The sequence below is a fragment of the Nonomuraea sp. NPDC047529 genome, assembly GCF_040642995.1.
Classification (GTDB): domain Bacteria; phylum Actinomycetota; class Actinomycetes; order Streptosporangiales; family Streptosporangiaceae; genus Nonomuraea.
Window position 1 is genome coordinate 1 of record NZ_JBEYTJ010000055.1, and the last position, 57368, is coordinate 57368.

The window sequence follows — 57368 nt, forward strand, 5'->3', positions numbered from 1 at the left end:
TGCACTCCTTCATTCCTCATGCGCGTTGTTCGACTCCCGGCCGCTCCCGCCGGCCGCCCCCCCCCGCGGCGACCTTCGTGAGCGGCGGGCTCAGCGGGTCGTGATCTCACTGACGGACAGGTTGCCCCAGGTGTGGTTGGCGGCCTTGACGACCAGGCGCACCTGGGTGGTCGTGACCGGGGCGGGCAGCGGCACCGGGCGGCGTTCGACCGTGGCGGTGTTGCTCGCCCAGGTGATCGCCGCGCCGGCCGCCTGGGTCACCCAGGCCGAGCCGTTCCAGGTCTGGACGTCGAGGGAGGTGATGCCCTGGCCCTGGCCGAAGTGGGTGGCCAGCACGACCTCGCCGACCGTTCTGGGGTTGGGGAAGGTGAGGGTGATGGTGCCCGGATAGGTGACGCCGGAGGACGGGCTGGCCCAGGTCGTGTAGTCCCAGCCGTCGGTGAGGGCGGCGGGCGTGGTGCTCTGGCCGTTGCCGAAGGAGGTGGTCGCGGTGGCGGCCGGCTCCGACAGGCCCGCGCCCGCCGTCCGCTGGACGGCGCCGAGGTCGGGCATGCCCGAGGGCAGGGCCGTGCCGGAGACGTCACGGCCGCCGTCGGAGGCGATCTCCAGGCCCTGCCGCAGGACCGGGGACGACGCGGAAGGGAGGTATCCGGACAGGTCGGACAGTGAGCCGGCGGTGCCGGGGGCGGTCAGCTGCGGGTTGCCGGACAGGGCGGCCTTGTCGCCGCCGGGGACCGGGCCGGAGTGGTAGAGGTTGCGGTCGTACTGCACGACGCCGCTGTCGTTGTAGGGGAGGTTGGCGCCGTTGTGGATGACGTTGTTGCGCAGCCGGATGTTGCTCACCGAGCTGCTCCACACCTTGACCAGGCTGAACGACGCCCGGTCCGGGTGGTTCTGGATGAACGGCGTCAGCGGCACCCAGATGGTGTTGTTGTAGGCGTCGATGTTCCTGGTGTTGGTGGAGAAGGCGAAGACCTGGTTGGCGTCGTTCTGGCTGACGTTGTAGCGGATGGTCGCCTCGGCCGGTCCGGTGCCGGTCGAGACGGCGATGAAGAAGCCGCCCTCGTTGTCGTGGCTGAAGTTGTACTGGACCAGGCTGCGGTGGACGGAGGCGTCGGCGTCGAAGGCGTTGCCGTCGCTGGACAGGCCCCAGTACTTCGTCCCGGACACCTCGTTGAACTGGACCACGGTGTCGTCGGCCCCGGCCCACCAGATGCCGACGTTGCCGTGGTTCTGCGCGGTCCTGGCGACCCGGTTGCGCTCGATGAGCGCGCCCTGGGCCTGCATGACGGTGATGCCGCCCGCCGAGATGTCGTGCACGTCGTTGCCGCGGACGACCACGCCCGTGCTCGGCGTCCAGGGCCGGTAGTCGGCGGCGGGGATGCCCATGAGGTCGCTCCACAGGGACGTCCAGCCTTCGCGCTGCATCCACTGCGACCAGGTGACGATCCCGTACGAGCGGGAGTCGGCGACCTCGTTGCCCTCGATGAGCAGGTCCTGGTAGTAGGTGGCGGTGTTCTTGCCCAGGGCGCTGACAATGATGCCGCCCGCGGACGGGTTGGAGGACTGCGAGCCGGAGGCGGCGCCCTGGATCGCGTGCACGTAGTTGCCTCGCACGGTGATCCGGGGGACGGCGCCGAGGTCGGTCGCGGTGACCGCGATGCCGATGCGCGGTGTGCTCCCCGATCCGGTGTTGGTCACCTCGAACCCGTCGAGGACGACGTCGTGCAGGTCGGCGAGCTTGACGGCCGCGTCCACGGCGCCGCCGCCCGCGATGGACGGCCGGGATCCGGCGCCGTAGGAGGTGAAGGTGACCGGGCTGCCGGCCGTGCCCGAGCCGCGCGGCGCGAGACGGCCGGTCCACTGGCCGCCGGCCTTGAAGCGGACGGTGTCGCCGGGCTGGAACGTCTGGGCGTTGACCTTGTCCAGGGTGCGCCAGGCGGTGGACGGGGAGCGCCCGTCGGCGGAGTCGTCGCCGACGGGGTCGACGTAGTAGGAGGTGGCGGCATAGGCGGGGGTGGGCGCGGCCACGAAGGTCAGGACCAGTGCGGCGCACGGTAAGAGAACTCGGAACACGGCAACTCCTTGGGAGATGACGGTCGGGCGCCCGAGTTACTAATTAATCAAGCTTTAATATCTTGCCTGAAGAGGGTCAGGTCAAGAGGGAGATCCACGTCGTAGAGAAGCTCGTCCACGTGGTTGAGCGCGTGCCGTACGGCGCCGAGCACGACGGCCTGGTCGGCGAGCGTGGAGATGGCCAGGGCGGGCGGTTCGAGGCAGAGCGGGTCCAGGTGCCGCCGCAGCGGCTCCATGAGCACGTCGCCGGAGCGCGAGACGCCGCCGCCCACCACCACGAGGTCGGGGTCCACGGTCAGGACGATGGCGGCGATGCCCTCGGCCAGGTCGTGCGCGTACTGCTCGACGGCCCACCGGGCGGCGGGGTCGCCCTCCCTGGCCGCGGCGAAGACCAGCCCGGCCACCTCCTCCGGCGCGGCCTCGGGGGCGAAGCGCGCCAGGTGGTCGGGGGCGCGGTGCCAGCCGACCAGGTGCAGCGCGCCGATCTCCCCGGCCATGCCGCGCCCGCCGCGGTGCAGCTCGCCGCGCACCAGCATGCCCGCGCCGGTGCGCACGCCGGACAGCACGAACACCACGTCGTCCACCTCGCGGGCCACCCCGGCCCACCGTTCGGCCAGGGCCGCGAGGTTGCAGTCGTTCTCCACCAGGATCCGGCAGGGGTAGTCGCGGCCCACCTCCGCCGCCAGGTCCAGGCCCGTCCACTCGGGCAGCCCCACGCACAGGCGGACCGTCCCGGACGGGCTCACCACGCCGGTGGTGCCCACCGCCACCGACAGCACCTGGTCCGCGGTGACGCCGGCCTCCCGCAGCGCGGCCGCCATCGTCGCGCGTACGGCCGCCAGCCGCTCGGCCCTGCCGTAATCGGCCTGGACGCGGGTGAAGCCGAGGCCGACGGCGTGGCCCTCCAGGTCGGTCACCTGCGCGCGGACGCTGGAGGAGCCGATGTCGACGCCGACGACGTAGCCGGTCGCGGCCCGGAACCGGTAGAGGCGGGCCGGCCTGCCCATCTGGCCGGCCTCGGGCGCGACCTCCTCCAGCCAGCCGTGCGTGTGCAGCTCCTCGACCAGGCCCTCCACGGTCGGCCTGGACAGCCCGGCACGGCGGGCCAGGTCGGTGAGCGGGACGACGCCCGCCGCGCGGATCGCCCGCAGCGTCGCGATCATGTTGATCCGCCGCAAGCGATGTGCGTCGCTTCCCTGGAGCGCGACCTTCCGCATGGACCCCCCTTGACAGTGCTGCCTGGCGACCAATACAAACAGAGACTAATAAAAACAGCTTTAATTACTATGTGGCAAACCGGAAGGACATCGATGTCGGAACCCGACGTCACGCTCGCCGTCGCGGGCGCTGGGCTGCGGAGCACCCTGTACGCCCGCCGGGCCCTGGCGACCGGCCGCGCGAGGGTCGTGGCCGTCGCCGAACCTGATCCGCGCCGCCGCGCCGCCTTCGCCGCCGAGCACGGCATCGCGCCCGGCAACGTCTTCGCCGACTGGACCGACCTCCTGGCTGCGGGCAGGCTGGCCGACGCCATGATCATCGGCACCCAGGACCGCATGCACGTCGAGCCCGCGGTCGCCGCGGCCGACCTCGGCTACCACATCCTGCTGGAGAAGCCGATGGCCCCCACCGAGGAGGAGGCCGGGCGCATCACCGAGGCCGCCGAGCGCAACGGGGTCATCCTGGCGGTCTGCCACGTCATGCGGTACACGCACTACACCCGCGCGCTCAAGTCGCTCGTCGACGAGGGCGCCGTCGGCCAGATCATGAACATCCAGCACCTGGAGCAGGTCGGCTGGTGGCACCAGGCGCACTCCTTCGTCCGCGGGAACTGGCGCAACGAGGCCGAGTCTGCTCCGCTGCTGCTGGCCAAGGCCTGCCACGACCTCGACTGGATGGCCTACATCAAGGGCAGTCTGCCGCAACGGGTGTCCTCCTTCGGCGATCTCGTCTATTTCCGCGAGGAGCAGGCCCCGGCCGGCGCCACGGCCAACTGCCTCGACTGCCCGGTGGAGGCCACCTGCCCGTACTCGGCCAAGCGGCTGTACCTGGGCTGCCTGGGCGATCCGGACAAGGAGTGGTGGCCGCTGTCGGCGGTCACCGCCGACCACACCGAGCAGGGCGTGCTGACCGCGCTGCGCGAGGGCCCCTATGGCCGGTGCGTGTTCGCCTGCGACAACGACGTGGTCGACAGCCAGGTGGTGAACCTGCAGTTCGCCGACGGCACCACCGCCTCGCTCACGGTCACCGCCTTCGCCGCCCTGGAGCACCGCAAGACCCGGATCTTCGGCACGCACGGCTCCATCGAGGGCGACGGCGTGCGCCTGCGCCTGCACGACTTCCTCACCGACGAGATCACGGTGATCGACACGCAGAGCGGCGACGGGGCCTCGATGGCCGGCGGCCACGGAGGCGGCGACGACGGCCTGATGGACGCCTTCCTCGACGCCGTGACCGCCGGCGACCCGGCGATGATCCGTTCCAGCGGTCACGAGAGTTTGGCCACGCACCGCGTGGTGTGGGCGGCCGAACGCGCCCGCCTGTCCGGCACGGTGATCACTCTCGCCGAGCCCTCCCCCCTTGAAAGGTGACAACCATGACCAACGTCCTCTCCCGGACGGCCGCGCTGGTGGCGGTCGGCGCGCTGGCGTTCGGCGTGGCCGCGTGCGGCAACAAGAACAGCGGCGCCCCGGCCGGGCAGACCGGGCAGAAGTCCCTCGTCTACCGCTCCTCCTGGGGTGAGCAGGAGCCGCAGGCCAAGATCTTCAAGGCGATTCTGGACGACTTCGCCAAGCAGAACAACGTCAAGGTGGACGCGAAGTTCGTCGGCCGCAAGGGCACCGAGAACCTGCCCACCGAGATGGCCGCCGGCCAGGGCCCCGACCTGTTCGACGTCGCGACCGACAACCTGCCCGGCTGGCGGGCCCAGAACCTGAACGCCCCGCTGGACGACCTGCTCACCAAGCAGGTGCCCGGCGAGGGCAAGACCGTCGGCGACGTGCTGCCCGACTCGGTCCGGCAGGCCGCCTCCGACGACAAGGGGATGGGCTTCGTCCCGCACACGGTGATCTCCACCGCCGTCTGGTACGACGCCGCCAAGCACCCCGACCTGGCCGCCACCCCGCCGCGCAGCTGGGAGGACCTGATCGCCTTCCTCGACAAGGAGAAGGCCGACGGCAGGACCGGCATCGGCCAGGACGGCACCATCCCGTTCTACAACGTCTACTGGTTCTACTCGGCCCTGGTCCGCGCCAACGGCGCCGGCAGCCTGCTGGCCCTGTCCAAGGACGCCGCGGCCTGGGACAAGCCCGAGGTGCTCGCCGCCGCCAAGCAGGTCGAGCAGCTCACCAAGGGCGGCTACTTCCAGAAGGACCACATGGCCACCAAGTACCCGGCCGCGCAGGACGACTGGGCGCAGGGCAACTCCAGCCTGAACATCAACGGCACCTGGCTGGCCAGCGAGGTCAAGACGAAGACCCCGGCCGGCGCCAAGATCCGCTCCTTCCAGCTCCCGGCGGGCGGCAAGAACTCCGTCGAGGTCGGCGCGCTCGGCTGGGGCGTCAACGTCAAGGGCAAGAACGTCGAGACGGCCAAGGAGTTCCTGGCCTTCGCGCTGCAGAGCAAGTACCTGGGCCGCATCTCCACCGAGGCGCTCAACATCCCCTCGCGTCCCGACATCCCGGCCCCCGACTTCCTGGCCGACGTCCAGAAGGCGATCTCCGAGGCGCCCGCGGTGCACAAGACCTACGACACCCTGGCCGCCGACAAGTCCTACTGGGTCGACCTGCTGCTGCCCCTGGACGACCAGCTCATGGCGGGCAAGATCGACGCCGCCGAGTTCGTCGCGCAGGGCAAGAAGAAGACCGCCGACTACCTCGCGAACAAGGGCTGACATGGCATACGGCTCCCTCGTTGCGGAGACGGCGCTCCCGTCGCGGGATCCGTACCGCGGCAAGGTTCTGCGGCCGGCGCGGGAACGGGCCTTCTGGCCCTTCCTGCTGCCCGCGCTCGCGCTCTACACGCTGCTGTTCGTGCTGCCCTCCTTCTACGGGGTGTGGGTCAGCCTCTACCGGTGGGCCGGGCCCGGCGCCGAGATGGAGTGGCGCGGCCTGCGCAACTACCAGGCGCTGCTGCGCAGCGACGCGTTCCTGCAGTCGTTCGCCAACACCTTCCTGCTGGCGGTCGCGGGCGGCGCCCTGGTCTTCGGGATCACGTTCCTGTCGATGATGGCGCTGCGCCACCTGAAGGGACGGGCCTTCATCCGGTCCGTCGTCTTCCTGCCGATGATCATCTCGGCGATCGCGGTCGGCGCCGCGGTCGGGTTCCTGCTCAACCCCGGCGGCGTGGTCAACCAGGTCCTGGGCTGGGCGGGCATCGACGGGCTGCCCTGGCTCGGCCCCGACCTGGTGTTCAGGTGCGTCATCGGCGGCCTGGTGTGGTCCTCCACCGGCTTCTACATCGCGCTGATGATGTCGGCCGTGGACGGCATCCCGCCCCACCTGTACGAGGACGCGGTGCTCGGCGGCGCGACCAAGTGGGAGCAGTTCCGCCACATCACCCTGCCGCTCACCTGGGACGTGTTCGCCGTCGCCGCCGTGTTGTGGGTGGTCAACAGCCTCAAGGTGTTCGAGATCGTGATCGCCTTCACCACCGGCGGCACGCCCGGCGCCCCGCCGCTGCAGGCCAGGACCGTGGCCGTGCAGCAGTACACGGTGATCACCGGGGGCGGCGTGCCCGAGCTGGGGTCCGGCGCCGCGATGGGCGTGGTGGTGACCCTGATCACCATCGTGCTCATCGTCCTGGTCCGCCGCATCACCCGCCGAGAGAGCGTGGAGCTGTCATGACGACCGTCCCCCCGGTGAGGCGTCCCCTGGCCCGGCTGGTGGGCGACCTCCTGCTGCCCCGCCTGACGGCCGTCGCCCTGTGGGCGTGGGTGGCCTTCAACCTGGCCCTGGTCGCCTGGGTCGGCCTGCAGTCGCTGAAGTCCTCGGGCGAGGTGTGGCTGCACCCGTTCGCGCTGCCGGCCTCCCCCGCCTGGGAGAACTACGACTCGGCCTGGCAGGCCGGCCAGTTCTCGGCCGCGGCGCTCAACAGCGTCGTCCTGACCGCGCTCGGCTCGTTCCTCATCGTCACGATCGCGGCGCCCGCCGCCTACGCGCTGTCGCGTTCGTCGCGGCGGATCGCCGGCCCGATCACCGGGTTCTTCGCCATGGGGCTGAGCATCCCGCTGCAGACCATGGCGATCCCGATCGTGGTGGCCAAGCTGTCGGTCTACACGTTCATGGAGGACTGGGTCACCGGCTGGTGGGACAACCGCATCACGCTGCTGGTGTTCGAGGTCGTCCTGTCGCTGCCGTTCGCGGTGTTCGTCCTGACCGGGTACTTCCGGTCGCTGCCCAAGGAGGTCGAGGAGGCCGCCGAACTGGACGGCGCCGGGCCGCTGACCTCGTTCGTGCGGGTCATCGCGCCGCTGGCCCGGCCCGGGCTGACGACCGTGCTCGTGCTCAACGTGATCGGCCTGTGGAACTCCACCCTGCTGGTCCTGATCATCACCCCGCTGCCCGAGGAACGCACGCTGCCGGCGGCCCTGCTCAACCTGTACTCGACCATGCAGTACAGCTCCGACTGGGGCGGCCTGTTCGCCGGGATCGTGATCCTCATCTATCCGATGGTCATCCTCTACATCTGGCTCGGCCGGCGCGTCGTCGAAGGCATGACCGCCGGGATCGGCAAATGACCTGGAAAGGACGCCCCCTCTTGCGCGTCATCGTCACCGCGCTGACCCTGTTCGCCGGACTCCTGGCCGCCACCCCGGCCCAGGCCGCGAACGGCACCACCTACTACGTCGACGCCTCGGCCGGGAACGACTCGGCCGACGGATCGAGCCCGGCCACCGCCTGGCGGAGCCTGGACAAGGCGAGCGCACTGACGCTCGGCCCCGGCGACCGGCTGCTGTTCAGGGCCGGGCAGCGCTGGACCGGCCGGCTCACGATCAAGGGCGCCGGCGCGCCCGGCCGCCCGGCGACCGTCGGCTCCTACGGCCAGGGCGCCAAGCCGCTGATCGAGGGCGGCGGGCTGGACGGCGCCGCGGTCACCATCAGCGACGTGCACGACTTCGTCGTGGACGGCCTCCAGGTGACCAACAGCGACGGCCGGCCCGTCTACCGCACCGGCGTCAACCTGTACGCCAAGGACGCCGGCAGGCTGGCCGACGTCACCCTGCGCAACCTCGACATCCACGACGTGGACGGCGCCGGCGGCCACAGCGTCGCCACCGCCGGACTGCTGGTCTCGATCAGGGGCGACAGCGTCCCGACCTTCTTCGACCGGCTGGTCATCGAGGACAACGAGATCTCGAAGATCGGCTCCTACGGGTTCATCATGTGGTCCACCTGGTCCCGCCGCAACGGCATGACCAGCCTGTATCCTGCCGAGACCGGCATCCCCGACAGCGAGGTGAACACCTGGACGCCGAGCACGGGCGTGGTCGTCCGCGGCAACCGCGTCCATGACGTGACCGGCGGCGGCATCACCCCGATGCACACCAAGGGCGCGCTCGTCGAGGGCAACAAGGTCGAGCGGGCGGTGACCGGCCGGACCAAGCCGACCGGTGGCAACGTCGGCATCTGGTGGCAGGGCAACGACGATCTCGTCGTCCAGCGCAACGAGGTCAGCGGCACCGGGTTCAACGGGCCGGGCTCCGACGGGCACGGCTTCGACGCCGACGCCGACAACAACCGCAGCCTCGTGCAGTACAACTACAGCCACCACAACGACGGCGGGTTCTTCATCGCCGTCTCCTTCGCCGGCGCGCCCACCCGCGACACCGTGGTCCGCTACAACGTCAGCGAGAGCGACGGCTACGAGGTGTTCGGGCTGTCGACCGCCACCCAGGGCACCGACCTGCACAACAACACCGTCTACGCCGACGGCCGGGTGGTCGAGGTCAAGCCGCCGCTGGCCGGGGCCGGCACATATCCGCTGGGCAAGGTCGTGCGGATCTACAACGACGCCGCGGGCGTCAAGGTGCGCGACAACGTCTTCCTCAACGCGGCCGGCGCCGGGTTCGACGGCAAGAACGGCGCGGTCTACGACCACAACCTCTACTGGGGCACGCCCCAACCGCCGACGGGGCCCGACCACCGGGCGATCGTGGCCGACCCGAAGCTGGCCTCGCCCGGCTCCGGCGGCCTGGCCGGCTACCGGCCGCTGGACGGCTCGCCGGTGTCCGACGCGGGCGTGAGCCTGCCCGCGGTCGCCGACCTGGCCGGCACGCCCGTCCCCGACGCGGCCCCCGATCTCGGCGCCTACCAGCGGGCCGTCCCGCTCCCCCGGGTGAGCAGCACGTTCACGCCCAAGGGCCACCTGGAGCGGCTGGCCGACCGCGACCCGGCCACGTTCTGGCAGAGCGGGCCCAAGCCGGCCTTCCCCGGCAACGTCGACCTGACCTACGCCCTGCCCCGCACCTTCAGCCGGGTCGAGGTGACCGGCGCGCCGGGCCTCGCGTTCGACGTCCAGACCTCCGAGGACGGCCGTACCTGGCAGACCAGGGCGACCGGCGCGAAGCAGGCCGTCACGCTCCCCGCCGAGGTGACCACCCGCCGGGTTCGGCTGGTCGTCACGGGCGAGGGGCGCTTCCGGATCGGCGAGGTGCGGCTGCGCGTGCCCGCCGCCACCGAGCCGTACCTGCCGCCCGGCGGCGTCCCGGTGGCGACCTCGTCGTTCCCGTCGGCGTCCGCGCTGGAGAACCTGATCGACGGCGACCCCGGCACGCCGTGGGCCTCGGCCTCGACCGGGGTGACGTTGCCCGGCGACATCACCGTGGACTACCGCGCGCCGCGCGCCGTCTCCGAGGTCACCCTGCACACCGCCTGGGCCAAGGGGCAGGGCATCACCGACGTGTCGCTGCAGACCTGGGACGGCGGCTCCTGGGTCACCCAGGTCGACCACCACCTGATCGACTGGCCGTCCAGCAGCGCCACCGTCGAGACCAGCACGATGCGGCTGCCCGCGCCGGTGACCACCCAGAAGATCCGGCTGATCGTCCACAAGGCGAATCTCGAATGGGGCAACCTCGCCCTCTACGAGATCGTCACCCGCTGACCGGACCAGAAGAGAGAAGAAGGCATGACTCAGGTGCTGTCGGGAGCGATGCATTACTTCCGGGTCCTTCCGGAGCAGTGGCGGCAGCGCCTGGCCATGCTGCGGGCCATGGGCCTGGACACCGTCGAGACGTACGTCGCCTGGAACCTGCACGAACCCCGGCCCGGCCACTTCGACTTCACCGGCCGGGCCGACCTGGGCCGCTTCCTAGACCTGGCGGCCGAGCAGGGGCTGCGGGCGATCGTGCGGCCGGGGCCCTACATCTGCGCCGAATGGGACAACGGCGGCCTGCCCTGGTGGCTGCTCGCCGACCGGGACGCGCGGCTGCGCTGCCACGACGAGACCTTCCTCGGCCACGTCGGGCGCTTCTTCGACGAGGTGATCCCGATCGTCGCCGCCCGGCAGGTCCCCCGCGGCGGCAACGTGTCCATGATCCAGGTCGAGAACGAGTACGGCTCCTACGGCTCCGACCGCCGCTACCTGGCCTGGCTGGCCGACGGGCTGCGGGAGCGGGGCCTGGACGTGCCCCTGTTCACCTCCGACGGCGCGATCGACCACATGCTGACCGGCGGCACCCTGCCGGGCGTGCGGGCGACGGTGAACTTCGGCTCCGACCCCGAGGGCTCCTTCGCCGAGCTGGCCCGCTTCCGGCCCGACGACCCGCCGGCGTGCATGGAGTTCTGGAACGGCTGGTTCGACCACTGGGGCGACACCCACACCACCAGGGACGCCGCCGAGGTGGCCGGCATCCTGGAACGCATGCTCGCCGCGGGCGCGTCGGTCAACCTCTACATGGCGCACGGCGGCAGCAACTTCGGCACCTGGGCCGGCGCCAACCTGGGAGGCGACCTCCAGGACCGGGAGTACCAGCCGACCGTCACCTCCTACGACTACGACGCGCCGATCGACGAGCGCGGCGCGCCGACCGAGAAGTTCTGGGCCTTCAGGAAGGTGCTGGCCGCCCACTCCCGGGGCCCGGTGCCCGAGCCGGAGCCGCTGCCGCCGACCCTCCCGCCCGGCGCCGTCGAGCTGACGCAGTCGCTGCGGCTGTTCGACGCGCTCCCCCAGGACGTGGTCCGCTCGGCGCGGCCGCCGACGTTCGAGGAACTCGGGCTGGCCCACGGGCTGGTGCTCTACCGGGCCACCGTCCACGGGCCGCGGCGGCCGTACGAGCTGCACGTGGACGGCCTGGCCGACCGGGCGCACCTGTTCGTGGACGGCGAGCCGGTGGCGGTGCTCGAACGGGACCGGCTGACCGGTGTGCCCGTCGCGGTGCCCGGACCGTCGGCGGTCGTCGAGCTGCTGGTCGAGTCGATGGGCCGGGTCAACTACGGGCCGCGGCTGGGCGACCGCAAAGGCATCGTCGGCGGCGTGCGGCACGAACGCCAGTACGTCCACGACTGGGAGGCGGTGCCGATCCCGCTGGACGACGTGTCGGGGCTGCCGTGGGGCCGTACGGGCGCGACGACCGGGCCGGTCTTCCACCGCGGCACGCTCACCGTGGCCGAGCCGCGCGACGCCTACCTCGCCCTGCCCGGCTGGACCAAGGGCTACGTCTGGATCAACGGGTTCTGCCTGGGCCGCTACTGGGACCGGGGACCCCAGCGCACCCTCTACCTGCCCTGGCCGCTGCTGCGCGAGGGCGCCAACGAGATCGTCGTCCTGGAGCTGGACGGCTGCCAGGAGCCGGTCGTGGAGATCCGGGAGGAGGCCGACCTTGGGTAACCCGCGTCCGGTCGTCGTCCCCCGCCTCCAGCACTGGGACGGCGGCACCGGTTCCCTCCCGCACGGCCGGCTGGCCAGGGTCGTGGGCGACGAGCCCGCCCTGCGCGAGCGGCTCGTCCGGGAGATCGGGCACCTCACCGGCCTGACCCTCGCCGCCGCCGGGGGCCCGGCGCGCGCCGGGGACGTCGTCCTGACCCTCGATCCCGCGCTGACGTGCGAGGCGGGCGGCGACCGCTTCGCCGAGGAGGGCTACCTGCTCGACGTCACCGGCGAGCAGGTCCGGATCTCGGCGCCCACGCCCACCGGCCTGTTCTACGGCACGCGCAGCCTGCTGCAGATCCTGCGCACCACCGCCGAGCTGCCGGTGGGCGGCGCCGCCGACTGGCCCGACTACCCGGTGCGCGGCTTTGTGCTGGACGTGGGCCGCCGCTTCTTCACCCCCGGCTTCATCCGCGAGCGGCTGGCCGTCATGGGCTGGTTCAAGCTCAACGAGCTGCAGCTGCACCTCAACGACAACGGTTTCCTGGACCCCGGCGGCACCTGGGACGACGTACAGGCGGGCTTCCGCCTGGTGCCCGGCGACCCCGCGCTGGCCGGGCTCGCCTCGGCCGACGGCGCCTACGACCGGGCGGACTGGGACTCCTTCGAGGACACGGCGGCGGCCAACGGCGTCACCGTCGTCCCCGAGATCGACGCGCCCGCCCACGCGCTGGCGCTCGTCCGGTTCCGTCCCTCGCTCGGGCTGGGCGACGACCACCTGGACCTGTCGAGGCCGGCGGCCACGCAGTTCGTCAAGGACCTGTTCACCGAGTTCGCCCCCTGGTTCCGCGGCCCCCACGCGCATTTCGGCGCCGACGAGTACCTGGCCGACGAGCCGCGCTACAAGGAGTTCTTCAACGCGATGGCGGCCCATCTGCGGGCGCTGGGCAAACGCCCGCGCGCCTGGGGCAGCCTGACGAGGATGGCGGGCGGCGTCCCCGACGGCTACGACCGGGACGTGGTGGTCAACTGCTGGGCCACCGTCTGGTACGGCCCGCACGAGGCCGGGCGGGACGGCCACTCCTTCATCAACACCAGCGACTCCCTGCTGTACGTCGTCCCGGCCGCCACCTACTACCACCCCGACGGCCTGGACGGCGAGCACCTGTACGAGCACTGGGCGCCGCACGTCTTCCCCGACGGCCAGAGCGTCGCCCCCGGCGATCCGCGGCTGCTCGGCGCCATGTCGGCGGTGTGGAACGACATCACCGCGGCGCCCTACACCGAGGACGACGTGCGCGACCTGATCGAGCCGACCTTCGCCGTCCTGGCCCAGAAGATGTGGAGCGGCGCGGGCGGCCTGCCGTACGACGCCTTCACCGAAGCCGTACGGCGGGCCGGCGGCCCGGTCCCCGGCTGAGGCCACCGGGCGGCTGGCGGCGTTGTCGCCGCAGGAGTTGCGGATCGTCCGGCCGGCCGCTCGACCTCGCCTGGCCCTGCCCCTGGCGGGGGAGCCGGTTCCCCCTCGGGAGGGAGACCGCGGGCGGGCCGCCCGGCCTACCGTGGACGGCCATGAGATCAACCACTCGGCCGGCGCTGCTGGCCGCGGGCTGGGCCGCCGCGGCCGCGCTCGCGCTGGTCGCGCCCGGGAACCTGGTCATGCGGCTGGCGTTCGGCAAGCTCGACGACCCCTTGCTCGTCCGGCAGGCGCTGTTCGCCGCGCTGGGGGTGCTGGTGGCGCTGGCGACCGTCCGGTTCGGCACGCGTACCGCCGCGCGACCGCACGAACGCCGGTCCGACGGGACGGTCCGTCCCGCGCTCTGGGCCAGGGCGGCGGCCTGGGCGGCGGCCGGCCTGCCGGTGCTGGGCTTCTCGGTCCCGCACCTGCTGTGGGGGCTGGGCCTGCCGCTCGGCGTGGCGGAGGGCTCCCGCGCGGGGCTGGCGGAGCTGGGCGGCTCGGCGGTGTTCTGGGCGCTGCTCGTCGCCGGGCCGGTGGCCGGGGGCCTGCTCACGTTGGGGCTGATCGCCCGATGGGGGCAGATCTTCCCGCGGTGGGTGCCCGTCGCGGGAGGGCGGCGGGTGCCGCGCGGGCTCGCGGTGGTCCCGGCGGCGGCCGTCGGCCTGCTGGTCGGCCAGTACGGCGCGATGATGACGAGCTGCCTGACGTTCGGCGTCACCCGCGCGTGCGCGCCCGGCGGCGGCTCGGAGGTCCTCGACGGGAGCTGGGGGTTCGCCGGGACGTACCCGGTCTTCCTGCTCTGGGGGACGTCTCTGCTCGCCGCCGCCGCCGGTTACCTCCACACGACCGCGCGGGCGCCGCTCAGTGGGTCATGACGTGCTTGCGGCGCGGGGGCTTGCCGTAGCCGAGCACGCCCATCATGCCCTGCTCCTGGTGGTAGAGGTTGTGGCAGTGGAACATCCACTCGCCGGGGTTGTCGGCGTGCACGTCGATGCTGATCCGCTTGTACGGCATCACGTTCACGGTGTCCTTCCTCGGCCCGCCGCGCTCGGTCGCCCGGACCTGGAAGGTGTGGCCGTGCAGGTGCATCGGGTGCCACATGTGCGTGTCGTTGTGCAGGACGATCCTGATCGTCTCGCCCCGCTCGACCCGCAGGCGCAGCGGGTCGTCGGCGAGGCGGCCGTTGAGCGGCCACTCGCTGCCGCCGTCGGCGCGCTGGCGCCAGCCGAGCGTGACGGTGACGGTCCTGGACGGCGGGCGCAGCTGGTGGGAGCGGCGCGCCTGGAGGTCGTCGTAGCTGAGCTGCTTCCGCTGGAGCTCCGGCACCTCGCCGTCCGGCGACGGCGTCCGCGCGACGGGCGTGGTCCGCACCACCGCGAACGCCCGCCCGCTCTTGCCCTCGGCCATCGCGATCAGCGGGAACGCCCCCGCATCGAGCGTCACGACGAAGTCGTAGCGCTCCCCCATGCCGACCACGACCGTGTCCACGGTGACCGGCTTGCACGGGAAACCGTCGGTGTGGGTGATGGTCAGGCGGTGGCCGCCGAGCGCGACGCGGAAGGCCGTGTCGGCGGCCGCGTTGATCACCCGGAACCTGGCGCGGACGCGGGGACGGCTCAGGAAGACGGTCGGCTCGTCCGCGGTGCGGCCGTTGACCAGGTAGTACGGGTAGCGCACATGGCCGGACGTGCCGCCGAGGACGTGGCTGCTCAGGGTGTCGTCGTGCGGGGTGGTGCTCAAGGCGCTCAGCGTGTCGTCGGGAGTGCCCTTGACGCCGTCCTGCCAGTCGTCGAGGAGGACCGTGAACTCCTGGTCGTACCTCAGCGGCTCGTGCGGGTCCTCCACGATGAGCGGGCCGTACAGGCCGCGGTCGCTCTGCATGCCCACGTGGGAGTGGTAGAAGTACGTGCCGGGGTCGGGGACGGTGAACACGTAGTCGAACGTCCCGCCGGGCTTGGTCGGCCGCTGCGAGAAGCCGGGGGCGCCGTCCATCTCCGGGACGATCCGGATGCCGTGCCAGTGCACGGTGGTCGGCGCGGGCAGGTCGTTGACCAGCCTGGCCCGTACGGTGCCGCCGGCCGTGGCCCGGATGGTCGGGCCGGGCAGCACGCCGTCGTAGGCCCAGGTGGACACCTCCTGTCCGCCCAGCGACACGGTGGCGGGCGCGGCCCGCAGCACCCTCCTGGCGGGCGCCACGGCGGCGGTCCCTTCCGAAGCCGCGGCGGCGGCCGCCGGAACGGTGCCCAGGGCGGCGAACATGCCGCTGACGAACAGCCTGCGGGACACGGTCCCACGTGAATCAGTCACTACGGATCCCCCTCATCCACCTCGAAAAATAACGGAGAGTCACGACAAGAGGTGGACGCCACGCGCTGGCGGCCCGTGCAAGATCGTCGTACTGCCCCCCGGGGCCCTCGCGACGCCGCGCCACCGGCATACTGGCCACGGGATCACCAGACGGGAGACGTCACGCACATGGACACGCCACCATCGCAGCCGGGGGCCGGGCGGGCCGACGGATCACCCGTCCGGATCGGCGCGCTCGTCCCGCTCACCCCGCCCGGTTGGGTCGAGGCGGGCCGTCACCTGCTCGCCGGGCTGGAGCTGGCCGTCCACGAGGTCAACGAGGCCGGCGGGATCGGCGGACGGCCGCTGGAGCTGGTGGTCCGGGACACCGCGGCCGACCCGCACAGGGCCGCGGCGGCCGTGGACGAACTGGCCGGCCTGGGCGTGGCCGCGCTGGCCGGCGAGTACCACAGCGTGGTCGCCCGCGCCGCCGCCACCAGGGCCGACGCGCTCGGCCTGCCGTTCCTCTGCTCGTCGGCGGTTCTCGACGCGCTCACCGAACAGCCGACGGAGTGGGTCGCGCGCCTGGCCCCCGCGCAGTCGCGCGGCTGGCGGATCTACGCGGACTTCCTCCTCGGCGCGGGCCACGGCCGCGTCGCGGTGGCGACCCAGCCGAGCGTCTACTGGGCGTCGGGGACCGGCATCCTGCGCGACCGCCTCGCCGCCCGCGGCGGCACGGTCGTCGAGCTCGACATGACCGAACTCACCCCCGCGGCCCTCTGCGACGAACTCGCCGGCAGCGGCGCGACGGCCCTGCTTCTCCTGGTCGGACAGCCCGAGCCGGCGGTGCCGATCGTCAGGGCCGTCCGCCGCGACCGGCGGCTGGCCGGGATGCTGATCGGCGCGCCGGCCGGGCAACCGGAGTTCGCCGGGTGGGCCGGCTCGCTGGGCGGCGACGGCGCCGGGATCCCGTTCCTGCGCTACCTGCCCGAGCGTCTGGGCCCCCTCGGCGTGCGGGTCGGGACGGCGCTTCGCGAGCGGCTGGCCGGGGAGCCGTCCTTCGTGGCCTTCGAGGGCTACGACACGGTCGCCGTCCTGGCCGAGGTGCTGCGTTCCCACGGCGTGGAGCGGGCGCGCGTCGCCGGGGCGTGGCCGGACGTCGCCGTCGAGGGCACGCGGGGGCCGATCAGGTTCTCCGGTGTGCCGGGCATCGGCGTCCGGCAGTGGGCCTGGCCGCCGATCCAGGTCGCCGACCGGGACCCGGCCGACCCCGGCCGCTTCCGTACCCTGCACACCGGCTGAGTCCGCGGGTCCGGCGTTCGCCCGAGGGCTCAGGAGGCGTCGCGGAACACGTCCCGTCTCTCCGACAGCCGCTCGAAACCGGCCGACCGGTAGGTGGCGACGCCGCCGGTGTTGGAGCTCGGGCAGCCCACGATCACGCTGGAGGCCCCCGACTCCTGGAGCGCGCGGGCCGCGGCGACCGTGACGGCCCGGCCGTATCCGTGCCCGCGGTGCGCCCGGTGCACGCCCATCGGCTCGATCAGCCCCGGCCTGCCCTCGCCCGCCTGCCACACCGCCACGGCCGCCACCGCCGTGCCCCGCTCGTCGCGGACGAGCAGGCACCGCGCGCCCGCGTACGGCGCGCCCGCCGCCATCGCGTGCCAGCGCTCCTCGGTGAAGGTCGAGCCGTCGAACGACGCCCGTAGCACCGCGGCCCACTCGTGCGCCTGCTCCGGCCCGGCCGCCTCGACATGGACACCGGGATCCGGCACGGGGGCGCCGAGGTCGCGCCGGAGCAGCGTCCACGGCTCGCCGATCGCCCAGCCGTCCTTGAGCAACAGGTCCTGGACCAGCGCGCCCTCCGGGGCCTCGATGTACACCCGGCCCTCGGGCAGCACGCCGCGATCGGGCACCGACACGTCCCCGGCCATCCGCCGGGCCAGCTCCTCGTCCCGTGACGCGTGCGGGGCGAACGCCAGCCGCAGCAGGTCCGCGCCGTCCAGCAGCCCGACCGCCACGACCTTCCCTGCGCGGCTCCAGGTGCGGGTGGCCGCCGCCGTCCGGGCCGCGCCGAACCGCCAGAACCATCCCAGGTCGCCCGGATGCACCTGCACGGGCTCCGCGTCGTGCTGCCACTCCCCCAGCGTCCGCGCCACGTCACCGAGGCCGTCGATCCCGGGCCGGCCCATCTCGATCGTCATCCCCCGATCACACACCACCCCACCGGCCCGCCGCACCCGGTTTTCCCGCCGCTCGGGCGGCCGGGCACGAGCGGCGGTGACGCGTCAGGCGACGTCGGGGTGGATGCGGAAGCGGTCCCAGACCCGGTGCAGGGCGAGCAGGGCCAGCACGTCGCGCAGCACCCCCTCGCCGTCCTGCCCGGTGACGACGCCCGGCGCCTGCGCGTGGACGCCCGCCGCCTGCAGCGCCTGCTCGGCCGTGCCCCAGCCGCCCAGCGCCTTGGCGTGCCGGTACGCCTCGCCGACCAGGAGCAGCACGCGCGGGTCCACCGGCGTCCCGCCGTCGCCGGCCTTGGCGTCGCGGGCTCCGTACGCGTCGTCGCCCGGCGCCGGCGCCCCGGCCAGCAGCACCGCGTCGAACTCGACGGAACGGGCCGTGGCGAAGGTGCGCTGGACGGCCAGCGTGCCGCCCAGCATGCCGCCCTTGGGCGCGATGACGAGCGGGGTCATGCCGCCGTCGAGCACGGCCTGGCGGACGGCGTCCACCACGCCCAGGTCGCTGGTCTCGTCCGCCACGATGCCGATGACCCGGCCGTCCAGCGGCCACTGGCGGCCGACCTGCGACAGCGCCGGGCTCGGCGGCGGGTCGGCGAGCGCCACGGTGGGCTCGGGCGCGGGCAGTCCGAGGCCGTCGGCGACCTGCCGGCACAGGACCGGGTCGATGTTGGCCAGCACCCGCAGCTGGCGCTCCTTGACCGCCTGCTCGTAACACTTGCCCAGCTCGAAGGTGTAGGCGCTGATGAGGTGCTCGCGCTCGATCGGCGACAGGCTCAGCCAGAACAGCCGCGGCTGGCTGTAGTGGTCGGAGAACGTCGCGGGCGCCTCGCGCACCTTGCGTCCGGCCACCTCCAGCGGCACCTCGACGAAGGCGCCCTGCCCGGCCCCGGCCTGGAACGGGCAGCCGCCGTCCAGGGAGTTGGGCCGGTACGGCGCCACCCCCCGGTGGACCGCCGTCTGGTGGAACCCGTCGCGCAGCATGTCGTTGACCGGCGCGTGCGGCCGGTTGATGGGGATCTGCGCGAAGTTGGGCCCGCCCAGCCGGGTGATCTGCGTGTCGAGGTAGGAGAACAGCCGCGCCGCCAGCAGCGGGTCGTCGGTGATGTCGACGCCCGGCACGAGGTGCCCGACGTGGAAGGCGACCTGCTCGGTCTCGGCGAAGAAGTTCGACGGGTTGGCGTCGAGCGTCATCAGGCCGACCGGGTGGACGGGGGCCAGCTCCTCGGGCACGATCTTGGTCGGGTCCAGCAGGTCGATGCCCTCGAACATCTGCTCCGGCGTGTCCGGGAAGACCTGGATGCCCAGCTCCCACTGCGGGTGCGCGCCGGCCTCGATCGCGTCGGCGAGGTCGCGCCGGTGGAAGTCGGGATCGACGCCGCCCGCGATCTGGGCCTCCTCCCAGGTCAGGGAGTGCACGCCGAGCTTGGGCTTCCAGTGGAACTTGGCCAGCGTCGTCTCCCCCGCCGCGTTGACCAGGCGGAAGGTGTGCACGCCGAAGCCTTCCATCATCCGGAACGAGCGCGGGATGCCCCGGTCGGACATGTTCCACATCGTGTGGAAGGTGGCCTCGGTGTGCAGGGAGACGAAGTCCCAGAACGTGTCGTGCGCGCTCTGCGCCTGCGGGATCTCCCGGTCCGGGTGCGGCTTGCCGGCGTGGATGACGTCGGGGAACTTGATGCCGTCCTGGATGAAGAAGACCGGGATGTTGTTGCCGACCAGGTCGAACACGCCCTCGGCGGTGTAGAACTTGGTGGCGAAGCCGCGGGTGTCGCGTACGGTGTCGGCCGAGCCGCGCGAGCCGAGCACGGTGGAGAAGCGTACGAAGACGTCGGTCCTGGCGTCCTCGGCGAGGAAGGCCGCCTTGGTGATGTTCGAGGCGGTGCCGTACGCCTGGAAGACGCCGTGGGCGGCGGCGCCGCGGGCGTGCACCACCCGCTCGGGGATGCGCTCGTGGTCGAAGTGCATGACCTTCTCGCGCACGTGGTGGTCCTGCAGCAGCACCGGGCCGCGCGGCCCCGCCTTCAGCGAGTGGTCGGTGTCGCGCAGCCGCACCCCCTGGGCGGTGGTCAGGTACTCGCCGCCCTGCGCCACCTGGTCCTGCGACGCGCCGGTGGGCTGCCCGGTGGGCGAGACGGTGTCGGGCCCGCGCTGGTCGGGCTTGGGCGGCAGCGGGCCACGTGGTTCGGTCGGCTCCTCAAGCGTGGGCGGCATGCTGCCGGGCACCCCCGGGATCTCGGCCGGCTTCGGGGCGTCACGGTCGGTGACGGCGTCGACGACCTTGTCCACGGCGGACCTGAAAGGGTGCGAGTCGTTCATGCGTGATTCCTTAGAAAGGGCCACGACAAATTGACCTGGTGTGGCGCCTCCCTACCCATGATCGGACGTATCACGCGAATAACCGCACTTCAGGACGGTTCAGGACCGCCGTTCCCGGGGCCCTCGAAGGGCAGCGGCAGGCGCAGGCCGACCTGTGCGTAGATCTCCAGCTGGTCGTAGTAGAGGCGCTGGCTGGAGACGAGCCCGTCGCGCAGGTCCCAGAACCAGCAGGCCCGTACGGTGATCTGGCGGCCGGTGGCGGCGAGCACCTCTCCCCCGACCGTCAGGTACGGGCCGGTGTGCGTCCCGGTGGCCGTCAGCTCGGTGGCGATCGTGTCCCCCACGGCGACGGTGTCCCACAGGGTGAAGCGCAGGTCGGGGAAGCCGTCCCAGATCTGGGTGAAGTAGGAGGCGATCTCCTCGGGATTGCCCGCCTCCATCTCGGGGCTCACCACGACCGCGTCCGGCGCGTAACACCGCAGCACCGCCTCGACGTCGTGGACGTTGGCGGCGCCGAGCAGCCGGTCCACGATGTCGTTCGTCGCCGGCGGCACCTCTTCCATGACAGGGACCGTACCCATGGCGAGCCCGCGCACGGCCAAACGGTCGTCAGCGGCGGCTCATGGATGGGTGGCCGCTCGCACGGCCGCGGGGGGCCGGAGGGCGCGCAGCTCGCCGAGAAGGTCGCGGATGAGCGCGGAGCCGGTCAGCTCGCGGGTGGTCACGTAGCCCACCCGGCGGCGCGGGGCGCCCTCGCCGAGTTCGGCCATGGCGACCCTGGCCGGGGCGTCCACCGTGGACAGCCGGGGCACGATCGCGGCGCCGAGCCCGTGGCCGACCATCGACATGACGACCCCGTCGTCCTCGACCGTGATGTCGCCGGGCGGGATCCACTCCTGCGCGGCCAGCCAGCGCCGGGTCTCGCCGGAGCAGTTCTCGTGCCAGTCGATCATGGGAAGCGACCGCGGGTCCGGATGCCCCAGCGGGTGGGCCAGCACGTACGGCTCCTCGTACAGCTCCTCGCAGACCAGGCCGTCCACGTACACCGGCAGGGAGACGACGCCCACGTCGGCCCGGCCGTCGGCCACCTCGCCGGCGATGCCCCGGCCCAGGTCCGGCACGATGCGCACGTCGACGGTGACCTTGGGGTGCCGTTGCCCGAAGCGGACCAGCACGCGCGGCAGCAGGTGGAAGGCGGCGCTGCGGAAGGCGGCCAGCCGGATCGTCCCGGTGGCCTCGCCGAGGCCGGCGGTGCGCGTGTCGGCCCGCATGACCTCCATGAGCCGCAGGATGTGCCGCGCGTGCCCGACCGCGGCCTCCCCCGCCGGGGTGGCCCGGGCGCCGGCCCGTCCCCGCTGGAACAGGACGGCTCCCATCTTCCGTTCGGCGGCGCGCAGGGCGTGCGAGACCGCCGACTGGGTCAGCCCCAGCCGTACGCCGGCCGCCGACACACTGCCTTCGCCGTCGACGGCGACCAGGACGCGGAGCTCCGCCGCGGTGAGATCGTCCACGGCACGGCAACGTATGAAGGGTCTTCATGCATTCCGCGTCAACCAGAAACGGCACCTCCTGGCTGGGCTTTCGCGATCCCCCTAGCGTCTGGGGCATGAGAGTGATGCGTGCTGAACGACTTGGCGGACCCGACGTGCTGACCCTGGCCGAGGTGCCCGATCCGGTGCCGGGCCCCGGCCAGACCCTGGTGGAGGTCGAGGCCGCCGGGCTCAACTTCGCCGACATCGAGCGGCTGCGCGGGTCGTACCTGCCGCCGGAGCTGCCGTTCGTGCCGGGCGGCGAAGTGGTGGGCCGGACGGCGGAGGGCCGCCGGGTGCTCGCCTTCGCCGAGCGGGCCTACGCCACGAAGGCGCTGGTGAAGGAGGCGGTGGAGATCCCCGAGGAGCTGCCCGCCGGCGCCGCGCTGGCGCTGCTGGTGCAGGGCCTGACCGCGTGGCATCTCGTCCGTACGGCGGCGCGGGTCGCGCCCGGGGAGAGCGTGGTGGTCAACGCCGCCGCGGGCGGGGTGGGTCACCTGGCGGTGCAGCTGGCGAAGGAGGCCGGGGCCGGGCGGGTGATCGGCGCGGCGTCCACGGCGGACAAGCGGGAGCTGGTGCTGAGCCTCGGCGCGGACGCCGTCGTCGACAGCGCCCCGGACGGCTACACCGGCCGCCTGGTCGAGGCCAACCGCGGCGCCCCGGTGGACGTGGTGCTCGACGCGGTGGGCGAGCCGCTGCTGGAGGCGGCGCTGCACGCCCTGGCCCCCTTCGGACGCCTGATCACGTACGGGGCCTCGGGCGGCGTCGATCCCCGGCCGATCGACCCGGGGCTGCTCGGCGAGCGCAACATCGCGGTGGGCGGCTACTGGCTGGGCGCGCACCTGCGCCTGCCCGGCAGCACCGCCGCCGCGCCCTTGACCGACCTGATCGAGCTCACCGCCGCCGGACGCCTGCGTCCGATGACCGGCGGCGAGTACGACCTCGCGCAGGCCGGCCAGGCCCTGGCGGACCTCGCGGCCCGCCGTACCGTCGGGAAGGTCATCCTGCGCAACCGCTGAGACGGCCCGGCCCCGGCGGGGGCCGGGGCCGGGCAGGTCGGTTTCAGCTAGGCGATCAGCAGGCGCAGGCCGAGCTCGGCCTCGTCGAGGCCGGCCAGGTCCCGGTTGCGTTCGGCCCACCGGCCGGAGGCGAGGTCGTCACCCAGGTCGCGCACCACGCGCCGCTCGGTGTCCGCGCCGAGCCTGGACCAGACCGACATCCCGCGCCGGACGTTCTCCTCCAGGTACGCCTCCGGCCGCCGCCAGAAGGCCTCGAAGAAGCCGTCGGCGCAGTCCCACGGTATGGGCACCGGTTCCAGGCGGGCTCCGACGGCGTCGGCCAGCTCGGTCACCAGCGGCCGGCCGGCCACGAGGTCCATGACCTCGGGCAGGTAGTCGCGCGAGAGCCAGAACCGGTCGCGCCAGCCGGCGGCACTGGTGTCGTGCGTGAACACCACCACGCGGCGGGCCACCCGCCGCATCTCGCGCAGCCCCGCGATCACGTCCGGCCAGTGGTGGACGGACGAGACGGCCATCGCCGCGTCGAAGGCCAGGTCGTCGAACGGCAGGCGCTCGGCGGCCCCCGCCAGGCACGGCGCCGCCCCGGGAGGGCGCTGCGAACGCATGAGCGCCGACGGCTCCACCGCGAGGACGTACCGGCCGGGCGGCTCGTAGGAGCCGGTGCCCGCGCCGACGTTCAGCACGGTCCGGGCGTCGCCGAGCGCGGCCCAGATCCGTTCGGCGATGCGCGGATCGGTGCGCCGCGTCGCGGTGTAGGCGGTTCCGATGGTGTCGTACAGCGGCGCGCCGGACATCGGCACTTCCCTTCTGGCCGTCGTCCCCGGCCTTGTGATCACTGTTGCCCGGATCGAGCGGCGTGTGAAGGCCCCTTCGTGGCCGTGACGGTCACAACCGCCGGACGCGCAGCACGGCGGTCAGCATGGGAAGGGTGAACTCGCCCTCGGCGGTCTCGGGACGGCTCGCGAGGTAGGCGCGGATGCGAGCGAGGCGCGCCGTTCGTTCCTGTTCGGGCATGACCAGCATCCCCGCCCTGGTGGCGAGCGTCTCGACGAGGGAGTCGGCGGTGCGGCGCTGCCCGTGCGGGAACTCCGCCTGCTCCGGCGACCCGAACCGGGCGGGCGCCCCCGTCCTGGGCAGGTGCATCCCGGCCGTCTCGGCGCGCCAGCGGGCGGGCGTGTCCCGCGGGCCGACGGCCTCGTCCCCGCTGACCCGGGCGAGCCCGGCGACCCAGTCGATCCCGTCGTCGAGGACGTTCCACAGGCCGGCCAGGACGCCGCCCGGCGCGAGGACCCGGGCGATCTCGGGGCCCGCGACGGCCATGTCGAACCAGTGCATCGCGTTGCCGGCCAGCACCACGTCGACGGAGGCGTCCGGCAGCGGTATCGCCTCGGCGCTGCCCGGCAGGGCGCGGACGTCCGGCAGCGCGCGGCGCAGCTCGGCCAGCATCTCCGGGTCGGGCTCGACCGCGACGACCTCGACGCCCGTCCCGGCCGGTGTCCCGGTCAGGGGCCCGGTCAGCATCCCGGTCAGTGTCGCCGTCAGCTTGCCGGTGCCGGCGCCGAGGTCGAGCACCCGCCGCCCCGGCGCGCCCTCCAGCGCCCAGGCCGCCGCGGCGTGCGCGTAGTCGGGGCGGTGCTCGGCGTACGCGGCCGCCGCGGCTCCGAATGACGAGCTGTGACGTAGCCGTTCGTCCTGCTGCACGCGATCTCTCCTCCCGCCCCGCCCGGCCGGACCGGGCCGTGGGTCACCCGCATCCTAAGATCGCCGCCGTCTCCGCGAGCGCGTGCGCGGCGGCGGATCTAGGACAGATCTAGGACCCCGCGGGGTCGGTGGTGCCGGTGTAGGCCGGGACGGGCAGCGGGCGGTCGAGGAGGAAGGCGCCGATCAGGCCGCGGTAGAGGTCGGGACGGCCGTTGGCGATCGAGTGGCCGGCGCCGGGGACGTACACCAGGGTCGAGTCCGGCAGAGTGCGCCGGTAGTCGTAGGTGACCTCCCACTTCAGGTAGTCGCACTGCCCGCGCATGATGAGCACCGGCACCCGTACCCGGCGCAACCGGGGGCGCGGGTCGGGGAGGGCGGCGGCGTCCTCGGCGGTGACCTGGTTGCTGTAGAAGCCGGGCGGGTTCCCGTGCACGGGGGCGGGTTCGGCGCCCGCGCAGCCGGTGGCGTCCTTGGCCACGAGCAGCAGCGCGCGCATCCGGGCGTCGGCCTCGGCGTCGGGGACCAGCGCCCGCGCCGCGGCCGGGTTCACCCCCAGGAGCAGCGACTGGACCAGCATCCGCGGGGAGCTCGTCAGCGCGTCGGCCCTGGCCTGGAGGGGGGCGGGCAGGCCGTCCCACGGGCTGCCGACGCCGCCGGGGAAGGCGGGTTCCCAGATGGCGCCCGGCGAGGTGAGCACGGCCTTGGCGACCCGGTCGGGGTGGGCGGCGAGGTAGGCGGCCGACAGGGTACCGCCCCACGACCTGCCGACCAGGATGAGTTTCGGGACGCCGAGCGCCTGGCGGACGGCCTCCAGGTCGGCGACGTGCCGGGCGACCGTGTAACCGGCCGGGTCGGCCAGCCGGGTCGAGCGGCCCGCGCCGAGCTGGTCGTAGGCGTAGACGTCGAACCCGGCGGCGGCCAGGTCCTCGCTGCCCTCCGGCAGCCCCTCGCCGGGCGTTCCCGGCCCGCCGTGCAGGAAGATCACGGGTGGGCGGCCCGCCGTACCGGACCCGGCGAGCTTGACGTAGGCGAGGCGGGAGCCCGTCGGGAGCTGCCAGAACGCGACCCCGGGAGGCGTCGCGGCGGGCGGCGGGACGGGAAAGGGACGGAAGGCCGCCAGCCCGGCGAGGGCGGCAAGGGCCACGGTGTTGACCACCACGTAGGGAAGGACCAGCCGGGGCAGCCCGAGCATCCGCAGCGCGGGACGTCCGAGCAGCCCGCTGACGGCGGCGACGGCGAGCACCCCCGCCCCCGCGAACAGCGGCACGGCGGCCGTCACGGCCGCCACGAGCAGGAAGGCCAGAGCCCCGGCGGCGACCGCGGCGATCTCGGCGCCCACCAGCAGGATCGCGCCTGACACACGTTTCATACGGCACAACGTTAGGAAGGCGGGCGCCGCCTCTCCTCCTGCCCACGATCGAACCTGACCCCCGCCCGGCGGCGGGGGTCAGCCGGCCCCGGGACGGATCAGGCCCGACTCGTAGGCGTGGATGGTCGCGTGCAGCCGGTCGCGCACCCCGAGCTTGGCCAGGATCGCCGCCACGTGATCCTTGACCGTGGCCGGGCTGAGCGCCAGGACGGCGGCGATCTCGGCGTTGGACAGCCCGCGCGCGACGTGCCCCAGCACCTCGCGCTCGCGGGAGGTGAGCCCGTCGGCCCGCGCGGGCGGGCCGGGGTCGGCCGCCGCGGCGAAACGTTCGAGCAGCCGCCGGGTGATCACCGGGTCGAGCAGCGCGTCGCCGCGCGCGATCACCCGCACCGCGTCGACGACCCGGGCGGGCTCGGCGTCCTTGAGCAGGAACCCGGACGCGCCCGCGCGCAGCGCCCCGAACACGTACTCCTCCAGCCCGAACGTCGTCAGCACGACGATCCTGGCGCCGGGGGTGCCGGCGGTGATGCGGGCGGTGGCGGCGAGCCCGTCGAGGCCGGGCATCCGGACGTCCATGAGCACCACGTCCGGCCGCAGCTCGGCGGCGAGCGCCACGGCGGACTCCCCGTCGGCGGCCTGCCCGACCACGTCGAGGTCGGGTTCGGCGGCCAGCACCGCGGCGATCCCGGCCCGGACCACCGCCTGGTCGTCCACGACGATCACCCTGATCATCTGGGCAACCATACCCGCACGTCGTCGCGGCCGCCGGTGGCCAGCGCGCCGCCGTACCCGTCGGCCAGGGCGTGCAGCCGCCGCCGGGCGCGGCGGGCCGCCGTCCCCTCGACCAGGACGCCCTCGGGGAGGTAGGACACGGTGATCCGCTCCCCGGCCAGTTCCTCGACGGCCCTGAAGACGCCCACCTCCAGCTCGGGGGCCAGCCCGCCGAAGTCGCCGACGTGGCGCACGCCCGCCTGCCGCCGCGCGGCCAGCACCTCCAGCCCGGCGAGCGTCGGCGGCGGGCCGTCGGCCCCGGCGGGGCGGCGCAGCTCGTCCAGCAGCCGCCGGAGGGTGTCGATCCCGGCGCGGGCGGCGTCGAGGACCGCCTGGAGGTCGCCCTTCCCGGCCGCCGCGACGACGGCGTCCGCGTGCCGGACCGCCGTGCCGCGCAGGCCCTCGGCGATCCGCTCGCGTTCGCCGCGGGCCACGTCCGCCAGCCGGCCTCGGAGCAGGTCGCGCTCGGCCGTCTCCGCCGCCCGCCGCCGCGCCCTCGCGCCGCCGACCAGGACGCCGGCCGCCCACGCCGGGGCCGACAGCAGCGCCACGGCCGCCGCGAGCACCGCCCACACGGCCGTCCGGTTCCCGGAGATGCCCGGGCCCAGCGCCAGCGCGAGGCCGCCCACCAGGCCGACGGCGACGATCGCGAGCACGCCCTTGCGCCTGGGGTGGTGGGCGCCGAAGGCGTAGAGCTGGGCCAGTTCCACCCACCACGCCCAGAGGAACAGGTCGCCCGCGGGGGTCGGGGTCCAGCCCGCCATCGCCACCGGATAGATCGACAACATCGCGGCCAGGCTCCACCCGGGCCGCCGCACCCGCCACCACAGGGGCAGGGCGTGCAGGACGAAGAGCGGGCCGAGCACGAGGAAGTCCCGCGGCGCCGGAGTGCCTCCCGGCAGCAGGCTCGCCCCCATCGTCAACGCGACGGCCAGCCCGGCCAGCGCCGCGTCCCACGCCCGCCGCCCGCGCCACCACGCCCCGCGGAGCGGGGCCGGTCCGGCGGGGACCGGGCCGATGGGGGCCGGGCCGATGGGGGCCGGTCCGGTGGGGGCCGGTCCGGTGGGGGCCGGTCCGGTGGGGGCCGGTCCGGTGGGGGCCGGGAAGGCCGCTCGGACCGTCCAGCCGCCGGTGTCCGGGCCGGCGGTGAGCGTGCCGCCGCAGGCCGCCACGGTGGTGGCCAGCCCTGACAGGCCGTGGCCGGTGCCGAGGTCGCCGTGCTTCCCCCCGCCTCCGGTGTCGCTCACCTCGACGGTCAGGCGGCCGGGTCCGGCCAGGACGGCGATCTCCAGCCGGGCGCCGGTCGCGTACCGGGCGGCGTTGGTGAGCGCCTCGCGCACCACCCGGTAGGCGGCCGCCGCGATCTCGGGGGACGCGGCGGCGGCCGTCCTGCGGTAGCGCACTCCGCCGGGCACGGCCCAGTCCTCGACCAGGGTGTCGATCGCCGCCAGGCCGGGGGCGGCGGCCCGCGCACCGGCCAGTTCCGCGCGGGCCAGGCCGGCGGCCTCCCCGGCGTGGCGCAGGGCGGACTCCCCCAGCGCCGGATAGGCCACGAGCCGCGCGGACGCCGCCCCCACCGCGATACCGGTGAGCCGGTGCGCGGCGGTGTCGTGCAGCTCGGCGGCCATCCTGAGGCGTACGGCGTCCGCCACCGCCTCGCCGGCCCGCGCCCGCGCCACCCGGTGCGCGGCCAGCGCCTCCCGCCGGGTCCGGCGCCGCCGGTGCGCCCGCCCGAGCGCCCAGACGACCGCGCCCACCCCGCCCGCCGACAACGCCACGCCCGCCGACGCCTCCGGCGGCCATCCGCGGACCGCCGCGACGACCGTCGCCGCCGCCACCAGGCCCGCCGCGACCGCGACCGTGATCCCGGCCGTGCCCCGGACGGCGGCGCCGTACAGAAGGGCGACGCCGAGGAGCACGCACCACAGCAGAACGGAGGTCACAGCGTCAGGCTAGCTTCCGCGGATCGGCAGCGCCCCCTCCGCTTCGACCACATCGGGCAGGTCCTGGCCGACAGGAGGATGAGCCACCCCTCGCTGGACGGGTCGGCGTTCCGCAGGGACCTGGCGCGGATCATCGACCAGGGTCAGCGGCGCACCTTGTAGCGCAGGTGCAGCACGCCCTCGCCCTGGACGACGACGTGCGGGCCGGCCAGCAGGTGCCGCCCGTCGAGGCGGCCGAAGTAGCGCTTGCCCGACCCGAACACCACCGGCACCACGTCCATCGCCACCTCGTCCACCAGGCCGGCCGCGAGGATCTGGCCGCCGACGTCGCCGGCGTTCACGCTGACGACCCGGTCGCCGGCGAGCTCCTGGGCCTTGGCGACCGCGGCCGTCACGTCGCCGGCGAAGTGGTACGACGCCTCGGGGTGCCAGCCCTCGGGCTTGGGCCGGTGGGACACCACGACCACGTGGTCACCCGCGGGCGGCCGCCCTTCCCAGCCGTTCACCAGGTCGAACAGGGTGCGGCCCATGACGATCACGCCGATCGAGGCCCAGATCGGCCCGACGTACTCCGCCGACGCCTTGGACATCCGGAACCGGCCGCCGGTGCCGGAGTGGTCGTAGTCCTGGTCGTCGTCCGGGGTGATCGGGGTGTCGCCGTTCCAGTACCAGTCGTGGAGGGGCCCGACGGCGTCGTGGTCGTCGGCGATGAAGCCGTCCACCGACATCACGTTGTGCATGATCACTGTGCCCACGGGGTCTCCTCGGTGCTCGTCGCGCGTTCGCCTCCGATCCTGTCGCCCCCGGGGGCGGCCGGGCTTGTAGAAAATCAATCGGCGGGCATCGGGCCGTTGTCCGGCGGGAACCCCGGCTCGGCGGGGAACCGGCGGCGCAGCGCCAGGTACTCCGTCGGGGTGTGTCCGGTGAAGTCCTTGAACTCCCTGCCGAAGTGGGCCTGGTCGAAGTAGCCCGCCGCGTGGGCGAGCCCCGGCCAGTCCACCGGACGCGGCGCGTCCACGGACAGGATCAGCCGGGCGAATCGGTAGATCCGCGCCACCCGCTTCGGGGTGACGCCGACATGGGACCTGAACTGCGCGGCCAGGTGGTTGCCGCTCACCCCGGCGGCGTCGGCCAGCGCGCCGACCGGGACGACGCCGTGCGAGGTCTCCAGCCGGTCGCCCGCGTGCCGGACGAGGTCGAGGTTGCGCGACCCCGCCCCGGCGAACCGCGACCGCAGCTCCTCCTCCACCACCCGCAGGATCTCGGCCGCCGGGACGACGTCGCCCGCCCGCTCGCGGATCCGGTCCACGAACCGCTGCCAGACGGCGTCCACCGGCACCCACCGGTCGCGCAGCTCGGACGCCGGCACCCCGACGAACGGCGACAGCCCCCAGGGCTTGAAGTGCACCCCGACGAGCCGCACCCGCGCGGGGTACTCGTACTGGAACCGCCTGGTCCACATCCCCATGAACCATCCGTCGGCGAGCACCGCCGGCGGCACGGAAGGGTCGGAGTCCCACAGGCGCGTGGGGCCGCCCAGGTTGATGAACAGGTGTCCCGACGGCATCGGCGGGACACTCATCCGGCGGTGCCGCGGCACTCCGGTCAGGCAGTAGATGTCGTCGATGAACCGGTCGAGCGGCGGCGCGGGCGCCCGTCCGACGTACTCCATGGGTCCAGTGTGGCGGACGGGGTTCCGGGCCGCGTGCCTCGCCCTGTCTCGGCGGCCTGAGCGGCGCGTTTACAGTAAGGGGTTGTGCTTTACGGCAGATCTGCGGAAATCAGCGCCCTTGACGAGGTGATCGCGCGGGCCGGCGAGGGCTCCGGCGGCGCGGTGGTGTTGCGCGGGGAGGCGGGGGCGGGCAAGACGGCCCTGCTCGACGCGGCGGCCGCGCGCGGCGGCGCGATGCGGGTGTTGCGGATCACCGGTGTGGAGTCCGAGTCCGACCTGGCGTTCGCCTCGCTGCACCAGCTTCTGTGGCCGGTGACCGGCTCGCTCGACGCGTTGCCCGAGCCGCAGCGGGTGGCCGTCGGCGCGGCCCTTGGGCTGGCCGCCGGAGGGGACGGTGACCGGTTCCTGCTGGCGGCCGGCGTGCTCTCGCTGCTGGTCGAGGCGGCCGCGCCGGACGGGCTGGTCTGCGTGGTGGACGACTTCCAGTGGGTCGACCGGGCCTCGGCCGACGCGCTGCTGTTCGCCGCCAGGCGGCTGGCCACCGAACGCATCGCGCTGCTGCTCGCCGTGCGCGGGGACGCGCCGGTCAAGGGCGTGCCGCTGACGGTGGAGGTGCGCGGGCTGGCCGAGGCCGCCGCCGACGAGCTGCTGGAGTCCCGCCATGGCGTGCTGCCCGTCCGGGTGCGGCGCGAGCTCGTCACGCTGACCGGCGCTAACCCGCTGGCCCTGGGCGAGATCGCGGCCCGCCTGACGCCCGCGCAGCTCGCCGGACGCGAACCGCTGCCCGACCCGCTGCCCGGCGGCGCCCGGCTGTTCGGCGACCGGGTGGCCGCGTTGTCGGCCCCCGCCCGGCTGACCGCCCTGGTCGCCGCCGTCGAGGGCGACCTCGACGTGGTCCTGCGCGCCGCCGACCGGCTGCTCGCCGAGCGGGCGGCGCCGGTTCCCGGGGAGGCCGGGGCCGGGCGGGCGGCGTTGGCCGAGTTGGAGGAGGGGGAGCTGGCGGAGGTGTCGGGCACGAGTGTGCGCTTCCGCCATCCGCTGATCCGGTCCGCGGTGCACGAGGCGGCCGCCCCGGCCGAGGTGCGCCGGGTGCACGCCGTCCTGGCGGAGCTGACCGCCGACGACCGCCGCGCCTGGCACCTGGCCGGGGCCGCCCTGGGCCAGGACGAGGAGGTCGCGGCCGCGCTGGTGGCCGCCGCCGGGCGGGCGCGCGACCGCGGCGGGTACGGCGCCGCCGCCACCGCCCTGGCCAGAGCCGCCGAGCTGACCCCGGAGCCGGACGCCCGTGCCGTCCGCCTGAAGGACGCCGCGGTCGCGGCCTGGCTCGGCGGCCGTCCTGGCCAGGCGCAGTCGCTGCTGGCCGAGGCGCGCGAACGGGCCGCCGGGAACGCCGCCGTCACCATGGAGATCGCCCAGCTCCGCGGCCGGTTCGAGCTGAACTCGGGCAACGCCGCCGAGGCCGTGCGCATCCTGGCGGCGGGCGAGAGCCTGGACATGCTGGCCGACGCCTCCGAGGCGGCCGCGTACGTCGGCGACACCCCGATGATCGTCGAGCTCGGCCGGCGGGCGGCGGCGCACCCCGAGGGTTTCCTGCGGGACGCGGTGGCCGGGATCGGCCTCACCCTCGACGGCGACGCCACCGGCCCCGGCCTGCTGCGGCGGGCGCTGGCGCGGGCCGGCGAGCTGGAGGACGCGGCCGCACACCTGTGGGCGGCGGCCGCGGCCAGCCAGCTCGGCGAGACGGACCTGGCCGCCGAGCTGACCGGCCGGGCCGGGCAGGTGGCCAGGGTGTCGGGCATGGCGGGGCAGTTGCCGGTCGTGCTGGAGTTCGTGGCGACCGCCGAACGCCTGGCCGGACGGCTGGCGCGCAGCCAGGCCCTCTCGGAGGAGGGTCTGGAGCTGGCCCGCGAGGCCGGCTACGAGAACACGGTGGCCGCGCACCTGGCCAACCTGGCGGTGGTGGCGGCGCTGCGCGGCGAGGAGGAGGCCTGCGAGCGGCAGGCCCGCGAGGCGCTGGCCATCGCCGTCCCGCATCGGGTGGGGCTGCGGGCGGGGGTGGCGGCGTACGCGCCGGCGCTGCTCGACCTGTGCCTGGGCCGGCACGCGGCGGCGCGCGACCGGTTCGCGGCCATCGCCGCGGCCGGACCGGGCGCCGGGCATCCGGCCGTGGTCTGGCGGACGACCCCCGACCGGGTCGAGGCCGCCGTCGGGGCGGGTGACGAGGCGGCCGCGCGGGCGGCGCTGGAGGCGTACGAGCGGTGGTCGCGGCACGCGGCGACGCCGGAGTCGCGGGCCTTGCTGGCGCGCTGCCGGGGTCTGGCCGACGGCCGCGAGGACGCCTTCGAGGAGGCGCTGCGCCTGCACACCAACCCCTTCGAGGCGGCCAGGACGGCTCTGCTGCTGGGCGAGCGGCTGCGCCGGGGGCAGCGTCCCGGCGAGGCGCGGGCGCATCTGCGGATGGCGTGGGAGACGTTCGAGCGGGCGGGCGCGCGGCCGTGGGCGCGGCGCGCGCAGGAGGAGCTGCGGGCGGCGGGCGAGAGCGGGCAGGCGCCGCCGGTGGCCGTGCTCGACGCGCTGACCCCGCAGGAGTTGCGCATCGCGGGCCTGGTCGCCGACGGGTTGTCCAGCAAGCAGATCGCCGCCCAGCTCTTCCTGAGCCCGCGTACGGTCGAGTACCACCTGTACAAGATCTATCCGAAGCTGGGCATCGGCTCCCGTACTGATCTGGCGCGACTGGTAGTTCTACAGAAGGCGCCGGTAACCGGCGACGGCAGGATCTGAGTCATGCAAAACGTGAACATCTGGAGCGAAGAGTTCGGCGCCGAGAACGACGAGCCGATTCTGCTGATCATGGGTTCGATGTCGCAGGGCGTCCTGTGGCCGGACGAGTTCGTCGGCCGCCTGACCGCCGGCGGCCGACGGGTCATCCGGTACGACCACCGCGACACCGGCATGTCGGACACCGTCGACTTCGAGGCCGATCCGTACACGTGGGAGGCCATCAAGGACGACGTCTACCGGGTGATGGACGCGCACGGCCTGGACAGCGCGCACCTGGTCGGTCATTCGGCCGGTGGGCTGCTGGCGCAGTTCGTGGCGGTGGAGCGGCCGGAGCGGGTGCGTTCGCTGACGGTGATCGGGTCCTCGCCGCTGGGCGGCGGCGAGGGCCAGGTGATCATGCGGGCGCTGCTCGGGCAGCCGCAGCCGGAGGGGAGCCTGCCGGAGCCGGCGCCGGAGTTCGTGGCCTTCTACCAGGCGCTGATCGCGTCCCCGCCGCCGGCGGACCGGCGGGCGGCGATCGACGGCATGATCGCCGAGCAACGGCTGCTGCACGGCACCGGGCTGCCGTTCGACGAGGACGCGGCGCGCCGGTCGCAGGAGCGGATCTACGACCGGGCCCGGGACCTGTCGGCGACGGTCAACCATCGGCTGGCGGCGGGCGCCAAGCCCGATTTCGAGCCGGTGGGCGTGCTGGGCCAGGTCAAGGCGCCGACGCTGGTGATCGAGGGCAGCCACGAGCCGGCCAAGCCGGGCCATGGCGCGCTGATCGCCGAGCAGGTGCCGGGGGCGCGGTTGATGATCGTGGCGGGCATGGGGCACACGCTGCCGCCGGAGGTGCACGAGGAGCTGGCCGCCGCCGTCCTCGCGCACACGGCCGGGTGAGCGCGCGCCGCGGAATACCGGTTGGCCGGGTTCTCCCTTATGTCCCAAGATGGGGGTCATGATCAGCATTCCGCCGCGTACGGCCACCGACGCCTACTTCGCCAGGTGGGACGGGTCGAGGCGTCTCGACCTCGCCTTCGACCTCGACCTCGGGGAGCTGCTGGAAGGCCACCACGTGGTCGCCCGCGGGCTGGAGCTGTCGGACGGCGGCGGGATGCTGCACTACGAGTTCGTCCCGGGGCTGCGGGAGGACGAGACGGACAGCAAGGGGCCGTTCTTCTGGTACTGGATGTTGTCCACCGAGGACGACCTCGGCACCGACTACAGCGGCGACAACAACGGCGCCTACGACTCGAAGGGCGGGCGGGCCGCGCACGGAAGCCGTCACCTGGGCGGGGTGGTCCCGCCCTCGGCCCGCCGGCTGCGCGTGACCTTCAGGCCGGCCGAGGGCTGGACGCCGCCGGGACCGTGGTGCCGCGAGCTGGACGTCACGCTCCCGGACGGCCCGGTCACGCAGACGTGGACCGGCCCGCGCCGGGACGCCGGCTGACGACCGGCCCCATCGACCCCGTCGGCCCCGTCGACCTGCGGACGCCGGAGGAACCGGGCGGTCAGCCCGGGGGCACCGAGGCGGCGTCGCCCCTCAGGACGCGGCGGGCCAGCGTCACGTAGAAGTCCGTCCCGGTCCGTAGGACGGCGTCGTTGAAGTCGTACTGCCTGCTGTGCAGCGGGTCGCCGCCCCGGCCGGGTTCGGTGCCGTTGCCGAGGAAGGCGAAGCAGGCCGGCACGGCCTCGGCGAAGACGCCGAAGTCCTCGCTGGGCATGACGGGCGCGCAGTCCGGGTCGACGCGTTCCTCGCCGGCGACCGCGACGGCCGCCCCGACCGCCTCGGCGACGCAGGCGGCGTCGTTGACGGTGGTGGCGAACTCGCGGGTGTAGGTGACGGCGCACGTCGCGCCGTGGGCCGCGCCGATGCCTTCGCAGAGCCGGCGGATCCGGTCCTCGATGAGCTCGCCGACGGCGGGGTCGAAGCTGCGCGTGTCGCCCGTGATGACGACCTCGCCGGGGATGGCGTTGCGCACGCCGTCCGTGCTGAAGTCGGTGCAGGAGACGACGGCGGGCAGCGCGGGGTCGACGTTGCGGGCGACGACGGTCTGCAGGGCCAGGACGATCTCGGCGCCCACGACGATGGGGTCGACGACCATGTGCGGACGGGCGGCGTGGCCGCCGCGTCCCCGGATACGGATCTCGAAGTTGTCCTCCCCGGCCATGATGGCCCCGGCGCGGGTCAGGAGGTGGCCCGCGGGGACGCCGGGCAGGTTGTGCAGGCCGTACATGGCCTGGACGGGGAAGCGTACGAGCAGGTCGTCGTCGAGCATGGCCCGCGCGCCGCGGCCGGGCTCCTCCGCGGGCTGGAAGACGAACCGTACGGTCCCGTCGAAGCCGCCCTCGGCGGCGAGGACGGCGGCGGCGCCGAGAAGCATCGCCATGTGCCCGTCGTGGCCGCAGGCGTGCATGAAGCCGGGGTTGCGGGAGGCGTGGGCGCGGGTGCCCGGCTCGTCGAGCGGCAGGCAGTCCATGTCGGCCCGCAGCCCGATGGCGCGGTCGCCGCCACCCCTGGTCAGGGAGGCCACGACGCCGGTGCCGCCGACGCCCCGGACGACGTCGAGGCCCGCCGCCTCCAGCGTCCCGGCGACGTAGGCGCTCGTCGCGTGCTCCGCGAAGGCCGGTTCGGGGCACTGGTGCAGGTCGTGCCGCCAGGCGCGCAGGCGGGAGTCGAGGTCGGTCACGCGCGGTCCTTCCGGGCCGGTGGGCGGAGGACGGAGCCGCGGAGTCGCGCCGTGCCTCCACCACGACGGGACCGCCACCATGATGGCCGCCTCCGTACGCCCGATCAAGGTCGAGGCGCGGACGGGGAGGCCCACAGGTAGTGGTCGAGCCAGTCCAGGACCTTGGAGACGAGGCTGATCCGGTTGGACCGGTTGCGGATGTCGTGGCCCTCGTCCTCGAAGATCAGCAGGTCGCTCGGCACCCCGCGGGCGCGGGCCGCCTCGAACGCCTGCCGGGCCTCGTGGACCGGCACGTTGGTGTCCTGCGCCCCGTGCACGACCAGGAGGGGGGCGGTCAGCCGGTCGAAGGCGCGCAGCGGGGACAGGGCGCGCAGCAGGTCCCGGTCGGTCTCCGGGTGCCCGTACTCCGACACCGCCGCGGCGGCGATCCACGGTTCCGTACGGGCGTAGAAGGTCTCGAAGTCGGCGATGCCGCTCATGTCCACACCCGCGCGGAAGAGCCGGGGATGGGTGACGAGGGCGGCCAGGGTCAGGTAGCCGCCGTACGACCAGCCCATGCAGGCCAGCCTGGACGGGTCGGCCGCGCCCGTCCGCACCAGCACCGCGACGCAGTCGGCGACGTCCTCGACGGCGCGGAAGCGCAGCGCCAGGTCGTCGGCCTGGCGGAAGGCCCGCCCGTACCCGCCCGAACCGCGTACGTTGGGCGCCAGCACGCCGATCCCGGCCGCCAGGAGGTTCTGGTAGAGCGGGTTGAAGGTGGGACGTTCCTGGTCCTCCGGCCCTCCGTGCAGCGACACGACGAACGGCGCGGGCCCCTGCGCGTGCACGGGACGGTAGAGCCAGGCGGCCAGCTCCAGCCCGTCGCGGGCCGGGAAGCGCAGCAGCTCGGCGCCGGTCGCCTCGTGAAGCCGGCCGGCCCCGGCGGCGTACCGGTACGTCCCGGCGGACAGGTCGCACAGCAGCACGTGCGAGGGCTCCTCGGGGCTCTCGGCGGCGAGCACCGCCGTGCCGCCGTCCCAGGCGACGCGGACCGAGGTGACCACGTCGGCGGGCGGCGGCGGGAGCGGCCGGACGTGCGCGGCGGGCAGCTCGACGACGTCCAGCGCCGAGCGGCCGTGCTCGTTCCACACCAGGACGGCGCGGCGGCCGTCGGCGCTGAGCGCGAATTGGTCCAGCTCGGCGTCCGGCCGCTCGGCCAGCACGACGGGGTAGGCGTTGCGCCGCACCGCCAGCAGCGCGGCCCGGTCGCGGCCGGCGTCCGACACCAGGTAGGCGATCTCGCCGTCGGGCGACAGGGCCCCCTGGTCGGTCGAGCCGCGCAGGCCGGGCAGCAGGTCGCGCTCGCCGCCCGGCGGATGGCCGGGCAGGGCGTCGGCGGCGTGCATCCGGCGCAGGCCGCGCGGCCCGCGCCGCAGCAGCATGCGCGCGTGGTCGCGGCTGACGGCGGCCGGCCACAGCAGCTCGCCCACGGCGATGACCTGGCGCGCGCCGGTGGCGGCGTCGGCCAGCTCGGCCCGGGTCAGGCCGGTGGCGGACGTCTCGGCCAGCAGGACCGACTCGCCCCGGCCGGTCCATCGGACGAGCGCGGCGGACCCGTGCGGGAGGGCGAGCGGCCGCAGCTCGCCGCCGTGCGGCCGCACGGTCCACACCTGCGTGTGCTCGCCGCCGCCGGGGGCCAGCAGGACGGCCAGCCGCTCGCCCGTCGGCCCCCAGCTCACGTCCACGACCGGCTGGGGGCCGGTGTCGATCTCCCAGGCGTCCAGGCCCTTGCCGAGCGGCTGGACCCACAGCCGGGGTGTGCCGTCCCGGTCGCTGACGAAGGCCACGGCGCTGTTGTCCGGCGCCAGGGTCGGCCGTCGGCAGCTCCAGGCGTCCAGCGCGGCGGGTGACGGCAGGTGCGACAGGCCGCCGAGGATGTCCGGCATCACACGTGGTGGGCCTGGAGCCACAGTTCGAGCAGGCCGAGCTGCCAGAGCGTGCTGACGCCCGTCGTCGCCCTGTCGGCCTCGGGGTCGGCCAGCAGCCGCCGGACGAACTCCGGCCGGAACAGGCCGCGCGAGCGGGCGGCCTGACTGGTGAGCGCGTCCCGGACGAGCTCCAGGAGGTCCCCTTCGACGTGCCGGACGGCGGGCACCGGGAAGTAGCCCTTGGGCCGGTCGATGATCTGCGCGGGCAGCAGCCGGCGGGCGGCGTCCTTGAGCACGCCCTTGCCGCCGTGGGCCAGCTTGAGCCCGTCGGGGCAGGCGGCGGCCAGCTCGACCAGCTCGTGGTCGAGGAACGGCGTGCGGGCCTCCAGTCCGTGGGCCATGGTCATGTTGTCGACCCGTTTGACCGGATCGTCGATGAGCATGGCCGTGGTCTCCAGGCGGAGGACGGCGTCGAGCGCGGTGTCGGCGCCCGGACGCGCCACGTGGTCCCTGATGAAGTCGCCGCTGACGTCCTGCTCCACCAGGTAGCCGGGCGTCAGGACGCCGGACAGCTCGTGGTGCGGACGGTCGGCGAACTCCCGGTGGTAGACGTCGGCCGCCTGCTCGCGCGGCACGTCCGCCAGCGGCGGGAACCAGCTGTAGCCCGCGAACACCTCGTCGGCGCCCTGGCCCGACTGGACGACCTTCACGTGCCGGGCGACCTCCTCCGACAGCAGGTAGAAGGCGACGCAGTCGTGGCTGGCCATCGGCTCGCTCATGGCGCCCACCGCCCGTTCCAGCCCCGCCGGCAGGCGGGCGTCGGGGATCCTGATGCGGTGATGGTCGGTGCCGAACCGGTCGGCCACCAGGTCGGAGTAGGCGAACTCGTCGCCCTGCTCGCCGCCGGCCGGCTCGAAGCCGATGCTGAAGGTGGTCAGGCCGCTCTGCCCCTCCTCGGCCAGCAGCGCCACGATGAGGCTGGAGTCCAGGCCGCCGGAGAGCAGCACGCCCACCGGCACGTCGGCGACCATCCGCCGGCGCACCGCCGTGCGCAGGGCCTCCAGGGTGGCCCGCCGCCACTCCTCGTCGCTCAGCCCGGCCTGCTCGGGCAGGGCCGAGCGGGTGTAGGACGGGTTCCAGTAGCGGTGATCGGCGCTCGTGCCGTCCGCCTCGACGACCCGGACGGTGGCCGCCGGCAGCCTGCGCACCCCGGCGAGGATCGTGCGCTCGCCGGGCACGAGCGAGTGGAAGGTCATGTAGTGGTGCAGCGCCACCCGGTCGATCCCGGTGTCCGTGCCGCCGCCGGCGACCAGCGCGGGCAGGGTCGAGGCGAAGCGCAGGCGGCGGGCGTCGCGGGTCACGTACATGGGTTTGATCCCGAGCCGGTCGCGGCCGAGGACCAGTCGGCCGCTGTCGCGTTCGTGGATGGCGAAGGCGAACATGCCCTTGAACCGGTCGACGCAGGCGACCCCCCACCGGTGGTAAGCCTTCAGCAGCACCTCGGTGTCGGAGGTGGAGTAGAACCGGTAGCCCGCGCCGCGCAGCTCCTCGCGCAGCTCACGGTAGTTGTACAGGCAGCCGTTGAACACCACCGCCAGGCCGAGCCCGGCGTCCACCATCGGCTGGGCGGCCTTCTCCGACAGGTCGATGATCTTGAGCCGCCGGTGGCCCATCGCGACGGGCCCCTGCGCCCACAGGCCGGAGCCGTCCGGCCCGCGATCGTGCATCGCGTCGGTCATCCGGCCCACCGCGCCGACGTCGGCCTCCTCGCCGTCGAACCTGAACTCGCCGCTCAACCCGCACATGCCTCAGCCCCTCCGCCTCGCCGAACGTCCGTCATCAAGCCGCCGGCCGGCACGAAGGGAGGTCGTGGTCCCCCGTCGGCCGGTCCCACTCGCACACGCGGGTCTCGCTGAGCACCAGGTCGACCACGTCCACCAGGCTGCCCCGCCTCGCGAACGCCGACCGCTGCCGGGCCGCGGACGTGCCCGTCCCCAGGATCTGCCGGGTCAGCCCCGTCACCAGCTCCCAGTCCCCGGCCGCCTCCAGCTGCGGACGCAGGCCCGCCACCAGGCCCTCGACCACCTCCCCCGCCGGGCGCGGCACCCCGTGCACCGGATCGACCAGCTCACCCTCCAGCCCCCACCGGGCGGCCTGCCAGGTCGCCGCGCGCGCCGCCTCCAGCTGCACCTCCGGCCCGTGACCGCGGCGCGCGGCCGCCAGCTCCCTGGCCACCAGCGCCCGGAACAGCCCGGCGATCAGCACGACGTCCTCCACCCGGGGACACGCGTCGCAGATCCGCAGCTCCACGGTCGGCACGTGCTGCGAGGGCCGGACGTCGAAGTAGATCATCCCCGGATCGGTGATCACCCCTGACCGGATCAGCCCTCGCACCATCTCCTGGTAGTCGGCCGCCGAGTCGAACCTGCCCATGGGCCCCGCCGTCGGCCACCGCTGCCACACCAGCGTGCGATAGCTGGCATAGCCGGTGTCGGCCCCGTCCCAGAACGGCGAGCTGGCGCTGAGCGCGAGCAGCGGCGGCAGCCAGGGCGTCAGCCGGTGCGCCACCACGACCGCCAGATCGGGGTCGGGCACCTCGGCGTGCACGTGCGTGCCGCAGATGAGCTGCTCACGGGTCAGCACCTGGAAGTCGCTGAGCATCTTCTCGTAACGCTGGTCAGGGGAGACCTTCACCTCGTCCAGGTCGGCGAGCTGCGGCGTGCCGACCGCCGCGATCCCCAGCCCCAGCTCGTCGGCGGTGCCGATCAGCCTGCGCCGCAGCCGGCACAGGTCGCGGGCCAGGTCGTCCAGGTCCAGGAAAGGCGCGCTGTTGGCCTCGACCATCGACCGCTGCAGCTCGTGCGTGAAGCTCTCCTCTGGCAGCGCGCTCAGCAGCACCCCCGCCCGCGCGGTCACCCGGCGTGTGTTCGCGTCGATGATGTGGAACTCCTCCTCCACACCGACCCGAATCGCTCCCCCGGACCCCTCCACGGTCACCACTCCCATCACTAGGCACTCGAAGCCACTCCCTTCTCCCCCGAAAACGGGCTTCGGCACCTGTTGTCCGCAACAAAGTGAAGGTCAGGCCGTGGATGGGCCGCCGGACGCGTCAGTGGGCGGGCCGGTGCGGGTCGGCGTGGATGTGCGTGCGCATCCCCTGCGGGTCGAACAGGATGAGCAGCTCCACCGGGCCGCCGTCGGCGCTGCCCAGCCAGTGGGGCATGGACGTGTCGAACTCGGCCGCCTCGCCGGCCGGCAGCGTCAGGTCGCGGTCGCCGAGGACGAGCCGCAGGCTGCCGGTGAGGACGTAGAGCCACTCGAAGCCGTCGTGGGTCTGCGGGGTCGGTTCGAGCGGCTCGGCCCGCGGCGGAATGATCATCTTGAACGCGTGGATCCCGCCCGGCCGCCGGGACAGGGGCACGAACGTCATGCCGAACCGGGTGATCGGCTTGAGGTGGATCCGGGGGTCGCCGGTGCGCGGGGCGCCGACCAGGTCGTCCAGCGGGACGTCGTAGACGCGGGCCAGCGGGAGCAGCAGCTCCAGCGTCGCCCGGCGCTGCCCGCTCTCCAGCCGGGACAGCGTGCTCTCCGAGACCCCGGTCGTCGTCGCCAGGTCGGCGAGGGTGATGCCCCGATGACGGCGCAGCGCGCGAAGGCGCGGCCCGACCGCGCCCAGCACCTCGTCCATGTCGTCCTGCATGCAGGCATCTTGCCATAACCGCAAGTTTTCGTGCCAGATCGGCGGCCCCCTGGTCGGATGGAGCACACACCGACGGAAGGAGTCTCGATGAGCGAGTTCTGGGACGACGTGTACGCGGCACGTCCCGCCGCGACCGATCCGCGGCCGAACGCCCGCCTCACCGAACTGGTCGCGGGCCTGCCGCCCGGCGACGCGCTGGACCTGGGATGCGGGGAGGGCGGCGACGCCCTGTGGCTGGCCGGCCGGGGCTGGCGGGTCACCGCCGCCGACGTCTCGGCCGTGGCGGTCGATCGGCTGGCCGCCCTGGCGCGCGGGCACGGCCTGGACGACCGGCTCACCCCCGTACGTCATGACCTGGGCGCGTCCTTCCCCTCCGGCGCGTTCGACCTGATCTGCGCCCACTACCTGCACACGCCGGACGACCTGGACCGCACCGCCGTCCTGCGCTCGGCCGCGCGCGCCCTGCGTCCCGGCGGGCGCCTGCTGGTCGTCGACCACGGCTCGACCGCGCCCTGGTCGTGGAACCAGGACCCCGGCGTACGCCACCCGAGCCCCCAGGAGGTCGCCGCCGGCCTCGCCCTGGACGCGGCGACCTGGACGACCGAGCGGGCCGACGCGCCCCGCCGCCTGGCCACGGGACCGGACGGGCGCACCGCCGAGGTGACCGACCACGTCCTGCTCGTCCGCCGGACCGGCTGACCCTCGTACAGAACCAGGGCCCTCGTACAGAACCAGGAAGGGAGAGACCCGTGCGCCGTCGCGACACCCCGCCGCCCCTCACCGGGAGCAGCGAGACGGAGACCCTGCGCGGCTTCCTCGACTACCTGCGCTCCTCGATCGCCGCGAAGGTCGAGGGCGCCCCGGAACCGCGGGCGAGGACCGCCGCCGTGCCCTCGGGCACGAACCTGCTCGGCCTGCTGCACCACCTGACCCACGTCGAACGCGCCATCTTCCTCGGCGCGGAGGTCACCTCCTGGCCCGCGACGTTCCGGGCCGCGCCGGACGACAGTGCGGCCGACGTCGTCGCCCGCTACCGGGAGGCGGTCGAACAGGCGAACGCCGTGCTCGACACGTGCGCCGACCTCGGCGCGCCGCTCCCCCGCCCACGGCCGGGCCGTCCCGCGCCCAGCGTGCGGTGGGCGCTCGCCCACATGATCGAGGAGACCGGCCGCCACGCGGGGCACGCCGACATCCTCCGCGAACTGATCGACGGCACGACCGGCCGTTGACGCCACCACTCTCAGGACAGGACCACATGATCACCGTATTGCGGCGGGCGCCGGGCCGCCCGGCCCGTTCCAGGGTGGCGGCCGTCGCGCTCGCCCTCCTGCTCCCGATCACCGCCGCCTGCTCGACGCCGACCGCCGCCGGCGCGCCTTCGTACGCCGCCGCCACCCAGGACGATCCCCGGTTCGGGAACACGTTCCGGCACGGGTTCGCCGACGTCGACGGCGTGCGCATGCACTACGTGAAGGGCGGCGGCGGCTCGCCGGTGGTGCTGCTGCACGGCTGGCCCCAGACCTGGTACGGCTGGTGGCCGATCATGCCGGAGCTCGCCAGGCACCACACCGTCTACGCCGTGGACCTGCCGGGGCTGGGCGACAGCACCGGCGCGCCGACCGGCTACGACAAGGCCACCCTGGCCCGGTACGTGCACAAACTGATCGCCGACCGGCTCGGCGTCCGGGACGCCGCCGTCGTCGGCCACGACTTCGGCGCCGCGGTGGCGTTCCAGTACGCCGCACAGTTCCCCGGCGACACCGCCCGCCTCGGCTACCTGGACCTGCCGTTGCCCGGCCCGGCCGTCGACGCGGCCACGTACCGGTCGCTGAGCTGGCACATCGCCTTCCACTCCCAGCGACGGGTGCCCGAGGCGGTGGTGGGCGACGACGTCCGCGAGTACCTGGCGCTGTTCTACCCCCAGGTCTCCTACGGCGGGACGGCGTTCGGCGGCACCTCCGACAGGTCGCCGTTCACCGAGGCCGAGATCACCGAGTACGCCAGGACCTACAGCCGGCCGGCGGCCCTGTCGGGCGGCTTCGAGCTCTACCGCGCTCTCGACCAGGACGTCCGCGACACGAAGGCGGCGGCGCCGGTGGGCGTCCCGGCCCTGCTCATGACCGCCCAAGGGCAGCTCGACGCGATCCGGGCCACGGTGTCCGCGCGGCTGACGAAGATCGTCCGCGCGGTGGACGTGCCGCGCGCCGGGCACTGGCTGGTCGAGGAGAACCCCCGCTTCGTCACCGCGGAGCTGGAACGCTTCCTCGACGGCTGAGCCGGCCGCCGGGCCTCACGAGCCGGGCGGCGGGTCCACGCGTTCCAGCCTGGTCCAGCCGGTCCAGCCGCGCCGCCGCAGCAGTTCGATCAGCCGGCGCGCGGGTGGGACGGCGTCGAACGCCAGGCCGTCCATCAGCTGGACGAACGACGGCTCGACGTCGAGGTCGTCCACGTAGCCCGCGCCCCGCTCCGCGGCCAGCCGGGTGAGGTAGGCGGCCAGCTCGTCGGCCATCCCGGCCAGCCGCGGGTCGTCGGCGGAGCGCGAGAGGGCCCGGCTCAGGATGCGGAAGAAGCCGGTGAAGTCCGGGTCGGCGAGCTGCTCCCGCTTGCGGGCCATCCATTCCGGCACGCGGCCGGGCGAGTGCGCGGCCAGCAGGATCCAGCCGTCACGTTCGGCCCGGACGATCCGTTCGTCCACGCCGAGGGCCCGCAGCCGGTCGAGGTACCCGACCACCTCCGGCGGCAGCGCCAGGCTGTCCCCGGCGGCCAGCCGGGCGATCCGCTCCCGGTGACGCCGCCGCTGCCGGATCTCGGCGAGCAGCCGCCGGTCGATGTCGGCGAGCGCGGCGGCGAACTCCTCCTCCCCGGCCCCCAGCAGCTCCCGCACCCGCGCGAGCGGCACCCCGGCCTCGGCCAGGGTGCGGATCCTGATCAGCTCGACCACGGCGGCGGCGTCGTACCTGCGGTAGCCGGAGCGGTCCCGCTCCGGCTCGGGCAGCAGCCCCTTGGCGTGGTAGTGCCGCACCGCCCGCACGGTCACCCCCGCGTACGACGCCAGCTCCCCGATGGTCAGCACCGCACCAGCCTCCCAGAAGTGGTCAGGAGGCCGCCCGGCCGACGATCCGGGCCACCTGCGCGGCGTGCGTGAAGACCAGCCCGTGCCCGGCGTCGACCCAGGACGTGGCGATGTGCGGCCGCCGCCGGACCAGCCGTTCGACCCCGGCCCTCCAGTTCCGGTCGAACCGGGCCGCCCGCTCGTCGCCGCCGCCCGCCATCGAGGTCGACATGATCATGGTGATCGGCCGGTCGACGCTCTCGTACCGGGACAGGATCCCGGAGCGGACCGCGTCGATCTCGACGTTCAGGTCGAGGATCTGCTCGGCGGTGAGCAGCACCTGGCGCGGGGTGCCGTGCTCGGCCCGCTGCCGGGCGGCCAGCTCCGTCCACATCGCGCGGAACTCCGGCAGGGCGTCCTCGGTGAGGAACGGCTCGGGCACCGGGTTCGCCCCGTCGATCAGGACGAGCCCGGCGACGCTCCCCGGATGGGCGGCGGCGTGATGCACGGCCAGGTCCGCCCCCAGCGAGTAGCCCACGAGCACGGGGGCCTGGTCGAGGCCGAGCCGTCCCACCCGCGCCATCACGGCGTCCAGGTCACCGAGGAACGACTCGAAGGAGTACCGGTCGGCGGCCGAGGTGAGGCCGTGGCCCCGCAGGTCGAAGGTCACCACCTCGTGGTCGCGCCGCAGCAGCTCGATCAGCTCGCGCAGGCCGTCCTGGGTGGAGTTCAGTCCGGGGCACAACACCAGCGGGCGTCCCCGTCCGCCGCGGGACAGCGGGATCGTGACGCCGTCGTGGTGGACCGTCAGGTCGCCGGACGGGGTGCGGTTCGTACGGGTTGTCGTGGTCATGCCGCCATGCTGGGACATTGACCCTGCGTCAGGGTCAAGCGGCCGCGCGGCCGCGGCGTTGGCCGGGGAAGGTGGTCAACGCCGCGGGGCGTGCTCAGCTCGTCCGCAGGCCGTTCTCGGCGAGCCAGGTCAGGCAGGCGTCGGCGACCTCGCGCCAGCCGTGGTCGATGGTCAGCGAGTGGCCGCGATCGGGGAACTCCTGGAAGTCGGTGATCGCGGTGGAGTCCCGGTACTGCTTGAGTGTCGCCTTGGTGACGGTCTCCGGGACGGTGTGGTCCCTGCCGCCGGCGATCAGGAGCAGCGGCCCCCGGACGTTGTTGCCGGTGTCGACCTTGGCGGGCGAGTGGGGGGAGAAGTTGGCGGCGGCGGCCTCGAACAGCGGCTTGCCCGGCGCGGGGATGGTCCAGCGTTCGTACAGCTCGGCGGCCTCCTGCGGCGGGACGGCGTTGCCGAACGCGTAGGTGAACTGGTCGAGGGTGAGGGAGACGGCCCGGTGCTTGTTGGCCGGGTTCCGGAACACCGGCAGCGTCGAGCGCAGCGCCGACAGCGGCAGCGGCAGCACGCCCTTGATCTGGGCGGCGTCGATCGCGATCGCGGCCCTGGCCAGGTCCTGCCCGAGCAACTTCTCGGCGATCATGCCGCCGAAGGAGTGGCCGATGAGGATCGGCTTGACGTCCAGGGCGTTGATGATCTCCGTGTAGTGGGCGACGACGTCGTCGATGCCGTGGTCGGCGATGCTGTCGGGGTCCTTCCTGGACAGTTCGACGCTGTCGCCGTCGCCCGGCCAGCCGGGGGCCGTGGCGTCGTACCCGGCGGCCGTGAACAGCTCGATCCAGGAGGACCAGGAGGTGGCGTGCAGCCACAGACCGTGGATGAAGATGACGGGGATGGTCGATGCGCTCATCGGTTGCTCCTCTGTGCCGGACGGGTGTGCCCGACCGCGTGGGGCGCGGTCGCGGCGGTGCGGATGTGACCGGCCACGGCTGCCGGTCGTGACAGCGCGATCGCGTGCGACGCCTCGACCTCGACGGTGTCGGCCCCGGCGCGCCGGGCCATGAAACGTTGTGCGTCGGGATGGATCGCCTGGTCGGCGGTGGCCACGACGTACCAGGACGGCAGGGTCTTCCAGCTCGCGTCCGGGGAGCTCTCCTCGAACGCCACGGCCGCGATCGGGCGTTGCGCGGCGGCCGCCACCGAGGTGAGGCGCTCGGGCAGGTCGGCGGCGAACACGACGGGGAACCGGTCCTCCCTGAGGTACAGCTCCACGGCCTCCGCCCGGTCGGGCGTGCGGAGGACGGCCGGCCGCAGCGCCGGGCCCAGCAGGCTGTCGGGGAAACGGCCCGTGACGTCCAGCACGCTCTCCCCCTCCTCCAGGGCGAAGGCGGCCACGTAGACCAGCCCGACGACGTTGTCCAGCTCGGCCGCGGCCACGGTGATGACCACACCGCCGTAGGAGTGCCCCACCAGCAGGACCGGACCGTCGATCGCGGCCACGACGCCGGCCAGGTAGGCGGCGTCGGTGGCCGCTCCGCGCAGCGGGTTGGCCACCGCGGTGACGGGGATGCCGGACTCCTGGAGCTCGGCGATCACGCCCGCCCAGCTCGACGCGTCCGTGAAGGCGCCGTGGACCAGGACGACGGTCGGCGTGCTGCCGTTCTTGAACGATGTGCCTGTGGTCATGGCCTCACCGTAGGAAGCCCTCCGCGGGCCCGGCGAGCGTCACATGACTGCGTCACCCAGCGCCACCCAGCGTCACTCGGCGTCACTCGGCGTCACTCGGCGTCAACCGCAGCGCGGCGGTGAGGTCAGAGGGACGCGCGCAGGGCCGAGTTCAGCGCCGACCGCGAGGTGACGCCCAGTTTGGGGAAGATCCGGTAGAGGTGGGAGCTGACGGTCCGGCGGGACAGATACAGCTTCTCGCCGATCTCCCGGTTCGTCAGGCCGTCGGCCGCCATCTGGGCGATCTGGAGCTCCTGCGCGGTCAGGACGTCGCGCGGCTCACTGGTGCGGGTGCGGCTGCTCTCGCCGGAGGCCCGCAGCTCCTGACGTGCCCGCTCGCTCCAGGGGATCACCCCCAAGGCGTCGAACGTCTCGCGGGCCATGCGCAGGGGCGCCCGCGACTCGGCCGTCCGCCGCTGGCGCCGCAGCCACTCCCCGTACGCCAGCTGCACCCGGGCCCGGACGAAGGGCCATCGTCGCAGGTCGGCGGCGAGCGCGGCGTCGAAGTAGGGTTCCGCCGCCGCCTCGTCGGCCAGGACGGCCCGGGCGTAGCGCAGGTCGGCGTGCAAGGACGACGACGGCGTGGTGAGCGCGACCGCCTCCAGTTCCTCGACGATGCCCGCCACCGCGTGACCTTGACCGCTGTGCACCGCGGCGTCCGCGAGCTCGGCCAGGGAGAAGCAGCGCAGCGCCAGGTGGAAGGCCGGGTCGGCGGGGTCGTGCATCCGTCGCAGGTGGTCGAAGGCATCGCCGTACCGTCCCTCGCCCAGCGCGGCCAGGCCGCGCGCGAGCTGCACCGTGGCCAGCACGGGACGGGCTCCGACGGGCAGCGCCACCTGCTCGGCCGCCACCGCGAGGCTCTCCACGCGATCCTGCTCGCCGCGCAGCGCGGCGAGCATCGCGCCCGACGCCTGGGCGATGGCGTGCATCAGCGGCTGGGACGTCTCGTACGCCAGGCGGGCCGCCTCCTCGGCGGCGGGGATGGCCACGCTCAGGTCGGCCAGCCGGGCCGCGCTCCACGCCTGCGCCCCGAGGTCCCGCGCCAGGAGGCTGAGCCGGCCCTGCGAGCGCAGGACGGGCAGCGACGCGGCGCAGAACTCCTCCGACAGGTCGAACGCCCCCACCATCAACGCCGAACTGCCGAGCAGCCGAGCAGCCGGGCCGCCGGCCGGGTGGGCGGCCAGGTGGCGAAGTCGCTCGATGACGACCTCGCCGCGCTCGACGGGGGCCGCGAACGCCAGGACCGTCAGCAACCGCCCGTCCAGTTCGTCGACGGGCAGGCTCTCGGCCACGGTGACGACGCGTTGCCGCGACCGCTCGTCGGCATGGGCCCAGAAGCACCGCAAGGACGCGCTGGACAGGAGTTTCAGCGCGAGATCGACGTCTCCCTGGGCCGCCATGCTCTCGGCGAGGTCGGCCAGCGAATGGGCGGCCGCGCTGTCGTCACGGATGCCGTCCTCGAAGGTCTCGCGGATCCACGTGATGCGGGCCCGCTGCCGGGCCGACAGCCGCAGCGGCTCGCCTTCGCCGAGCAGGCGCGTGACGACGTCGCGGCGTCCCATCTCGGCCGCGTACTCGGCGGCCCGCACCAGGCGTTCGCACCGGTGGGCGGGGTCCTCGCTGAGCCTGACCGCGTGCTCCAGCGCCGCGACGGCCGACAGCAGGTCGCCCCGGCGCCGCACGCTCGCGGCCGCGGTCTCCAGCTCGGCGGCGATGCTCTCGTCCGGCCTGGGGGTGGAGGCCGCCCGGTGCCAGAGGCGACGGTCCGGCCGGTCGTGCAGGACCTCGGCCAGGGCGGCGTGCGCGGCGCGCCTCTGGGAGATGCTCGCGCCCTGGTAGATCGCCGAGCGCATGAGCGGGTGCCGGAACGACAGTCCGGCCTCGTGCACGTCCACCAGCCGTACAGCCACGGCGGGATTCAGGTCGTCGGCCGTGACCGGCGCGCCGGTGATCAGCGCGGTGGCGTCGAGGATCTCCGGGAGTGCGGGGCTGTCGTTGAGCGCGGCCACCAGCAGCATGGTCCGCAGGACCGGCGGCAGTCCCGACATGCGGGCGGTGAAGGTCTGTTCCAGCCGGGTGGTCAGCGGGAGCCAGCCCGGCGGCAGGGGGCCCTTCCCGTCCTGCGTCTCCGCGGCGATCGGCAGCTCGACCAGGGCCAGCGGGTTTCCCGCCGCCTCGCGCAGCAATCGGGTGCGCACGGTCGGCGTCAGGGCGGGGCTGTGGACGTCCAGCAGGGCGGTCGCGGCGGTGTCGTCGAGCCGGTCGAGGAGCAGTTCCGGCAGCCCTGCCCCGTCGAGGGAACTCGGGAAGCCGTCGCGGATCGCGGCCAGCAGCACGATGGGTTCGGAGTCCAGCCGGCGCGCGACGAACGCGAGCACGTCCGCGCTGGCGCGGTCCAGCCAGTGGGCGTCCTCGACGAGGAGCAGGACGGGCGAGCGCGCGGCGGCCTCGCCCAGGAGGTTCAGCGCCGCCAGGGCGATGAGGAACGGGTCCGGCACCCGGGCGTCCGTCAGCCCGAACGCCGCTCCCAGCGCGTCTCGCTGCGGGGCGGGCAGGTGCCCGATCTCGGTGCGCAGCGGAAGCAGCACCTGGTGGAGGCCGGCGAAGGGCATGTGCGTCTCCGACTCCACCCCCGCCGTCCGCAGGATCCGCATGCCCCGCGCGGCGGCGACCTTCGCGGTGTCCAGCAGCAGGGCGGACTTCCCGATCCCCGCCTCGCCGCGCACCAGCATCGCCCCGCCGCCCTGGCGGACGCCGTCCACGAACTCGCCGAGCCGCCGCTGTTCGCACTCTCGCCCGAAAAGTGCCCTTACTGGCTGATTTACTGGCATATGCAGCCATGATCGCTTGCGCCAGGGCTCCCGTCCATCGAACCCGCCGTCACTGCGGCCGGCGGATCGCACCATCACGGTGACGGCGTCCGCCGGGATGGCGTCCCAGCGGTCGGAGGTCGCGCCTTCTTCGGGAACGCGGGTCATGAGGGGTTCCGGCCTTTCACTGATGGGTTCAGTTCCTACGCCGTCAGGCCGTGGCCTCGCGGATGAGGTCGGCGACGACGACGGGCTGGGAGACGTGCACGGCGTGGCCGCCGATGACCTCGACGACCTTCGCCCCGGCGCGCCCGGCCATCCAGCGCTGAGCCGGCGGCGGGATCATCCGGTCCTCGGTCGCGACGAGGTACCAGCTGGGCCTGTGCCGCCAGGCCGGTTCGCCGACCGGCCCGTCCAGGGCGTCCACGCCCCACGGGACCTGGGAGTCGGCCATGAAAGCGGCCACCTGGCCGGGCAGGTCGGCGGCGAAGGAGGCGGCGAACCTGTCACGGTCGAGGAAGAGCAGGCCCTCCCGCGGCGGGAGGAGGGGCGGCGCCGGAGCGCCCGGAGGCGACGCGGCGATGAGGGCGCCGACCGATTCCCCCTCGTCGGCGACGAACGCGGCGACGTAGACCAGCGACGTGACGTTGGGGTGGGCGCCGGCCTCGCCGATGACGACCCCGCCGTAGGAGTGGCCGGCCAGGACGGCCGGGCCGTCGAGGGAGTCCAGGACCCGGCGGGTCAGCGCGGCGTCGTCCGCCGGCGACAGCGCCGGATGCTGCACGACGTGAACACGGAAGCCGTCTCTGGTCAGCTCGTCATAGACGCCCTGCCAGCCGGATCCGCCCACGAAACCGCCGTGCACGAGCACGACGTTCCTGATGGCGGTCATGGTCGCTCCTGAGCCGGACGGACAGGCCCGGCGCCTGTCCTGGTGCCCTCCATCCAAGTCGCGCGCTCGTCGTCCGGCCACGCAGAACAGGACGCAGAAGTAGCGCGGAACGGTCAGGATGCGGCGATCGCCAGATCACGGCAGCGGCTGCTCGCCTCGGCATCGCCGATGGCCTGGTACACCTCGGCCGCCCGCGCATAGGCCTGGTGGCTCTCGCCGGTCCGGTCCTCCTCGGCCAGCAGGGCCGCCAGCGTCTCCAGAGAGCGGGCCTGCGAGAAGGCCAACCGGCCCTGCTCCATGAGGCTGATCGCCTCGGTGAGCTTGCTGATCGCCTCAGCCCGATGGCCGAGCAGTGCCAGACATTCGCCGACACGGGCCAGCACGATCGGCCGGAGGAGCGCCGCGACGCTCGGAGTCGTCCCCGAGCGGTCGTCGTTCAGCAGGTCCAGCAAGCCGAGGTACTGCTCCAGTGCCTCGGCGTAGTGTCCGGCATCGCGAAGGCAGGTGCCGAGGCCGCCGAGAGAGTGGCAGTACCGATCGATGTCGCCGTTGGCCTGGTAGATCTCCGCCGCCCGGGTTTCCGACGCGATGGCCTCGTCGAGCCGCCCGAGCCGTCGGAGCGCGCCCCCCGCATGGTGGTGGGCCAGGGCGACCTGGATCGTGGCACCACTGCGGGTGGCCAGGTCCGTCGCCTGGGCCGTGTACCGCAGCGTGGTCTCCGGATCGTCTCGCGGCAGCAGATGGACCCAGGCCAGCATGTTCAGCTGCGTGGCCTGCCGGGCCTGATCGCCCAGGGCGGCGGCGGCCTCGGCGCCGAGGGTGAAGACCTCGTGCCAGTGCGGCGCGTGCATCCACCGGTCGGAGAACCAGTCCATCGCCTCGGCGCAGTCGAGGACGGCGGCGAACCGGCCGATGCCGGCCCCGTGACGTAACGCGCCCAGCCAGTTGTCCGCATTCACGCGCAGCCAATGGTCGGCCTCCTCCAAGGAGGACAGCTCAGCGGCATCGGGGTCGGCTCGGCCGGGATCGCCGTACCCGGGATCGAACCACCGCCCGGCGATCGTGGCCGTCCGCAGCAGCCACGACATCATCGCCGCGGTGAACGCGTCGCGCTCGGCCGTGGATTCCTCCTGCTGGAGCCGGTCGCGGGCGAACAGCCGGACCAGGTCGTGGAAGCGGTAGCGTCCCGACGCGTTGTCCTGCAGCAGACCGAGGTCGACGAGTTCGTCGAGGGCGTCCCATGCCTCCTCGATCGACGTGCCGCCCACCACGGCGGCCAGAGCGGCGTCGAAGTCGCGGCCCGGCACCAGGGCGAGCCGGCGGAAGAGCCGTCGCGTCGCGTTGGCCAGCTGCTCGTAGGACAGCCCGAACGCGGTGGCGATCTTGAGATCGCCGGCGCTGAGCTGGTCCAGGCGGCGCTCCTCGTTCGTCAGCCGGGCGGCTAGGTCGGCGGCGTTCCAGCCGATTTCCGGCGATCCGCAGCGCGAGGGGCAGACCGCCGCACAGCTGCGCGAGCTGCCCGACGGCCGATCCGTCGTCGGCGGCGCCGCGGTCCTTGAGTATTCCGGTCAGCAGCTCGGCGGCTTCCAGCAGGGACAGGGGCCCGAGGGCGAGCCTGCGCACTCCTTCCAGACCGGCCAGCAGGCGGCGGCTGGTCACCAGGGCCCTCCCCGCGCCGCCGCCCGGCAGCAGCGGCCGGACCTGCTCCTCGGAGGCGGCGTTGTCGAGCACGATCAGCACGCGCCGGTCGCGCAGCAGGGACCGGTACATGGACGCCCGTTCGGTGACGTCGGCCGGGATCTGCTGGTCGGCGACGCCGAGGGCGCGAAGCAGCAGGCCCAGGGCCTCCTCGACGGGCAGGGGCTGCGGGGACATGCCGAACAGGTCGAGGAAGAACACCCCGTCGGGGAAGTCGGGCCGCAGGGTGTGGGCGGCGCGGATGGTCAAGGTGGTCTTGCCCAGCCCGGCGGAGCCGGTGATGAGCCCGACGCCCGCGGCGCCCGGCGCGTCCCCGGCGCGCAGGAGCTCGCTGGTCCAGGCCAGTCCCGCGACGCGGCCGGTGAAGTCGTCGACGGAGCGCGGCAGCTCGCACAGCCCGGTCGGGCGGGCCCAGTGATCGCGCAGGCGGCCCTCCCGCGCCAGCTCGACCAGGTGCCTGCGGTCGGCGTCGCCGAGGCCGAGGGCGTCGGCCAGGGCGGTGACGGTCCGGTGCTGGGGGCCCTTGCTGCGTCCGCGTTCCATGTCGGACAGCGTCCGGTCGCTGACCCCTGAGGCCGCGGCGAGTTGCTCCAGTGTCAGACGTGCCGCGTGCCGGTGGCGGCGCAGCACCTCCGCGAAGCCGGGTGTGGTGATCGAGTGCTCCTTCGCCGCGTCCGGTGGAGATCACCCAAAGCTTACGGCGAGCTCGGCGGCCACCTCGGGCCGCCTCCCGGTGCCGCGGCCACGTCGCGCTGGGTGACGCAGTCAGGTGACGCTCGCCCGGCGGCCGGGCCGGTTCCTACGGTTTGGCCATGACCACAGCACTGCCCAAGCCCCCGGCGAACCGCCTGCGACGCCCCGGCGTCGTCGTCCCGATCGCGGTGATCGGCCTGCTCGCCTCCCTCGCGCCCGCCGCCTCCGCCCAGGCCGCGCGGGCGCCCGTCACGGCCGTCGTCTCCGGGACGCCGTCGGAGACCGGCCGGGAGCCGCGCCTCCCCGCGGGTTTCCAGGAGAAGAAGGTCCGCGTCGGCGACGTCGCGATCAACTACGTGCGCGGCGGACGCGGCCCGACACTGGTGCTGCTGCACGGCTACCCGCAGACCTGGTACACCTGGCGCGAGGTCCTGCCGGAACTCGCCGAGCACTACACGGTCATCGCGCCGGACCTGCGCGGCGCGGGCAGGAGCGACGCACCCGCCGGAGGCTATGACAAGAAGACCCTCGCCGCCGACGTGCACGGGCTGCTGACCGAGCTCGGCCTCAACCGGAAGATCAGGCTCGTCGGGCACGACATAGGCACGATGGTCGCCTACGCCTACGCCGCCGCCCACCCCCGCGACGTCACCAGGCTGGTCCTCAGCGAGGCGCCCATCCCCGACAAGAGCCTGTTCACCTTCCCGTCCCTGACCGCCAAGGGGCCGGGCTTCTGGAACTTCGGCTACTTCAGCCTCACCAACGGCCTGCCCGAGCGCATGGTGAAGGGCAGGGAGGAGCAGTGGGTGGAGAGCTTCGCCGACTCCCTCGAGGTGAAGAAGAACGGCGTCGGCGACGAACAGGTCCGCGAGTACGCCCGCTACCTGCGCGACGACGCCCACCTGCGGGCGAGTTTCGACTGGTTCCGCGCCCTCCCCGAGGACGTCGCCGACAACCGCGTGTACGGCGCGAAGAAGCTCACCATGCCCGTGCTCGCCATCGGCGCCCGCGGCAGCCTCGGCGACTTCGTCCCGGCCCAGGTCCGCCGGTACGCCAAGGACGTGACCGGGATCGTCGTCGAGAACTCCGGTCACTGGATCTTCGAGGAACAGCCCCGGCAGCTCACCCGCACCCTCCTGCGCTTCCTCGCCAAGAGCTGACCCGGCGCCCGGAACAGGAGCCCCCATGCACAGACCACGTCCGTCCCGCACCGGCGACCCGCGCGACCCCTTCTGGTTCCTCGGCGGCCGGGCCCGCGTCCTGGTGCCGGGCGCGGCGACCGGCGGCGCCCTCAGCGTGATGGAGTTCACCGACCCCGAGGGCCACGCGCCACCCCTGCACGTCCACGAGGCGGAGGACGAGATCTGGATCGTGCTCGACGGCGAGATCACCTTCTTCGTCGGGGACGACCGCCACGACCTGCACGCCGGCGCCGTCGCGCACGGCCCGCGCGGCGTCCCGCACAGTTACCTGGTCCGCTCACCGGACGCCCGCATGGTCGTCGCCTTCGGCCCCGCCGGCATCGAGGACTGGTTCGCCGCCAACGGCTCGCCCGTCTCCGGCATGAACGACGTGCCGGCCGCCTTCGACCTCGACGCCGTCGTCGCCTCGGCCATGGCGTACCGGCTGCGCGTGGCCGGTCCTCCTCCGGTGGCCTAGTACCCGCCCCACCCGACGTTCCCGCCCCACCCGACGACTTCCCCGCTACCAAGGAGCTCCGCAATGTCCCCACACACCCGGCCGGGAATCCGGATCCTGCTGCCGCTGGCGCTGGCCGTCCTGGCCGTCCTGGTCACGGCCTTCTCATCGCCGGCCACCGCGGCGGCCCGGCGTACGGCCAAGCCCACCGTGGTGCTGGTCCACGGCGCGTTCGCGGACGCGTCGAGCTGGAACAAGGTGGTGGCCCGGCTCCAGGGGGCCGGCTACCCGGTGATCGCCCCCGCCAATCCCCTGCGCGACCTGGCGGGCGACTCGGCCTACCTGTCGAGCGTCGTCTCCTCCATCGACGGGCCGGTCGTCCTGGTCGGCCACTCCTACGGCGGGGCGGTCATCTCCAACGCCGCCACCGGCCACCCCAACGTCAAGGCGCTGGTCTTCGTCGCCGCGTTCGCCCCCGAGCAGGCCGAGTCGGCGCTCGACCTGACCGGCCGGTTCCCCGGCAGCCGGTTGCCCACCAGCCTGGTCACCCGCCAGTACCCGCTGCCCGGCGGCGGCACCGGCACCGACGCCTACATCGACGGCGAGGCGTTCCGCGCCGCCTTCGCCGCCGACCTGCCCGCTCGCGACACCGCCCTGATGGCCGCCACCCAGCGCCCGGCCTCCCTGGCCGCGCTCGGCTCCCCGAGCGGGCCGCCCGCCTGGCAGGCCATCCCCTCCTGGTACCTGGTCGCCGGCGCCGACCAGGCCATCCCGCCCGCGGCCCAGCGGTTCATGGCCAAGCGCGCCGGCGCGCACACCAGCGAGGTCAAGGACGCCTCACACGTGATCATGATCTCCCGCCCCGACGCCACCGCCGCCGTCATCACCGCGGCGGCCCGCACCGTCCGCTGATCCCGCGCGAGATCCACCGGGCCGGAGCCGCGGCAGGCGCGGCCCCGGCCCGGCCGCCCGTCCCGCGCACACCTTCCGAACGGAGACGATCCCCATGATCCACACCACCGCCCGCTCCAGCAGGCGAACCTTCCTCGGCCGGGCGACCGCCGCGTCGGCGCTGTCCCTGGCCGCCGGCCTGCTCGGCACCGGCGAAGCGGCGGCCTCCGGAACCCTGCCCGACTACGCACCCATCCCCGAGGCGTCGAAGGGCCCGGCGCTCAACGACAAGGGCTACTTCGTCGGCCGGATCGCCGGCGACCTGTACTGGGTCACCGACTCCTCCTACCAGGCCATGTTCCTGACCACCCGGGAGGGCGTCGTCCTCGTCGACGCGCCGCCCACCATCGGGCACAACCTGCTGCGCGCCGTCGAGGAGGTGACCCGGGCCAACGGCCGCCCCCGGCAGGTGACCCACCTCGTCTACTCCCACTCGCACGCCGACCACATCGGAGCCGCCTCGATCTTCGGCAAGGACGTCGTCCGCATCGCCCACACCGAGACCGCGAGGTTCCTGCGCCGGGACGCGGACCCGAACCGGCCGGCGCCCACGGTCACCTTCGACGACCACCACGTGCTGCGGGTCGGCGGCGAGCGTCTCGAACTGGCCCACCACGGCCCCAACCACTCACCGGACAACATCTTCGTCCACGCCCCCGAGCAGGAGACCCTGATGGTGGTCGACGTGCTCTATCCCGGCTGGGTGCCGTTCAAGAACCTCGCCGTCTCCCAGGACGTCCCAGGCTGGCTGCGGGCCCACGACATCGCCATGAGATATCCGTGGCGCACGCTCGTCGGCGGCCATCTCGGCCGTCTCGGCACCCGCGCCGACGGGCACCTGCAACAGCGGTACCTGGCCGACCTGCGGACCAGCGTCCGGGACACGGTCGCCAGGCTCGACCCGGCGCCGTTCTTCGACAAGTACGGCCAGGCGGGCAACGCGTGGGCGATCTTCGCCGGCTACCTGGACGCGGTCGCCCGGCAGGCCGCCGCCCCGGTCGTCGCCGGCTACCTCGGCAGGCTGGCCGCCGCCGACGTGTTCACCGAGGACAACGCGTACGGCCTGCTGGAGTCCATGCGGATCGACACCGGCCTGCTCGGCCCCTTCGGCATCCACCCCTGACCGGCGGGCCCGGCGTCCGGTGGTTCAGGGCCGTCGGCGGCTGGCCCGCCATTCCGGGGCGAGCACCGACCAGAGCTCGGCATCGTGCCGTTCGCCCCGGTGCAGGTGGCTTTCGCGCAGTACGCCGTCCCTGGTCATGCCGAGCCGCCGGGCCACGGCGATGCTGGCCGTGTTCCCCGCCGCGGCCTGCCACTCCACGCGGTGGATGCCGCGTTCCTCGACGGCCCAGTCGATGATCACGCGGAGGGCCCGGGTCACCAGGCCCTTGCCCGCCGCCGACGGTTCCAGCCAGCAGCCCGCCTCGGCGGTGCCGTGCCGGACGTCCATCGTCCGGAACAGCACGCCGCCGGCCAGTTCGCCGTCGGCCCAGATGCCGTAGATGCGCCCGATGTCGGCCGCCGCCTTGTCCGCGTACTCCTGGAGCACCGCCCTGGCCGATTCCAGGTCGGTGACGAGGTCGGGCAGGGAGATGAACCGTCCGATGAACTCGCGTCCCCGGTCCACGTGGCTCAGGAACTCCTCGGCCCGCCAGGGCTCCAGCGGACGCAGCTCGGCGCCGTCGTCACCCAGGGAAATCGCGAACATCGCTGCCTTCCGTCCATGCTTCACCCGTTCTGCGAGATCTTCTCACGGGGGTGAGCCGCCCGGACCGGACGGGATCGGCGACCGTCGCCCGCCTGCGTCGCGAGCTCGCCCG

At 73.8% G+C, this 57368-nt stretch carries 47 protein-coding genes and 1 pseudogene; 20 read left to right on the forward strand and 28 right to left on the reverse strand.

Features of this window, described 5'->3' with window-relative positions; all coding sequences use genetic code 11:
* Nucleotides 1-90 precede the first annotated feature (90 nt).
* Together ABZ815_RS47395 and ABZ815_RS47400 are read right to left on the reverse strand one after the other, a co-directional pair.
* Complete coding sequence (locus ABZ815_RS47395) at nt 91-2076, reverse strand: right-handed parallel beta-helix repeat-containing protein (RefSeq protein WP_357708515.1); 1986 nt, start codon at nt 2074-2076, stop codon at nt 91-93.
* 47 nt (nt 2077-2123) lie between these two features.
* The gene (locus tag ABZ815_RS47400; RefSeq protein WP_357708517.1) at nt 2124-3293 is read right to left on the reverse strand and encodes an ROK family transcriptional regulator; all 1170 of its coding nucleotides are present in this window, start codon (nt 3291-3293) and stop codon (nt 2124-2126) included.
* 93 nt (nt 3294-3386) lie between these two features.
* Between ABZ815_RS47400 and ABZ815_RS47405 the strand changes: the two genes are divergently transcribed.
* The 8 genes from ABZ815_RS47405 (at nt 3387) to ABZ815_RS47440 (ending at nt 14214) form a co-directional block, all read left to right on the forward strand.
* A complete protein-coding gene (locus ABZ815_RS47405) occupies nt 3387-4664 on the forward strand; it encodes a Gfo/Idh/MocA family oxidoreductase (protein WP_357708520.1) in 1278 nt (425 codons plus the stop codon).
* Nucleotides 4665-4669: 5 nt separating this feature from the next.
* The gene (locus tag ABZ815_RS47410; protein ID WP_357708522.1) at nt 4670-5965 is read left to right on the forward strand and encodes an extracellular solute-binding protein; all 1296 of its coding nucleotides are present in this window, start codon (nt 4670-4672) and stop codon (nt 5963-5965) included.
* A gap of 1 nt (nt 5966) precedes the next feature.
* On the forward strand, nt 5967-6917 hold the full coding sequence (locus ABZ815_RS47415) for a sugar ABC transporter permease (RefSeq protein WP_357708524.1): 951 nt from the start codon (nt 5967-5969) through the stop codon (nt 6915-6917).
* Entirely contained in the window at nt 6914-7810 is an 897-nt protein-coding gene (locus ABZ815_RS47420) for a carbohydrate ABC transporter permease (RefSeq protein ID WP_357708526.1), read from the forward strand. The genes ABZ815_RS47415 and ABZ815_RS47420 overlap by 4 nt, the downstream gene beginning before the upstream one ends.
* Nucleotides 7811-7830: 20 nt before the next feature.
* Nucleotides 7831-10176: a discoidin domain-containing protein gene (locus ABZ815_RS47425; RefSeq protein ID WP_357708528.1), complete on the forward strand. Its 2346-nt coding sequence runs from the start codon at nt 7831-7833 to the stop codon at nt 10174-10176.
* Between the two features lie 24 nt (nt 10177-10200).
* Nucleotides 10201-11901, forward strand: coding sequence for a beta-galactosidase family protein (locus tag ABZ815_RS47430; RefSeq protein ID WP_357708530.1), 1701 nt, complete (start codon nt 10201-10203; stop codon nt 11899-11901).
* Nucleotides 11894-13300 carry a glycoside hydrolase family 20 protein gene (locus ABZ815_RS47435; RefSeq protein WP_357708532.1) on the forward strand — a complete coding sequence of 469 codons (1407 nt, stop codon included), beginning with the start codon at nt 11894-11896 and terminating at the stop codon, nt 13298-13300. The genes ABZ815_RS47430 and ABZ815_RS47435 overlap by 8 nt, the downstream gene beginning before the upstream one ends.
* Nucleotides 13301-13452: 152 nt before the next feature.
* The gene (locus ABZ815_RS47440; protein WP_357708534.1) at nt 13453-14214 is read left to right on the forward strand and encodes a hypothetical protein; all 762 of its coding nucleotides are present in this window, start codon (nt 13453-13455) and stop codon (nt 14212-14214) included.
* Here ABZ815_RS47440 and ABZ815_RS47445 read toward each other — a convergent pair.
* Complete coding sequence (locus ABZ815_RS47445; RefSeq protein ID WP_357708536.1) at nt 14201-15646, reverse strand: multicopper oxidase family protein; 1446 nt, start codon at nt 15644-15646, stop codon at nt 14201-14203. The two genes, ABZ815_RS47440 and ABZ815_RS47445, sit on opposite strands and share 14 nt — an antisense overlap.
* Nucleotides 15647-15814: 168 nt before the next feature.
* Between ABZ815_RS47445 and ABZ815_RS47450 the strand changes: the two genes are divergently transcribed.
* Complete coding sequence (locus ABZ815_RS47450) at nt 15815-16927, forward strand: ABC transporter substrate-binding protein (RefSeq protein ID WP_357708539.1); 1113 nt, start codon at nt 15815-15817, stop codon at nt 16925-16927.
* A 29-nt stretch (nt 16928-16956) separates the two neighbouring features.
* Here the strand turns inward: ABZ815_RS47450 and ABZ815_RS47455 are convergent, their stop codons facing one another.
* The 4 genes from ABZ815_RS47455 to ABZ815_RS47470 form a co-directional block, all read right to left on the reverse strand.
* Nucleotides 16957-17826 carry a GNAT family N-acetyltransferase gene (locus ABZ815_RS47455; RefSeq protein ID WP_357708541.1) on the reverse strand — a complete coding sequence of 290 codons (870 nt, stop codon included), beginning with the start codon at nt 17824-17826 and terminating at the stop codon, nt 16957-16959.
* An 84-nt stretch (nt 17827-17910) separates the two neighbouring features.
* Nucleotides 17911-20178, reverse strand: a complete 2268-nt coding sequence (locus ABZ815_RS47460; protein ID WP_357708543.1) for a catalase — start codon at nt 20176-20178, stop codon at nt 17911-17913.
* 89 nt (nt 20179-20267) lie between these two features.
* Complete coding sequence (locus ABZ815_RS47465) at nt 20268-20741, reverse strand: nuclear transport factor 2 family protein (protein ID WP_357708546.1); 474 nt, start codon at nt 20739-20741, stop codon at nt 20268-20270.
* 57 nt (nt 20742-20798) lie between these two features.
* Nucleotides 20799-21689 carry a LysR family transcriptional regulator gene (locus ABZ815_RS47470; protein WP_357708549.1) on the reverse strand — a complete coding sequence of 297 codons (891 nt, stop codon included), beginning with the start codon at nt 21687-21689 and terminating at the stop codon, nt 20799-20801.
* Nucleotides 21690-21784: 95 nt separating this feature from the next.
* Between ABZ815_RS47470 and ABZ815_RS47475 the strand changes: the two genes are divergently transcribed.
* The gene (locus ABZ815_RS47475) at nt 21785-22726 is read left to right on the forward strand and encodes a zinc-binding dehydrogenase (RefSeq protein WP_357708551.1); all 942 of its coding nucleotides are present in this window, start codon (nt 21785-21787) and stop codon (nt 22724-22726) included.
* Nucleotides 22727-22773: 47 nt separating this feature from the next.
* On the opposite strand, the gene ABZ815_RS47480 is transcribed toward ABZ815_RS47475, so the two are convergent.
* The 7 genes from ABZ815_RS47480 to ABZ815_RS47510 form a co-directional block, all read right to left on the reverse strand.
* Entirely contained in the window at nt 22774-23520 is a 747-nt protein-coding gene (locus ABZ815_RS47480; RefSeq protein ID WP_357708554.1) for a methyltransferase domain-containing protein, read from the reverse strand.
* Between the two features lie 91 nt (nt 23521-23611).
* Nucleotides 23612-24427, reverse strand: a complete 816-nt coding sequence (locus ABZ815_RS47485) for a class I SAM-dependent methyltransferase (RefSeq protein ID WP_357708556.1) — start codon at nt 24425-24427, stop codon at nt 23612-23614.
* Between the two features lie 109 nt (nt 24428-24536).
* Nucleotides 24537-25796: an alpha/beta hydrolase gene (locus ABZ815_RS47490; protein WP_357708558.1), complete on the reverse strand. Its 1260-nt coding sequence runs from the start codon at nt 25794-25796 to the stop codon at nt 24537-24539.
* A gap of 78 nt (nt 25797-25874) precedes the next feature.
* Entirely contained in the window at nt 25875-26528 is a 654-nt protein-coding gene (locus ABZ815_RS47495) for a response regulator transcription factor (protein WP_357708560.1), read from the reverse strand.
* Nucleotides 26525-28510: an ATP-binding protein gene (locus ABZ815_RS47500; RefSeq protein ID WP_357708562.1), complete on the reverse strand. Its 1986-nt coding sequence runs from the start codon at nt 28508-28510 to the stop codon at nt 26525-26527. Before ABZ815_RS47500 ends, ABZ815_RS47495 begins: the two co-directional genes overlap by 4 nt.
* Before the next feature lie 143 nt (nt 28511-28653).
* Entirely contained in the window at nt 28654-29265 is a 612-nt protein-coding gene (locus ABZ815_RS47505; RefSeq protein ID WP_357708564.1) for a dihydrofolate reductase family protein, read from the reverse strand.
* A 74-nt stretch (nt 29266-29339) separates the two neighbouring features.
* A complete protein-coding gene (locus ABZ815_RS47510; RefSeq protein WP_357708566.1) occupies nt 29340-30182 on the reverse strand; it encodes a helix-turn-helix domain-containing protein in 843 nt (280 codons plus the stop codon).
* An 84-nt stretch (nt 30183-30266) separates the two neighbouring features.
* Between ABZ815_RS47510 and ABZ815_RS47515 the strand changes: the two genes are divergently transcribed.
* From ABZ815_RS47515 to ABZ815_RS47525, 3 genes are read left to right on the forward strand one after another with little or no spacing between them, the layout of a single operon-like run.
* Nucleotides 30267-32963 carry a LuxR family transcriptional regulator gene (locus tag ABZ815_RS47515; RefSeq protein ID WP_357708569.1) on the forward strand — a complete coding sequence of 899 codons (2697 nt, stop codon included), beginning with the start codon at nt 30267-30269 and terminating at the stop codon, nt 32961-32963.
* Nucleotides 32964-32966: 3 nt separating this feature from the next.
* Nucleotides 32967-33845 (forward strand): alpha/beta fold hydrolase, encoded by an 879-nt coding sequence (locus ABZ815_RS47520; protein WP_357708571.1) that lies wholly within the window; start codon nt 32967-32969, stop codon nt 33843-33845.
* Nucleotides 33846-33903: 58 nt separating this feature from the next.
* Nucleotides 33904-34395 (forward strand): hypothetical protein, encoded by a 492-nt coding sequence (locus ABZ815_RS47525; RefSeq protein WP_357708573.1) that lies wholly within the window; start codon nt 33904-33906, stop codon nt 34393-34395.
* Between the two features lie 61 nt (nt 34396-34456).
* On the opposite strand, the gene ABZ815_RS47530 is transcribed toward ABZ815_RS47525, so the two are convergent.
* From ABZ815_RS47530 to ABZ815_RS47550, 5 genes are all read right to left on the reverse strand, one after another.
* A complete protein-coding gene (locus ABZ815_RS47530; protein WP_357708575.1) occupies nt 34457-35635 on the reverse strand; it encodes an amidohydrolase in 1179 nt (392 codons plus the stop codon).
* Between the two features lie 104 nt (nt 35636-35739).
* A complete protein-coding gene (locus ABZ815_RS47535; protein WP_357708577.1) occupies nt 35740-37560 on the reverse strand; it encodes a S9 family peptidase in 1821 nt (606 codons plus the stop codon).
* Entirely contained in the window at nt 37560-39347 is a 1788-nt protein-coding gene (locus ABZ815_RS47540; protein ID WP_357708579.1) for an N-acetylglutaminylglutamine amidotransferase, read from the reverse strand. The genes ABZ815_RS47535 and ABZ815_RS47540 overlap by 1 nt, the downstream gene beginning before the upstream one ends.
* Nucleotides 39348-39381: 34 nt before the next feature.
* The gene (locus tag ABZ815_RS47545; protein WP_357708581.1) at nt 39382-40548 is read right to left on the reverse strand and encodes a glutamate--cysteine ligase; all 1167 of its coding nucleotides are present in this window, start codon (nt 40546-40548) and stop codon (nt 39382-39384) included.
* Between the two features lie 103 nt (nt 40549-40651).
* Nucleotides 40652-41242, reverse strand: a complete 591-nt coding sequence (locus ABZ815_RS47550) for an XRE family transcriptional regulator (protein ID WP_357708583.1) — start codon at nt 41240-41242, stop codon at nt 40652-40654.
* An 87-nt stretch (nt 41243-41329) separates the two neighbouring features.
* Between ABZ815_RS47550 and ABZ815_RS47555 the strand changes: the two genes are divergently transcribed.
* The 3 genes from ABZ815_RS47555 to ABZ815_RS47565 are packed head-to-tail and all read left to right on the forward strand — an operon-like array spanning nt 41330 to nt 43517.
* On the forward strand, nt 41330-41941 hold the full coding sequence (locus ABZ815_RS47555; RefSeq protein ID WP_357708585.1) for a class I SAM-dependent methyltransferase: 612 nt from the start codon (nt 41330-41332) through the stop codon (nt 41939-41941).
* A 50-nt stretch (nt 41942-41991) separates the two neighbouring features.
* Nucleotides 41992-42471, forward strand: a complete 480-nt coding sequence (locus ABZ815_RS47560; protein ID WP_357708587.1) for a DinB family protein — start codon at nt 41992-41994, stop codon at nt 42469-42471.
* Nucleotides 42472-42497: 26 nt separating this feature from the next.
* Nucleotides 42498-43517: an alpha/beta hydrolase gene (locus ABZ815_RS47565; protein ID WP_357708589.1), complete on the forward strand. Its 1020-nt coding sequence runs from the start codon at nt 42498-42500 to the stop codon at nt 43515-43517.
* Between the two features lie 15 nt (nt 43518-43532).
* Here ABZ815_RS47565 and ABZ815_RS47570 read toward each other — a convergent pair whose 3' ends face one another.
* From ABZ815_RS47570 to ABZ815_RS47605, 8 genes and pseudogenes are all read right to left on the reverse strand, one after another.
* Nucleotides 43533-44315 (reverse strand): MerR family transcriptional regulator, encoded by a 783-nt coding sequence (locus tag ABZ815_RS47570; RefSeq protein ID WP_357708591.1) that lies wholly within the window; start codon nt 44313-44315, stop codon nt 43533-43535.
* Between the two features lie 22 nt (nt 44316-44337).
* On the reverse strand, nt 44338-45147 hold the full coding sequence (locus tag ABZ815_RS47575; protein ID WP_357708593.1) for an alpha/beta fold hydrolase: 810 nt from the start codon (nt 45145-45147) through the stop codon (nt 44338-44340).
* A 94-nt stretch (nt 45148-45241) separates the two neighbouring features.
* Nucleotides 45242-46051, reverse strand: coding sequence for an alpha/beta hydrolase (locus ABZ815_RS47580; protein ID WP_357708595.1), 810 nt, complete (start codon nt 46049-46051; stop codon nt 45242-45244).
* Nucleotides 46048-46827, reverse strand: a complete 780-nt coding sequence (locus tag ABZ815_RS47585) for an alpha/beta hydrolase (RefSeq protein ID WP_357708597.1) — start codon at nt 46825-46827, stop codon at nt 46048-46050. Before ABZ815_RS47585 ends, ABZ815_RS47580 begins: the two co-directional genes overlap by 4 nt.
* 125 nt (nt 46828-46952) lie before the next feature.
* The gene (locus ABZ815_RS47590; RefSeq protein ID WP_357708599.1) at nt 46953-49844 is read right to left on the reverse strand and encodes an AAA family ATPase; all 2892 of its coding nucleotides are present in this window, start codon (nt 49842-49844) and stop codon (nt 46953-46955) included.
* 43 nt (nt 49845-49887) lie between these two features.
* On the reverse strand, nt 49888-50568 hold the full coding sequence (locus tag ABZ815_RS47595) for an alpha/beta hydrolase (protein ID WP_357708602.1): 681 nt from the start codon (nt 50566-50568) through the stop codon (nt 49888-49890).
* 113 nt (nt 50569-50681) lie between these two features.
* Nucleotides 50682-51875: a tetratricopeptide repeat protein gene (locus tag ABZ815_RS47600; protein ID WP_357708604.1), complete on the reverse strand. Its 1194-nt coding sequence runs from the start codon at nt 51873-51875 to the stop codon at nt 50682-50684.
* A gap of 208 nt (nt 51876-52083) precedes the next feature.
* A pseudogene (locus ABZ815_RS47605) lies at nt 52084-52896 on the reverse strand (helix-turn-helix transcriptional regulator); the annotation flags it as partial.
* A gap of 182 nt (nt 52897-53078) precedes the next feature.
* Here ABZ815_RS47605 and ABZ815_RS47610 point away from each other — a divergent pair.
* The 4 genes from ABZ815_RS47610 (at nt 53079) to ABZ815_RS47625 (ending at nt 56671) form a co-directional block, all read left to right on the forward strand.
* Nucleotides 53079-54119 (forward strand): alpha/beta hydrolase, encoded by a 1041-nt coding sequence (locus ABZ815_RS47610; protein WP_357708606.1) that lies wholly within the window; start codon nt 53079-53081, stop codon nt 54117-54119.
* A gap of 25 nt (nt 54120-54144) precedes the next feature.
* Nucleotides 54145-54618 carry a cupin domain-containing protein gene (locus ABZ815_RS47615; protein ID WP_357708608.1) on the forward strand — a complete coding sequence of 158 codons (474 nt, stop codon included), beginning with the start codon at nt 54145-54147 and terminating at the stop codon, nt 54616-54618.
* A gap of 63 nt (nt 54619-54681) precedes the next feature.
* Nucleotides 54682-55509: an alpha/beta hydrolase gene (locus ABZ815_RS47620; protein ID WP_357708610.1), complete on the forward strand. Its 828-nt coding sequence runs from the start codon at nt 54682-54684 to the stop codon at nt 55507-55509.
* A 94-nt stretch (nt 55510-55603) separates the two neighbouring features.
* Nucleotides 55604-56671, forward strand: a complete 1068-nt coding sequence (locus ABZ815_RS47625; protein WP_357708612.1) for an MBL fold metallo-hydrolase — start codon at nt 55604-55606, stop codon at nt 56669-56671.
* A 24-nt stretch (nt 56672-56695) separates the two neighbouring features.
* On the opposite strand, the gene ABZ815_RS47630 is transcribed toward ABZ815_RS47625, so the two are convergent.
* Nucleotides 56696-57256, reverse strand: a complete 561-nt coding sequence (locus ABZ815_RS47630) for a GNAT family protein (RefSeq protein WP_357708615.1) — start codon at nt 57254-57256, stop codon at nt 56696-56698.
* Nucleotides 57257-57368 lie beyond the last annotated feature (112 nt).

What these genes read in the sequence shown, in the direction of transcription:
- ABZ815_RS47400 (WP_357708517.1), bottom strand. Translation starts at nt 3,293, where the DNA reads ATGCGGAAGGTCGCGCTCCAGGGAAGCGACGCACATCGCTTGCGGCGG.
- ABZ815_RS47405 (WP_357708520.1), top strand. Translation starts at nt 3,387, where the DNA reads ATGTCGGAACCCGACGTCACGCTCGCCGTCGCGGGCGCTGGGCTGCGG.
- ABZ815_RS47410 (WP_357708522.1), top strand. Translation starts at nt 4,670, where the DNA reads ATGACCAACGTCCTCTCCCGGACGGCCGCGCTGGTGGCGGTCGGCGCG.
- ABZ815_RS47415 (WP_357708524.1), top strand. Translation starts at nt 5,967, where the DNA reads ATGGCATACGGCTCCCTCGTTGCGGAGACGGCGCTCCCGTCGCGGGAT.
- ABZ815_RS47420 (WP_357708526.1), top strand. Translation starts at nt 6,914, where the DNA reads ATGACGACCGTCCCCCCGGTGAGGCGTCCCCTGGCCCGGCTGGTGGGC.
- ABZ815_RS47430 (WP_357708530.1), top strand. Translation starts at nt 10,201, where the DNA reads ATGACTCAGGTGCTGTCGGGAGCGATGCATTACTTCCGGGTCCTTCCG.
- ABZ815_RS47440 (WP_357708534.1), top strand. Translation starts at nt 13,453, where the DNA reads ATGAGATCAACCACTCGGCCGGCGCTGCTGGCCGCGGGCTGGGCCGCC.
- ABZ815_RS47450 (WP_357708539.1), top strand. Translation starts at nt 15,815, where the DNA reads ATGGACACGCCACCATCGCAGCCGGGGGCCGGGCGGGCCGACGGATCA.
- ABZ815_RS47455 (WP_357708541.1), bottom strand. Translation starts at nt 17,826, where the DNA reads ATGACGATCGAGATGGGCCGGCCCGGGATCGACGGCCTCGGTGACGTG.
- ABZ815_RS47460 (WP_357708543.1), bottom strand. Translation starts at nt 20,178, where the DNA reads ATGAACGACTCGCACCCTTTCAGGTCCGCCGTGGACAAGGTCGTCGAC.
- ABZ815_RS47465 (WP_357708546.1), bottom strand. Translation starts at nt 20,741, where the DNA reads ATGGAAGAGGTGCCGCCGGCGACGAACGACATCGTGGACCGGCTGCTC.
- ABZ815_RS47475 (WP_357708551.1), top strand. Translation starts at nt 21,785, where the DNA reads ATGAGAGTGATGCGTGCTGAACGACTTGGCGGACCCGACGTGCTGACC.
- ABZ815_RS47480 (WP_357708554.1), bottom strand. Translation starts at nt 23,520, where the DNA reads ATGTCCGGCGCGCCGCTGTACGACACCATCGGAACCGCCTACACCGCG.
- ABZ815_RS47490 (WP_357708558.1), bottom strand. Translation starts at nt 25,796, where the DNA reads ATGAAACGTGTGTCAGGCGCGATCCTGCTGGTGGGCGCCGAGATCGCC.
- ABZ815_RS47495 (WP_357708560.1), bottom strand. Translation starts at nt 26,528, where the DNA reads ATGATCAGGGTGATCGTCGTGGACGACCAGGCGGTGGTCCGGGCCGGG.
- ABZ815_RS47510 (WP_357708566.1), bottom strand. Translation starts at nt 30,182, where the DNA reads ATGGAGTACGTCGGACGGGCGCCCGCGCCGCCGCTCGACCGGTTCATC.
- ABZ815_RS47520 (WP_357708571.1), top strand. Translation starts at nt 32,967, where the DNA reads ATGCAAAACGTGAACATCTGGAGCGAAGAGTTCGGCGCCGAGAACGAC.
- ABZ815_RS47525 (WP_357708573.1), top strand. Translation starts at nt 33,904, where the DNA reads ATGATCAGCATTCCGCCGCGTACGGCCACCGACGCCTACTTCGCCAGG.
- ABZ815_RS47535 (WP_357708577.1), bottom strand. Translation starts at nt 37,560, where the DNA reads ATGCCGGACATCCTCGGCGGCCTGTCGCACCTGCCGTCACCCGCCGCG.
- ABZ815_RS47540 (WP_357708579.1), bottom strand. Translation starts at nt 39,347, where the DNA reads ATGTGCGGGTTGAGCGGCGAGTTCAGGTTCGACGGCGAGGAGGCCGAC.
- ABZ815_RS47545 (WP_357708581.1), bottom strand. Translation starts at nt 40,548, where the DNA reads ATGGGAGTGGTGACCGTGGAGGGGTCCGGGGGAGCGATTCGGGTCGGT.
- ABZ815_RS47550 (WP_357708583.1), bottom strand. Translation starts at nt 41,242, where the DNA reads ATGCAGGACGACATGGACGAGGTGCTGGGCGCGGTCGGGCCGCGCCTT.
- ABZ815_RS47555 (WP_357708585.1), top strand. Translation starts at nt 41,330, where the DNA reads ATGAGCGAGTTCTGGGACGACGTGTACGCGGCACGTCCCGCCGCGACC.
- ABZ815_RS47565 (WP_357708589.1), top strand. Translation starts at nt 42,498, where the DNA reads ATGATCACCGTATTGCGGCGGGCGCCGGGCCGCCCGGCCCGTTCCAGG.
- ABZ815_RS47575 (WP_357708593.1), bottom strand. Translation starts at nt 45,147, where the DNA reads ATGACCACGACAACCCGTACGAACCGCACCCCGTCCGGCGACCTGACG.
- ABZ815_RS47580 (WP_357708595.1), bottom strand. Translation starts at nt 46,051, where the DNA reads ATGAGCGCATCGACCATCCCCGTCATCTTCATCCACGGTCTGTGGCTG.
- ABZ815_RS47585 (WP_357708597.1), bottom strand. Translation starts at nt 46,827, where the DNA reads ATGACCACAGGCACATCGTTCAAGAACGGCAGCACGCCGACCGTCGTC.
- ABZ815_RS47590 (WP_357708599.1), bottom strand. Translation starts at nt 49,844, where the DNA reads ATGACCCGCGTTCCCGAAGAAGGCGCGACCTCCGACCGCTGGGACGCC.
- ABZ815_RS47595 (WP_357708602.1), bottom strand. Translation starts at nt 50,568, where the DNA reads ATGACCGCCATCAGGAACGTCGTGCTCGTGCACGGCGGTTTCGTGGGC.
- ABZ815_RS47610 (WP_357708606.1), top strand. Translation starts at nt 53,079, where the DNA reads ATGACCACAGCACTGCCCAAGCCCCCGGCGAACCGCCTGCGACGCCCC.
- ABZ815_RS47615 (WP_357708608.1), top strand. Translation starts at nt 54,145, where the DNA reads ATGCACAGACCACGTCCGTCCCGCACCGGCGACCCGCGCGACCCCTTC.
- ABZ815_RS47620 (WP_357708610.1), top strand. Translation starts at nt 54,682, where the DNA reads ATGTCCCCACACACCCGGCCGGGAATCCGGATCCTGCTGCCGCTGGCG.
- ABZ815_RS47625 (WP_357708612.1), top strand. Translation starts at nt 55,604, where the DNA reads ATGATCCACACCACCGCCCGCTCCAGCAGGCGAACCTTCCTCGGCCGG.
- ABZ815_RS47630 (WP_357708615.1), bottom strand. Translation starts at nt 57,256, where the DNA reads ATGTTCGCGATTTCCCTGGGTGACGACGGCGCCGAGCTGCGTCCGCTG.